Below are 56,256 nucleotides of genomic sequence, written 5' to 3'. Positions count from 1 at the left end.
ATGTGGGCAGTAACAATATTTTATTTAAAAGAACTTATTCCCCTAATTTGGAGTGCAGCAACTCATCCAAGGCCTTTAAGCGCTGCATGGCAGCTTCGGCATTTTCAGATTGGTCGATACCTCCTTGCTCAATTTTGGATGCAAACTGCAGGGCACACATGGCCAATACATCTTGCTTATCCCTAACGGCATAGTTTTGCTCAAATTTTTTCACCAAGTTCTCAATGTTCTTGGCGGCTTTTCGCAAACCTTCTTCTTGCCTTGGGTCGATTGTCAGGGGATACACCCTATCGGCAATGGAAAGCTTTATTTTGAGCTTTTCGTCCATAATATCAGTACAAATTAATCCGCCAACTTGGCTATGCAAACATCGAGTTCGCGAATCAATGTATTTATTTTGAGCTTAGCTTCTGTTTTACTCGTATCACTACCCAGCATTGTATTTGCCATTTTTAACGAATTGTATTTTTCTTCCCAATCCGCCAGTGCTTGTAGTTTGTCATTGTTTTCATCTTTTAAGAGGTCCAATTCTTTTTCCAATTTGGCGTTTACTTGGTGCAATAGCTCCATTTTGTGCAGCAATTTGCTCACCTTATTTTCCAAAGAATCCACAATACCAACTAGTTCGCTCATATATGCAAACGACAATGCGTATAACACAAAGTTAACCAACCTCGGACAACCTCGCAATACTTTTTAGATTTATTCTTAAAGCTATGCTTGAGGTGCAGAATGCTAACTTAATTCCTTTTTTTTGAGATCAAAACATTGGTTATTTTCGTAACTTATTATAAAGTCCTTTATGCAAAAAAGCCTTTTCCCCATTCTTTTTTTGATTGTGTTTCATCTTTCTGCCCAAATGGATTATCCCAAAGAATCCTTTCAATCACCTTTGGAAATACCCTTGGTTTTGGCGGGGACTTTTGGGGAATTACGCTCCAATCATTTTCATTCAGGTATCGACATTAAAACCCAGCAACGCGAAGGTTTACCTGTTTTGGCAATTTCGGATGGTACTATTACACGAATTGTGGTGAAACATTGGGGGTATGGCAAGGCGCTTTATGTAGCCCACCCGAATGGGTACACCTCTGTTTACGGGCATTTGCAAAAATTTTCACCAGAGATTGAGGCCTATGTTAAAAAGGTACAATACCAAAAGCAATCTTACGAAGTCGAAATTTTTCCCGATTATGGCGAAGTCAAAGTCACTAAAGGGAATACTATCGCCTATTCTGGAAATACGGGTGGTTCTGCAGGTCCACACTTGCATTTTGAAATTCGGAACAGCGTGAACAGCAAACCGACCAACCCACTACTTTACGGATATGATGTGCGGGATGCCACCGACCCCACCCTTTTGGGGCTGTACGGTTATCCCTTGTCCGATGATGCCATGGTGAACCAGAGTCAAGAAAAAATACAATTAAACTACACCAAACAGGCAGATGGCTCTTTCTTGGCAGATAAGGTGAGTGCGATCGGAACTATAGGTTTTGGCATCAATACCTTTGATCGCTTGGATTTGGCAGCCAATAAAAATGGGATTTACTCCATAAAACAAATCGTTAATGGAAGAGAGTATTCCAACTTCGATTTTGAGACTTTTTCATTTGGTGAAACGCGCTACATCAATACCCTAATTGATTACGAGCATTTTTATGATCATCGCCAACGCATTCAAAAAATATTCAAAGAGCCATATAATCACCTTAGCATTTACAACACCCTTTATAACAATGGCAAAATTGATATCACCGAAGGTATGTCGTACAATGTAGAGTTTTTAATTGCTGATATTGAAGGGAACACCACCAAACTTGTAGTGCCCATTGAAGGCAAACGTGAAGCTGTAAAAATTCCCAGAAAGGATAGAACTACCGAAAATTATGTGATTGCCAGCAAACCCAATAATTATGATTTGGGAGCGGCCAAGGTGTATTTTCCTGCCAACACATTTTATGAAGATTTCTACATCAACCTAGAAAAAGGCAACGACACCATTACCATTCACGACAACAGTGTTGCGGCACATAGGAATTTCACGATTAGTTTTGACCCTTCCAAGTATGCCCAAGAAGACAGGGACCAATTATTTATTGCCCATTTAGATATTGATGGTCGTCCTTCCCATTCCACGACCTATAAAAGAGATGGATCGTTTACCACGAGAACCCGAACCTTGGGAACATATACTTTAGTAAAAGACAGTGTTGCTCCAACCATCAAACCAAAAAACTTTAAGGCGAAACAATGGCTGAACAATTTTAGCTATCTAAGTCTTCGAATAACTGATGATTTAAGTGGAATTGATACCTATTCAGCTACTTTGAACGGTAAATGGATCTTGATGGAATACGAACCAAAGAACAACACCATCACCTATAACTTTGAGGACAATATTTCCAACGAAACAGAAAACGAGCTGATTGTTACCGTAACGGACAATGTAGGAAACTCAACTACCTATAGCACAACTTTTTTCAGGAAATAGCCTTATTTTTGCAACCGAAATTAAAACTCCATACCTGATTGGTATTTGAATTTATTTTTAAGCCAACCCCAAAAACCTCATGTGCTTAACTAAAAATTTATTGATGAAAAATATTGTTTTCTTTTTTGCTTTACTGATCACTACATGTGCATCTGCCCAAAAGAACATTTATGAGAATATTCGTTTTGATGCGCTCTCACAAGATCATGAGGTTTTGGCAATTGTACCCTTTATTGCACATTTAGAGCTTAAGGAAGCCGTAGATCAAAACGATTTGAAAGTGTTGGCCGAAAAAGAGGGCTATGCGGTACAGAATGCTTTGGAAACCTATTTTTCCAAACGGAAAAAGCGTAAAAAGTTCAATGTGGATTTTCAGAATATTACGAACACCAATGCGATTTTGTCCCAAAACAATATTGACTACAACAATATAGATACTTACACCACCCAAGAGCTTTGTAAAATTTTGGAGGTAGACGGGATTATCAGTGGCAATCTCAATCTAAACATTTTACTTTCAGAAGGCGTGCCCACAGATTTCAGTATTTTGGATTACTTCAGCGGAGATGCAAATTACGGCCGTATTGGTGTTAAGGTGAGTGATGGTGATACAGGAAAACTCCTTTGGAAGTTTGAAAATGCCATCACCAAAAAAACGGGTAAGAACACCACCGAACTCATCGATAAAATGATGAAAACGGCTTCCCGTAAATTTCCTTACGATAAAGATAAAAAGAGAGATAGAAATTAATTCTCCGCAAACTCCTTCAACACCTGAATGGTATAATCCAATTCTTCTTTGGTGTTGTACATGGAGAATGAAAAACGAAGTGATGGTTTTTCCAATTCAGTTCCGCTCATAATTTCGGAAAGTACGTGCGACCCCATATCACTACCAGACTGGCAAGCACTTCCTTTAGAGCATGCAATTCCTTTCATATCCAAATGGAACAGCAACATCAACCCTTTTTGTTTATCGAAGGGCAAACGCACACTGGCCAAGGTATAGGTGCTTTTTTCCAAATCAGCAGATAGCCCATTGAAAATAACTCCAGGAATTTCTTCTTTGATTTTATCTAGAAAGTATTGCTTAAGCTCTTTAACCGTTTCGGTCTCTTCATCCAAATGCTCGTAAGCTTTAATAAAGGCTTCTTCCAACCCAACAATGTTATGGAAAGGCTCTGTGCCAGCTCTAAAACCTCTTTCTTGGGCTCCTCCAACAATCAACGGCTTTAAACCAGAATTCTTTCGGATAAACGCAAAACCGATTCCTTTTGGACCATGAAATTTATGGGCCGCAGCAGTCATAAAATCAATCGGTACGTTTTGTAAATCCCAAGCATAATGTCCAATGGATTGCACGGTATCTGAATGAAAAAGCGCATCATTCTCTCTACAAAGAGCTCCAACAGCAGCGATATCCGTAATATTTCCAATTTCGTTGTTTACATGCATCAAGCTCACCAACTTTTTGGAATCATCTTGCTTTAGCAATTGCTCCAAATGGTCCAATTTGGGATTACCTACCTCATCCAAGTCCACATAAAATACTTGAATTCCGTATTCCTTTTCCAACTCTTCCACTGTATGCAAAACAGCATGATGCTCAATTTTGGAAGTAATAATGGTCTCAACACCCAAATCGCGAACTGAACAACGTAGAATCATATTGTCCGCTTCGGTTCCACCAGAAGTAAATATAATTTCCGATGGTTGCGCATTCAAGGTTTTGGCAATGGTTTTACGGGCTTTCTCCACAGCGGTCTTAGCCGAACGACCAAAACTGTGGGTTGATGAAGGATTGCCATAAAACGTAGCAAGAGCCTCCTGCATTCTGTTGATCACTTCGTCCCTTACCTGCGTGGTTGCCGCATTGTCCAAATACACTTTTTGCATGGTCAAGTTGAATTTTTTGCGATGCAAAAGTACAGGAAATAAAGTTAATTTCTCAGAAAGTAAGTCATAGGATTGGGGTATTACATTGGAATTACTTTAAATTTGACGCATGAGGAAATTTTTCTTTTTAATGCTATCTGTAGCAACGATTGTTTCTTGTAGCGATGGCGATTTGAGTATAGAAACCATAGATTTTGACAGCATTGCGATAGACTATTGCACAGCACCTAGTCGAACTACTGCCAACCTTTTATTTAAAATAAATGAGGATCAGGTCTTGATTCTAGAATTGCAAAGCGGCGTTTTGAACAATGGTGTGGTTGGTGAAACGGTAATTACTGAAAGTGCAGTTCCTGGCAGATCACAAGTTACTTACCGTATTTTTAACGATGATGTGGATGACGGCTATTTTTGCGATAACATTCCTCCCGCCGACCCAGTTGTAACCGATGAAGTGGTTGCCGAAGATGGATCCGTAATCATTACCACTATTGTGAATCCAGATGACAGCACCCAGTTCTTGCACACTATTCAATTGAGTGGCATCTCTTTTATCACAGGAAGTGATGAACGAATCACCAATTTAACGATTAGTGAGTTCGGGGAAGTCACCACCGCAATCCCTTAAGGATTCTGATAAATATATACCTCGGTGGCGCCCAGACCGTACTTTTGGTAATCGGCATCGTAGTATTTTACATTGTCATACCGACCAAAAAGATAATGTAGCTCTTCTTTGAGTACTCCCTCACCCACCCCATGGATAAACACTACTTTTTGTATACGTTTATCAATGGCAAACTCCAATTGCCGTCTTGCGGTATCCATTTGCACATTGAGCATATCAAATTTGGTCATCCCTCTGGTCGATTTTACCAATTGATGAATATGTAGGTCCACCTCCATTTTGGGAGCACTTCGCTCTTTGGGTTTTACGGCGATAGTTTTCCTCCTTTTCGGAAGCTCCTTTTCTCCTTTGACCTTGGCAACCTCATGGTTGGACACGGCAATTCTTCCTTCAATTTTAACCAATTCGGCAGCATTGTAACGCATCGGAAAACCTTCATCGGTAATTAAAGTAACCTGATCACCCATAACAGCATCCACAATACCAGAAATGGCCTCATCCAATACCTCAACCCTATCTCCTGCTTTAAATTTTGCCATATTCCATTGCTGACGTAAAAAATGATGTAAAAGTTAAACCCGAATACAAAAATAATAGTATTTTTCGGCCAATACAGGCAATGATGCAGCTAAAACTAACCATATTCGCTATCAGCTTGAAGGATTACATGCTACCCTGTCTCAACAAAAAATTGTTTGGGCTGGATTGCCCTGGCTGTGGTATGCAACGATCCGTAGACCTTTTGCTTCATGGTAGGTTTGTTGATGCTTTTCACATGTACCCTGCAGTATATCCCATTATTTTTTTACTACTTTTTTTGACCACCAACCTTTTTGTCAAATTTAAGTTTGCCCAACAGATCAAGTTGGTTTTAATGTTGATTACAGCAGGCACCATCATTGTGAGTTACGTTTTAAAAATGAACAACCTTTTTAATTAAAACTTTAAAATATGGAACAACAAAAATTACCCAACGCAACCCTGATCTTGGTCTTTGGTATTATATCAATCATTACTTGTTGCTGTTATGGGGTTATCGGTCTTATTTTTGGTATTATTGGTCTGGTTTTGGCCAATAAAGCCTTAAAACTGTATGCGGAAAACCCAGAAATGTATGAGGGTGTTCAATCGGTAAAAACAGGAAGAATTCTTGCCATCATCGGTATCGTATTAAACGTTTTGGCCATGGGCTACATGATTTGGGCCATTTCTTTCTTCGGATGGGATACCTTGCAAGACCCACAAAGAATGCAAGAAATTTTAGAGCAATATCAATAAACAATTTATATGAGCCAACAACCCTTACCAGGGGCAAGCACGGTGCTAACCATGGGGATCCTCTCCATTGTTGGCACCCTGATTTGCTGTGGTCCATTTGGTGCCATTTTTAGTATCGTCGGATTAACAAAAGCTAAATCCGTAACACAACTGTATGAACAAAGTCCAGAAAGCTATTCGGATTTCAGCAGTGTAAAAACAGGCAAGATATTGAGCTATATCGGCATAGCCGTTGCCTTAATTTACCTAGTGCTGTTTATTCTATATTTTGGATTAATAGTTGCCTTGATAACGGCAGGAGAATTTAGTGGCGAATATTAATTCGCCACTTCACTTATAAATTTAAGTCGATATAATCGGAGTTCTTCATCTTCGTAATCCCCTTCAAATTCTTCAATTGCAGCTTTAATGGAATCGGTATCGGCCTCCAAAAAGTAATCATGGATTTCTTCTTGTTGGTCTTCATCAAGAATCTCATCTATCCAATAACCAATGTTCAGTTTTGTGCCACTGAACACGATTTGTTCCATTTCCTTGATCAATTCAGAGAGTTCCAAACCTTTGGCCGAAGCAATATCATCCAACGATAATTTTCTATCGACACTTTGAATCACAAATAATTTTAAGGCTGAATTGGCACCTGTACTTTTAACCACAAGGTCATCTGGGCGAACAATTTCATTTTCATCCACATATTTTGCGATCAGATCTATGAATGGTTTTCCATATTTTTTTGCCTTACCCTCACCAACACCTTGAATATTGAGTAATTCTTGCATGTCAATCGGATATTTCAAGGACATATCTTCCAATGATGGATCTTGGAACACCACAAAAGGTGGCACATCTCTTTTTTGAGCCTCCTTTTTACGAAGATCTTTTAAAAGCTTGAGCAAATTATCATCGGCTCCGCCACTTCCTTTGGCAGCCGTTACCACATTATCATCTGCGGTTTCGGAATACACATGGTCTTTCGTCATCATAAAGGAATCTGGCTGCTCCAAAAATTGTTTTCCCTCTTTGGTCATATGCAAGATTCCATAGCGCTCAATTTCCTTTTTAAGTAATCCAGCCACTAATACTTGACGTACCAAGGCCATCCAATACGCTTTGTCTTTTTCCTTTCCTATACCGAAGAACGGTTTTTCGTCTGTTTTATGGGAAGAAATCATGGCATTGGTTTTCCCAACCAAAATCCTAACTATTTCCTTGGTCTTAAATTTTTCATTGGTGTCCTGAACCACGGTCAATAGTTTGACCACTTCATCCTTAGCTTCTTCTTTAGGTTTTGGATTACGGGTGTTATCATCCATATCGGCTCCCTCCCCATTTTCCGCATCAAATTCTTCACCGAAATAATGGAGTATAAATTTTCTTCGCGACATGGAAGTTTCTGCATAGGCCACAATCTCTTGAAGTAATGCATTCCCGATTTCTTGTTCAGCCACTGGTTTACCCGACATAAATTTTTCGAGCTTTTCAACATCTTTATAGGAATAATAGGCCAAACAGTGCCCTTCACCCCCATCACGACCAGCTCTACCAGTTTCTTGGTAGTAACTTTCTATACTTTTTGGAATATCATGGTGAATCACAAAACGCACGTCGGGTTTGTCGATTCCCATTCCGAAGGCGATAGTAGCCACAACCACATCCACTTCCTCCATCAAAAACATATCTTGATATCTGGAACGGGTCTTGGCATCGAAACCTGCATGATAAGGTACAGCACTCACTCCATTTACCTGAAGTACCTGCGCTAGTTCTTCCACTCGTTTGCGGCTCAAACAATACACAATTCCAGATTTACCTTGATGCTGTTTCACAAACCGAATAATATCGGCATCCACATTCTTGGTCTTTGGACGCACTTCATAAAACAAGTTGGGACGGTTGAATGAAGCTTTAAATACTTTAGCATCATTCATTCCCAAGTTTTTGATAATATCTTCTTGCACCTTTGGCGTTGCCGTTGCAGTAAGCCCAATAATTGGAATATCATCCCCCAAACGGCTGATAATCGCTTTCAAGTTTCGGTATTCTGGTCTAAAGTCGTGTCCCCATTCCGAAATACAATGTGCTTCGTCCACTGCAACAAAAGAAAGCTGTACACCTCTTAAAAACTCAATATTTTCTTCCTTAGTCAAGGATTCAGGTGCTACATAAAGCAATTTAGTAACACCATTTGTAATATCTTCCTTTACTTGTTTTACCTCCGTTTTGGTCAACGAAGAGTTCAACACATGGGCAATCCCATTCTGTTCGGATATACCGCGAATGGCATCCACCTGGTTTTTCATTAAAGCAATCAATGGAGAAACGACAATGGCCGTACCTTCTTTCATTAAGGCTGGCAACTGATAACAAAGGGATTTTCCACCCCCTGTGGGCATGATAACGAAGGTGTCATTATTGTTTAGAATATTTTCAATAACACCTTCCTGTAAACCTTTAAATTTTGAGAAACCAAAATATTTTTTGAGGGAAGAATGCAAATCGGTGTTCATTAGGCTCATTTCCGCATTATTCAATTTATAACAAGCAACCTAAAAGGCCGTTGATGCTTTTATTTATTGATCAGGTTCTAGAAAAATGTAATCTATCTATCATTATAGTCTGTAAAAGATAGTTTGATTAGTTTTGTAATCTTAAATATAAGACATTCTTTTAGGAATGCAATCAGATAATCGGTTTATTACTTTGAACGACATTCAATCCATTTTATCCATTGCGAAACGGACGCTCGAAATAGAGAGCAAGGCCGTAGCCAACCTAATCAATCTGCTGGACGAAGAATTTGCCCTCGCAGTCCAATTCATTTTGGAATGCAATGGTCGGGTTGTTGTTTCTGGAGTTGGTAAAAGTGCCATTGTGGCTTCCAAAATAGTAGCGACGCTAAACTCAACGGGAACGCCCGCTATTTTTATGCATGCCGCGGATGCCATTCATGGTGATTTGGGTACCATCCAAGAGAACGATGTGGTGATTTGTTTGTCCAAAAGCGGAAATACGCCCGAAATCAAAGCTTTGCTTCCTTTATTAAAAATTGCCAAACACAAGCTTATTGCCATCACAGGTAATATGGAGTCAAGCTTGGCCAAACAGGCCGATTTTGTATTGAACACCTATGTGGAAAAAGAAGCTTGTCCCAATAATCTGGCGCCTACCACTAGTACTTCGGCACAAATGGCCATGGGTGATGCTCTTGCAATTTCATTATTGGAATTGAAAGGCTTTAGTAGCTCAGACTTTGCAAAATACCACCCAGGAGGCACCTTGGGCAAAAAATTGTACTTGCGTGTGGCCGATATTGTGGAAAACAACCAAAAACCTCAAGTAAATATTGATGCCAATGTGAAAGAGGTGATTGTTGAGATTTCCGAAAAAATGTTGGGCGTGACTGCGATTATGGAAGGTGATAAAGTGGTTGGCATTGTTACTGATGGTGATATCCGAAGAATGTTGAGCAAATACGATAACATTAGTGGACTTACGGCAAGGGACATCATGACCCTGAATCCAAAAACGGTAACTGTTGACACATTAGCGGTAAAAGCCTTAAAATTGCTGCAGGAAAAAAACATATCCCAATTGTTGGCCTTTGATGGCGAAACCTATGCTGGGGTGGTCCACATCCATAACCTTATAAACGAGGGAATCCTATAATGGCAAAAAAACAGAAAACAAATCCAGATGAAATGTCCTTTTTGGACCATTTGGAAGAATTGCGTTGGCATTTAGTACGCTCTACATTGGCAGTAGTGATCATTGCCTGTCTCGCATTTGTATTTAGAAGCTTCATTTTTGACACGATATTGTTCGGACCTAAAAACATGGACTTTCCAACCTATAGGTTCTTTTGCAATATTGGTAAGTTCTTCGGGGTAGATTCCGAATTTTGTGGGGACACCATTCCATTTACCATTCAAAGTAGATTGATGGCGGGACAGTTCTCCGCACACATTTGGACTTCCATTTGGGCAGGGGTTATTCTTGGTTTCCCTTATATTTTGTGGGAGCTTTGGAAATTCATCAGTCCTGGATTGTATGAAAAAGAAAGGAAACATTCCAGAGGATTTATTATTACCGCCTCGGGTTTGTTCTTCTTGGGTGTGCTTTTCGGATATTATATCGTTGCCCCTTTATCCATTAACTTTTTAGGTTCGTACCAAGTCAGTAAAGAAGTATTGAACGAGATTGACCTTGCCTCCTACATAGGAACCGTAAGGGCTTCGGTAATTGCATGTGGAATCATGTTTGAATTACCCATTGTGATTTACTTTTTGACTAAAGTTGGACTGGTAACTCCAGAAATACTAAAGAAATACAGAAAGATTGCATTGGTAATTATTTTGATCCTTTCTGCAATCATTACACCACCTGATGTAACAAGTCAAATCATCGTGTGTATCCCCGTACTGATTTTGTACCAGGTGAGCATATTCATTTCTAGAATGGTAGTTAAAAGCGATGCCAGAAAAGAAAAAGCAGCAAAAGAAAAAGCGGTAAAAAATGGCAAATAAACAGGTAGAAGAATTCAATGCGTATCGCGCCAAGATGAACGATAAGCTCCTTGCTGAGAACAACAAGCTCATCAAAAGGATTTTCAATTTGGACACCAATGCCTATATGGAAGGTGCATTGGATGTAAAGACCAAAGAATTGTTGGGACTTGTTGCTTCGGCCGTACTTCGTTGCGACGACTGCGTAAAATACCATTTGGAAAGTTCCCAAAAAGCGGGCGCCAATAAAGAAGAGGTGATGGAAACCTTGGGTATCGCCACTTTAGTGGGAGGCACTATCGTAATTCCACATTTACGCCGTGCCTATGAATTTTGGGAGGCCTTGGAAGAAAACGAAGCTTAAAAAAATCCAAAAGACCACCCCACAGAAAAAGAATATGTTTAGTTTTGGCTCCATCTTATGAAGCTACGCGCAGAAAATATCATGAAGGCCTATCGCGGCCGAAAAGTTGTAAAAGGTATTTCCTTAGAGGTTAACCAGGGTGAAATTGTTGGACTTCTGGGTCCCAATGGAGCTGGAAAAACCACTTCGTTCTATATGATCGTTGGGTTGATCAAACCCAATGGTGGAAATATTTACTTGGACAACATGGACATTACCGCTTTCCCCATGTACAAAAGGGCACAAAATGGTATTGGCTATTTAGCGCAAGAAGCTTCGGTATTCCGAAAATTGAGCATCGAGAAAAACATTTTGAGTGTGCTGCAACTTACCAAGTTGAGTAAAAAAGAGCAACACATGAAAATGGAATCCTTAATCGATGAATTTGGTTTGGGGCATATCCGCAAAAACCGAGGAGACTTGCTTTCTGGAGGGGAACGCCGTAGAACCGAGATTGCCCGTGCCTTGGCCACAGACCCAAAATTTATTCTGTTGGATGAGCCTTTTGCCGGGGTTGACCCCGTTGCCGTGGAGGACATTCAGCGTATTGTAGCCCAGTTGAAAAACAAGAATATTGGTATTTTGATTACCGACCACAATGTTCAAGAAACCTTGGCCATTACAGAACGTTCCTACTTAATGTTTGAGGGTGGAATTCTTAAGGCTGGTGTTCCCGAAGAATTGGCTCAGGATGAAATGGTGAGAAAAGTGTATCTCGGTCAAAACTTTGAGCTGCGTAAAAAGAAGCTGGATTTCTAGTTTTTCATTTCTTCTTTTCCCTTAATTCAACTTGAATCGTTGGGGATATTTGTTTTAAGTGCCCAATAAATTTTAATTTATCTTTTGGTGAAATCAGGGTACTGCTGTACTTACCATAATATATTTCTAAGCGGCGCAGTGATGGCGCAGGTGAACTAAGGGGATTAAATGACTCCACCACTCTTGTAATGTCTGTGACAAGAATATTTTTCTTAAAAAAGAAAAGCGTGGTTATCGTCAAAACATCTCCATTTATTTCATAAGAAATAGAGAAAAAAAGCCCAACAATCAGGAATAATATTGCAAACTGAATAATCAGTTCCAATACGCTACTACTTTCAAAAGTATTTACGATTATAAAACCAAAAATCAAAATAACGGGTAGTACCAATTCCATACCCACCCTCGCTGGATATACTACTGTTTGGGAATTATGTTCCTTCAAATTATTATGCTGTCTTTTTTCCAGCATCTATCAGGGACATTAGAATATAGGCTATAATAATACAAGGGATAGCCAAGAAGCGTAGGGTTAACAACAACACCAAACTCCCGATCAAAAAGAGATATCGTATCCCATTATCTTTAAAACTCCAATTTTTGAACTTTAAAGCGAACAATTCAATATTGGAATTCAATAAATAGGCACTTAAAATGGTGAGACCAACCAAAAACCATTGGTTTAAGATCACACTGCTCAAGATTTCATTATTGTGGTATAATAAAATCATCGGCAGGGAAAGAATCAACAAGGCATTGGCTGGTGTGGGAAGTCCTCGAAAGGAAGCAACCTGATTTTCATCCACATTAAACTTCGCCAAGCGATATGCCGAACCCAAAGTGATGATAAAACCAAAAAATGGTAAAACGGTCAAATCATTATCATGACCGATAAACCCAAGATTCCAACCTCCTCTTTCGGCCATGCTCAACAATTGAAACATTACAACTCCTGGCACCAATCCACTGGTGATCACATCTGCCAAAGAATCCAATTGCAATCCTATTTCGCTTTGCACATGTAGGGCACGAGCCGCCAAGCCATCAAAAAAATCAAAGAAAATACCAATAAACACGAAAAGTGCCGCCCATTCCAAATGGTTGAGTACTGCAAAAACCGTTGCAATACAACCGCTTAAAACATTAAGTAGTGTTAAAAAGTTAGGAATATAAGCCTTCATATGGTTAGATTTCCGTAAAAATACAGCAAAAATTAAACTGTAGCAGATAGATCATTGGCTGAGCCGTTTTTATTCTGATATTTGCTTCGATAATTCAACGAATGAAACAGAAATTCCTTCTCACCATCGCATTCCTGTTCATCGGGAAACTCATGTTTTCCCAAGTTCCGCAACTTACAGAAAGTTCTAAAATCAGTGTTCTTACCTGTGCTGCAGGTGATGAACTCTATTATGCTTTTGGACATACGGCCTTTAGGGTACAGGATTCTGCTTTAGGGATTGATGTGGTGTACAACTACGGAACTTTTGATTTCAACCAACCGAATTTTTACTTGAATTTCACCAAAGGAAAGATGATCTATTCCCTTTCCCGAAGAAGGTTTGATGCCTTTTTATATGATTATGAATTGGAGAAAAGATGGGTCAAGGAGCAAATTTTGGACCTTACCTTGGAGCAGCGCAATCAACTATTGTCCTTTTTTGAAGAAAATTACCTGCCCGAGAATCGAGATTATTTGTACGACCCCTTACTCAACAATTGTTCTAGCATAACAGGGGATATTTTAAAAGACCAATTTGGGGATGCCGTCATATTTAATGGCGCCTATTTGGACAAACAATACACTTTCAGGCAATTGGTACGTCAATTTATGAGTGTGAATACATGGTCAATGTTTGGGATAGATGTTGCATGGGGTCCCAATGTAGACCGAAAAGCTACGGTACAGGAACATATGTTTTTGCCCTATTACACCATGGAGCAACTTCGCCATACCACCCTCGATGGAAAACCCCTTTTAAAAAGGGAACGTACCATTTTGGATTACAAAGAACATCGAAACCAAAGTTTTTTGCCCCTATCCCCTCTATTTTGGTTTATTATTTTATTTGTTTTTTCAGGATTCATTACCTATTTCGATTACTCCCATAAAACTCGGAGCCGTTGGTTGGATTTTTCTTTGTTTTTGATCACAGGTTTGGCAGGAGTGTTTTTGTTTTTGCTTTGGGTGGCCACAGACCATACATCAACGCCATATAATATGAATATCCTTTGGGCATTTCCAGCCAATGCATTTGTTGCATTTGTTATCGCTTTTCAGGATAGATTGCCCGATTGGATTTCTAAATATTTATGGACCGCGTTGGGCCTCATGGTTTTACTGTTGGTGCTTTGGATATTTAAGATTCAAATTTTTTCTCCAGTTTTGATTCCACTACTTTTGACCCTCGCTTTGCGCTACCTTTACCTAATTCGGTTCGCCAAGCTTTAAAAATTGGTCCTTAAACTGTTGCAATGAACCTATTGACGGTAGAAAATATATCAAAATCCTATGGAGAAGTCGTACTCTTCTCCGATATTTCCTTTGGAATCAACCAAGGGCAAAAGATTGCTTTGATAGCCAAAAATGGGAGTGGAAAAACTTCTATTTTGAATATTATGTCTGGCAAGGACAGTTCGGAAACAGGACAGGTAACCACAAGAAAGGGCATCAAGGTCTCATTTTTGGAGCAGGAACCCGATTTGAATCCCAATCTCACTGTTGAAGAAACCATTTTCACTACAGACAGCGAAATTTTAAAAATCATTGCTGCTTACGAAAAAGCGGTGGAGAATCCTGAAAACGCGGAGCAATACCAAAAGGCTTTTGAGGCCATGGAACGACACAATGCTTGGGATTTTGAAACCCAGTACAAACAGATTCTCTTTCAACTGCAGTTAACCCAACTCGATGCCAAGGTGGGGAGTTTGTCTGGAGGTCAAAAGAAACGTTTGGCCTTGGCCAATGCCTTGCTCAACAAACCTGATTTGTTGATTTTGGACGAGCCCACCAACCACTTGGACCTTGAAATGATCGAATGGCTGGAAGCTTATTTCACCAAGGAGAACATCACTCTTTTTATGGTGACTCACGACCGTTACTTCTTGGATCGGGTATGCAACGAAATTATTGAGCTAGACAACAACCAATTATACACCTACAAAGGCAATTATTCCTATTATTTGAGTGAAAAGGAGAGCCGCATGGAACGTGAGGCTGTTGAGCAGCAAAAATCCAAAATGCTCTATAAAAAAGAGTTGGAATGGATGCGCAGACAACCAAAGGCTCGAACCACCAAATCGAAATCCCGAATTGATGATTTTACCGAGATCAAAAAACGGGCGCACCAAAGAAGAATAGAACACGAAGTTCAACTGGAGTTGAATATGGAGCGATTGGGAAGCAAAATTTTGGAACTTCACAATATTTCCAAATCCTATGGCGACAAAACTATATTGAATAAGTTCGATTACAACTTCACCAAAGGTGAACGGGTCGGCATTATTGGAAAAAACGGTACGGGCAAATCCACTTTTTTGAACATTATCACCCAACAAGAAAGTGTAGATGGCGGTAAAGTGGTTGTGGGTGACACCCTAAAATTTGGTTACTACACCCAAAAAGGTATCAAAGACAAGGAAGGACAAAAAGTAATTGATGTCATTCGTGAGTTCGGCGATTACATTCCTTTAAAAAAAGGACGTCAAATCTCTGCCCAGCAATTATTGGAACGATTCCTGTTTGACCGTAAAAAGCAATACGATTTTGTTGAAAAATTGAGTGGTGGTGAGCGAAAACGTCTGTATTTATGTACTGTACTCATTCAAAACCCGAATTTTTTAATTCTGGATGAGCCCACCAACGATTTGGACATTGTTACCCTCAATGTTTTGGAAAGTTTTCTGTTGGATTTCCCAGGCTGTTTGATCGTGGTTTCGCACGACCGTTATTTTATGGACAAAATTGTGGACCACCTATTTGTTTTCAAAGGAAAGGGAGTTATTGAAGATTTTCCAGGAAACTATACCGATTATCGCGTGTATGAAAGCAGCAAAGTGATTGAGGAACGGGAAAACAAATCGAACACTTCCGAAAAAACCGAAAATAATTGGAGGGATACCAGTGGTGGAAAATTGTCTTACCAAGAGCAAAAAGAATTTAAACAACTGGAAAAAGACATTCAAAAATTAGAGGAGCGTAAAGTCGCCATCCAGAATGATTTTGTAAATCCAGACTTAGATGGAGATGCTATTGCCAAATTATCCATTGAACTTAAAGAAGTTGAGGATGGCATTGAAACAAAAACAGAACGCTGGTTCGAGCTTTCGGCAATTTTAGAGGGGTAAAAAATGTGGTTTAAATTCATTTCCTATCTAAAATTCCTTTTCAAATCCACCAACGAACATGGGGTACACTCCCCTTTTGTATTCAACTACGTAACCAAATGTCTTTACTCCAAAAAGAAGCTGAACCGTGACAAAGGCATTAATGCACTGTTGAAAAGCATTTCTTATTTCAACATTAAAAATGTTGAGTCAATAGAGCTTCAAAACATAAATGAATTGATTCAAAAACAGTTCCCAACGATTCAATTCGGTACCGCACCTTTTGATTTGATTATAGTGGACAACTTGGAGGTTTCAACTTTAGAAAATCAAATTTCCGAAGGTAAACTGCACAACGATAGTATGATTTGGATCAACTCCATTTACGCTAACAAAGAAACTTTGGTGCAATGGGAAGCCATAATCAATTCTCCGTTGATTTCGGTAAGCATCAACATGCATCATTGCGGGGTTCTGTTTTTTAGAAAGGAACAAGTAAAGGAGCATTTCACGATTCGAATTTAAAGCGGTAATTTTAGGTTATGGAAAATGTAGCATCAGACAATACAATTTGGTATGTTCTTGGAGTTTTGGGGCTTATTTACCTCATTATTTTGTTTCGAAATAAAAAAGCGACCAAAAGCCGAAAATCCAGAAAGTTTATGGATGGCAAACGGCAACATGATAGAAACAATTAGCAATTAGCAATTAGCAATTAGCAATTAGCAATTAGCAATTAGCAATTAGCAAAAATACATTTAAGTCATCCATACAACTGTTCATTGATTATTGTTTATTGTTTATTGTTTATTGCACATTGATTATTGAAAAAAATGAAGATATACACCAAGACAGGAGATAAAGGAACCACTTCGCTATTTACAGGTCGAAGAGTCCCAAAGCATCATATCCGAATAGAAAGTTACGGCACCATTGACGAACTTAATTCCCATTTAGGGTTATTGCGCGATCAGGAAATTGACGCCCATTCCAAAGAAATGTTATCCCTCATCCAAACGAAACTGTTCACAGTGGGTTCCATTTTGGCAACAGAACCTGAAAAGGATTCCCGATTAAAAATTCCAAGAATCAGTCAGGAGGATATTGAACTTTTGGAAAAGGAAATGGATACAATGAACGAGGATTTACCCGAAATGACGCATTTTATACTTCCTGGAGGTCATACCACTGTGTCATACTGTCATGTGGCCAGAACTGTTTGTCGACGCGCGGAGCGTATGATCACCTATTTACACGAAAATGAGCCCGTTCCCGATTCCGTTCTTTCCTATGTCAACAGACTTTCCGATTATTTGTTTGTCTTGGCACGTAAATTGTCCAAAGACCTAAAAGCCCAAGAAATTAAGTGGGTTCCCGAGAAGTTGGACTGATAAAATCGCTTTTTTAGCCCAATTGTTTTGAGAACAACAAAATAATTTTTAAATAATGCTGTTTTTACTTGACTAATTGGGTTTAAAAATTATTTTTGCAAAAAATTTAAAATCAAACCGTTACTATGTACTGGACTTTAGAACTAGCCTCATATTTAAGTGATGCGCCTTGGCCAGCCACCAAAGACGAACTGATAGATTACGCAATCCGTACTGGAGCACCGTTGGAAGTTGTGGAAAACCTACAATCAATGGAAGAAGAAGGCGGGGAGATATATGAGTCCATTGAGGAAATCTGGCCCGATTATCCAACAGAGGAAGATTACCTCTGGAACGAGGACGAATATTAAAATCTGAATTCACAAACGAAGTTAAAAAGTCTCATTTGAGGCTTTTTTTTATGTAATTTTGACAGCCTAGCAAAAGAATTTCATTGAAATCTTATCATTGGAACAGCTTTTGCCATTCTAACGAAAAATTTATTCATGAGTTTAATAAATTCCGTACTAAAGGTTTTTGTAGGAGATAAATCGGAGAAAGATGTAAAATCCTTGCAACCCTTAGTAAAACAAATACGGTCCTTTGAACAACAACTGGAAGGACTTTCCCACGACGAACTTAGACAGAAGACAGCTGATTTTAAGGCCCAAATTGCTGAAAACTGCAAAGATATAAACGACAAAATCGCCACACTTGAGGAAGAAGTGGAAAATTCGAACGACATTGATCGTAACGAAGAAATCTACTCCGAAATAGATAAACTCAATGAAGAGGCGTATAAAATTTCGGAAAAAGTACTGGAAGAAATTCTTCCCGAAGCCTTTGCCGTGGTTAAAGAAACTGCCAAAAGGTTTGCCAATAACGAAACCATCTCGGTAACCGCATCCGAATTTGACCGTAAACTTTCGGGTGACAAAGACTATGTGACTTTGGAAGGTGACAGCGCCGTCTGGAAAAACTCATGGGATGCCGCTGGAAAAGAAGTAACCTGGGACATGATCCACTACGATGTGCAGTTGATCGGTGGTATTGCATTACATCAAGGTAAAATTGCCGAGATGCAAACTGGGGAAGGTAAAACCTTGGTGGCCACCCTCCCACTCTACCTCAATGCATTGGCGGGGAAAGGTGCTCACTTGGTAACCGTGAACGACTATTTGGCAAAAAGGGATAGCGCATGGATGGCTCCTCTATTTGAGTTCCATGGCCTTTCCGTTGACTGTATTGACAAACACCGCCCAAATTCCGATGGTAGACGTGCTGCCTATAATGCTGACATCACCTACGGAACCAACAACGAATTTGGTTTTGATTACCTAAGGGACAACATGGCGCATACGCCTGATGATTTGGTACAACGTCCGCACCACTACGCTATCGTGGATGAGGTGGATTCTGTATTGATCGATGATGCCCGTACCCCTTTGATTATTTCTGGCCCTGTACCTGAAGGAGACCGTCACGAATTTAATGAGCTAAAACCTAAAGTTTCCGAAATTGTTCAACAACAACGTCAACATTTGACAGGAGTTTTGGCCGAGGCAAAAAGATTGATCAAGGAAGGTGACACCAAAGAAGGTGGATTCTTATTACTACGTGTGCACCGTGGACTTCCAAAAAACAAGGCACTTATCAAATTTTTGAGTGAAGAAGGTGTAAAACAATTGTTGCAGAAGACTGAGAACTTCTACATGCAAGACAACAACCGTGAAATGCCAAAGATCGATGAAGACCTTTTATTTGTCATCGATGAAAAAAACAACCAGATTGAGTTGACCGATAAAGGGGTCAATTATATTTCTGGCGAGCAGAATAAAGATTTCTTTGTGATGCCAGATATTGGTAGCGAAATTGCAAAGATTGAGAATCAAAATCTTGAAATAGAACAAGAAGCTGAGCTCAAAGAAGAACTTTTCAAGGATTTCGCTGTAAAAAGTGAGCGAATCCATACCATGACGCAATTGTTGAAAGCCTATACCCTATTCGAAAAAGACGTGGAGTATGTGGTGATTGACAACAAAGTAATGATTGTCGACGAACAGACTGGTCGTATCATGGATGGTAGACGATATTCCGATGGATTGCATCAAGCTATCGAAGCCAAGGAAAATGTGAAGATTGAGGCCATGACCCAAACTTTCGCCACCGTTACGCTTCAGAATTACTTTAGAATGTACAACAAGCTAGCTGGGATGACGGGTACTGCCGTTACCGAAGCTGGTGAATTCTGGGAAATCTACGAGTTGGATGTAATGGAAATTCCAACCAACAGACCAATTGCCCGTGATGACCGTCACGATTTGATCTACAAGACCAAGCGAGAAAAATACAACGCCATTATCGAGGAAGTAACAAAATTATCCAACGCAGGCAGACCAGTTTTGATTGGTACTACTTCGGTTGAGATTTCGGAATTACTTTCAAAATTATTGAGTGTTCGTAAAATACCACACAACGTTTTGAACGCGAAACTTCACAAAAAAGAGGCCGATATTGTGGCTGAGGCAGGTGATGCAGGCGTTGTAACCATTGCCACCAACATGGCAGGTAGGGGTACCGATATTAAATTGACCCCAACCGTAAAAGAAGCTGGAGGTTTGGCCATTATTGGTACAGAGCGTCACGATTCTCGACGAGTTGATAGACAGTTGAGAGGTCGTTCTGGACGTCAAGGTGACCCAGGTAGCTCACAATTCTATGTGTCTTTGGAAGATAACCTAATGCGTTTATTCGGTTCTGACCGAGTGGCCAAGATGATGGACCGCATGGGCTTGGAAGAAGGAGAAGTTATTCAACACTCCATGATGACCAAATCCATTGAACGTGCACAAAAAAAAGTCGAAGAAAACAACTTCGGAATCCGTAAGCGTTTGTTGGAATATGATGATGTAATGAACGCGCAGCGTGAAGTGGTCTACAAAAGAAGACGTCACGCTTTGGAAGGAGAACGTTTAAAAGTGGACATCGCCAATATGATCTACGACACCTGTGAGGCTGTTGCAGAGACCAACAAAATGGCAGATGATTTCAAGAACTTTGAGTTCGAATTGATCAAATACTTCTCCATTACCTCACCGATAAGTGAAGAAGAATTCAAAAAAATGGGCTTCCAAGAAATTGCGAACACCATTTATAAGGCTTCTTACGATTACTATCAAGATAAAATGGAACGCAGCGCTACTGTTGCTTTCCAAGTAATCAAAAAAGTTTACGAGGACGAGACCAACAAGTTTGAACGTATTGTGGTTCCATTTACAGATGGCATCAAATCGTTGAATGTGGTTACCAACCTTGAAAAAGCCTATAATTCAAACGGTAAGCAATTGATTACCGATTTTGAAAAGAATATCACTCTTGCCATTATCGATGATGCTTGGAAAACGCACTTGCGCAAAATGGATGAATTGAAACAATCCGTTCAGTTGGCCGTGCACGAGCAAAAGGATCCATTGCTTATTTATAAGTTTGAGGCCTTTGAGCTATTCAAGGAAATGATCGACAAGGTGAACAAAGAAGTAATTTCTTTCCTTTTCAAAGGAGAATTACCTACTGAGAACACCGCTCAAATCCAAGAAGCTCGTAACGTTCGCAGACCCAAAGAGAATTTGCAGACCTCTAAAGAGGAAATTCCAAACAGTGATGAGTTGGCTGCTCAGAACAGAGCTGCAGGACAAACGCAAGGGCAAAGACCTTCGGTTACCGAGACCATTACCAGGGAAAAACCGAAAATTGGTAGAAATGACAGGGTTACCATTAAAAATGTAATGTCTGGCGAAAGCAAGACCGTAAAGTACAAACAAGCGGAACCCTTAATAGATAAAGGTGAGTGGGTATTGGTCGAAGACTAATTCCACTAAAAATACCTCTTAAAAGTGGCAGTTATTTATAGCTGCCACTTTTTTTATACCAAAAACTTAGGTAGATTTACGCCTTAATTACGCCCCATAACGCTAACTTTTACTCCGCACTTTTCAACCTTTTTGGAAGTAAGAGCAATATTCATGTGCAGCATATGAAAATTCCTGTTGAGGATAAATATCGTATACAAGACAAAATTGATTTGATACTCAAGGTTAACTACAGTTCATCCATTTTTGCTGCTATATTTGGATTGATATGCTTTTTCTTTCTAAAAATAGAGGGTGTTATTCCATATACGTTTTTGGCCTATGCTTTTGTAAACCTTTTGAACACCTTACTTTACTCAAAGCATCAAAATCTTATTCTCACTTATAATTTAACTTCCATTCTGTCCATGAATGGAGCCATCATCATTACTATTTTTAGTGGTGGCATTGAGAGTCCTTTCATATTCGTTCTGGCCATTATTGTCTTCGCAGGATATGTGACCACAAAGGTTTTTGGACAATTATACCTCATAATCAACTTAGCTGTACTTACCTTATTGTTTATTTATGATACAGGTGAATTCAGCATCACCGAAAATTCAGTACCCGTAGAATCCCGTGATTGGTTCGCTTATTTGAGTGCTGTTTTCGCTGTTTACCTTTTAGGCGGTGTTTTTGGAAGGAACTTACTTCGGGCACACCATAAATTGTACAAGTCGCGAAATGAAATCCAAGAGCGCATCAATGAGAAGGAAACGCTACTTAAAGAAGTACACCATAGGGTGAAGAACAACCTACAGACCGTGTCCAGTTTATTGAGCCTACAATCTAGGGCCATTGCCGATGAAAAGATTGCAAACATTATTAAAAGCAGTCAAAACCGTGTGGTTTCCATGGCAATGGTACACGAAATGCTATACAAGCGTGACGATTATCTTTCTAAAATAGAGCTTAAGCCATACGTTCAAGAACTTTGTGACTATTTGGTCCGCTCTGTAAAAGGTAGTGACAGTCAAATTAAAATGCATTTGGATATTGATGAACATAAGCTAAGTATCGATACCGTAATTCCTTTAGGACTGATCATTAACGAGACCATTACCAATGCCCTTAAATACGGTATTGTGGATTCCAAAGGTGAAATCCATGTGGCAGTTCACAAAATTGGCGATAACCGATACGAACTTTGTTTGGGCGACAATGGAATTGGCTATTCAGAAGACATCAATCCAAAAACCACCAACTCTTTGGGATTAAAGCTTATTTATAACCTTGCACGCCAACTTAGAGGTACCATAAGCAGGGATTACGATAAAAAGGGCACTTACTACCGCATTGAATTCGAAGAAGTGATCGAGGAGTTCAATTCTGTGGATTCTTAAACCTTTCAAAAAGGAAAAGGCCAGCTAATGCTGACCTTTTTGTAACCAAATATCCCGAAACAACTTAATTTTCTGTAAATTTTCTTTCCCTCAAAGAGAATACTGCAGTGGCCAATACAAATGCCACACTTAAAAACAACGTAAACGGTATCATAATCTCTAAAATCATCATTACGCTAATTTTGCCTTGTTTCTCTTAGTAGTAAAGGAAAGTTCTTTTTTAACCCTTGAGTTTTTGAACTTGTACAATCTTACCATCTTTCTATCCTTAATATCGTTTTGTTGCATATCGATGTTCAACTCAACTCCTTCAGAGATAGTTTCCACTTTAACTTCTTTGTTCAAGTCTTGAGCCATTGCCATGGTTCCGAAAAAAGTTACTGCGATGATGGTTAAAATTGCTTTCATAATTTGGGTTTTTATTACGAAGTAAAATTACTTTCGAAGGCACCCGAGGGAAGATTTAGGTCGCTTAACGACCCCTTTTTTTCGTTATAAAAACTTTTCTTGGCTGAAGTGCATTTTATCGTCGACGAACGTTTTTTAAGTTATTTTCACCTTACCGAAAGCATGTGCATTTCATCGATCATAAAATTTGTAGGGCTTTGTAAGTATTTGATTATCAAATATATATTTGTAGGAAAAAGATTATAATATCAATTACAAATTGTAAGAATTGTAGGAATTTTGATTCAGTTGCTGTTTGACCCTCTTTCTCTCAAATTGCACAATTTGAAGCATCGATTAACAAATTTTAACGACCATTCCTGTAATACTTGGTATCTTCATGCAACTAAGCATAAAAACATCATGAAGTTTATAAAATTCCCATTGGCAATTTTTCTGCTTTTTGCATCAACCAGTTGCCAATCGAAAGTAAAATCTGAAACAAAAGAAACTGCACAGGAAACTTCCTCCGAGGTTGTTGAAACTCCAAAATTGACATCAGAAGAATTACAACAGTATGAAACCGCTTATTTTGCCAGTGGATGCTTTTGGTGTGTAGAAGCCATTTTTGAAAGTGTAAGGGGGGTGAAAGAAGTGTATTCGGGTTATTCTGGAGGTACGGAGCCCAACCCGACCTACGAAGAGGTTTCTTATGGTAGAACCCATCATGCAGAAGCGGTAGAAGTCTTTTACGATCCCGAGGTAATTTCATTTACCCAATTGGTTCAGGTATTTTTTGGTTCGCACGACCCCACTACGTTAAACCGACAAGGTCCAGATCGTGGTGCCCAATACCGTTCCATTGCCTTTTATAAGAATGATGAAGAAAAAAAGATTATCGAAAGCTATATCGATAAGTTGGAGACTGAAAACATATACCCTAGCCCAATAGTTACCGAAGTGACCCAATTTGACAAATTCTGGAAAGCTGAGGAATATCATCAAGACTACGAAAGGAGGAATCCGAACAACAGTTATGTGAGAAATGTTTCGATTCCTAGGTTGAATCGTTTCAAAAAGAATTTTAAATCGTTCCTAAAAGAAGAAGTGCATTAGGAAATGTAGGTTTTGACTTTGGGAAGGTTGGAAAGTCAATAAAAGATAAGAAGTGGTTCTTGGGACTAATTACTTTGTGAAGTTATTGCTTAAGAACCACTTCACTAAACTTTGATTTAATGGTAATTGCCTTACCATCATTTTTACTGATGTTATACCCTTTGTGGGTTTTGCTAGAAATGCTCTTACTAGAAACCAATTTTAAGCTTTTTGGATAGTGCAAAACAGAACCTGCACTGCTTTCATCCACTGAAATCACAAAAGGTGTTTTGGGCAACTTACAATCCAATTCCCCATTTTCCATAGAAATATCAAGGTTGGTAAAACCAGTTGCCACCGAATTGATATTAACTGAACCAAAACTACTTCTCACCAAGGCCTTGCTGGCCACCTCACCAATTACCACATTGGACGACACACTTTTCAAGTTTAGGTCCTTTACCGTTTTCAAGTTTACATCATCGGAATAATCGGTACTTAAGTTGCCGTAATTCCATTGTTGTACAATCACGGGAGAGTAAGAAGCCCTAATATCGGTGTTCTTACCATCGATGGTAGAAGCAAGCAAGCTTGCGTAAGACAAGCTTGCATTAATGTTCCTGGCATTTTCGGCCAATTTTACTTCTCCATGCTTCACGTTCATATTGACTTTGATGTACTTCGGCATTTTGATGATGATTCGTTTTTTGACTTTGTATTCCTTATGCTTTCCATCAGAAGAAAAGTAATACACATTGGAACTGCCTTGAATAGTACGCGCAGCTTCCCTTTGCATTTGTCTGATCTCTGCCTGCTGGGCACGCACTTCCTCTCTTTGCTCTCGCAAACGCTCGTGCATTTCTTCACGTACCTTTTCACGCTCTTCCCTAAGCTTTTCTCTTTCTTCTTTCATCTGCTCGCGTTGTTCCTCACGTTCTGCAGCCATTTCTTCCATTTCCTTGCCCCATTCCTCAAAACGCTTTTTATATTCTTTGTCAAACGTTTTTGAAAATTCCTCTTGCCATTTTTTCATGTATTTGTCACCATCCTTTTTATAGGCATCGTAATCAAAATCAATAGGAGGCATGGGTGGCATCGGTGGCATATTTGGCATAAATGGAATTACCGCTATTTCTGGAATTACGATTTCTGGAATATCCACATTGGCAATGATCTCTGCTACTGAAGGAATTTCAGGCACATCCACCGTGTAGCTACTATAACCGTAGGTAAAAGGACCTGAACCTTCTGTACTCACTTCAATTTCCCTGCTATTTCCCATGATTTTTACCAAATCCTTATCAAAATAAGATTTAGCCTCTTCATCGTCTACGCCTTCCAGCTCGATTACAGCTGTGATTTCGACTTGATCCTTCGTCCACGTTTCAAACTCGATGTCGGCATAACTGGTGTTGATGCTCAACTCCGTATCGTTGTTGACGTTGTACGTTTCCTTGAATGTTTTGGATTTCTCCTGTGCATGGCAGACATATCCTACCAGCACAAGGAGTAAACCGCTAAACAATTTCTGATGATTCCTGTTCATTTTTTGATGTATTTAATTGATTCAACTTTGATTTTAATTTTTCCAACAATTGCAACCTTAGCTGCAGGTTCATGATCAAGGCATTGATGGTTTGATCATTGGGGCCCAATTCGTTCAACTCTTGGTTCAATCGCTGATATTCCTTATTTAATTCTGCCAAGCGGTCCATATACCCATCAACCAGCTCCTTGTTTTCTGGATCCGCTGCCAAATCGGACAGTTGCAGATTGATGTTCGTAGTGTAATACGCTTCGATTTTTCTTAGATCGGGGGATAAATCACCCAAAGAAATGGTTTGCACATCCGTAGCTTGATTATTGCTATCAACAACCGTCACATTTTCATCGGTATCAACCACACCTGAATTCGAATTGAAGTAAAAGAAAGAGAGTCCAATGATCACCACCACCGTAGCCGCAATTTGCATCCAAAGCGAAATTACTTTGCGTTTGGGTGGATCGTTGGGCAATTCCTCATCCAATTTGGACAAAAATCGATCAGCATGTCCTTCTTTCATGCGATACTTTTTCTCCTCTCGTTCCTTTTCAAATATTTCTCTAAGATCACGTGCCATAAGCCAAATCTTTTAGTTTTTCTTTCAACTGTGCTTTTCCTCTAAGCAATCGGGTTCTCGATGTCGTCTCCGTAATTCCCATGATTTGGGATATCTCACTATGATCATATCCCTCCACCAAGAACAACTGTACTACATATTTATATTTTTGTGGCAACTCCTCTATCGCTTCCTTCACCTGCTCAATCGAAATGCCCTCTTCCACCGACCAATCATCCGTTTCTGCCACATGCATGTAACTTTCGTTCAATTCCACCGTTTGCTGGTGTTTCGATTTCAAGAAATCAATGCTCCCATTGACCACAATTCGTTTTAACCAAGCCCCGAACGTCACCTCACCTTTAAATTGTGCTATCCGTTGAAACGCTTTTATAAAGGATTCTTGAACCACATCCTCCGCATCATCCGCATTTTTTAGAAAACGCATGGCCACACAAAACATACCATCGCAATACTGACGATAGAGTTTCATCTGTGCCTGGCGGTCGTTCACCTTGCACTTTTCTACAAGCTCAATATGGAGCACACTTGGTTCTATGTTCGGTTTTATTAGTTGTTCAACTTAATGACGATGCAAAAAATGCAACGTTGCAAATTAGTTTGTTTTTTGATGAATTTTAACAAAAAAATCCCGCTGATTTTCACCAACGGGATTCTTTTTCAATGAGTTATACTATTTACTCGTCCAATAATAAATTTAAATGAACAGTAATATTATCTCTTGTTGCTTTGCTATAAGGACAAATCTCATGGGCATCCTTCATTAAAGTTTCTCCCATTTCTTTATCCACTGTAGGCAAATAAGCATCCAAAATGGCCTCCAAGAAAAAGCCTTCTTCCTCAGAATTTAGAGATATGGTGGCAGTAACACTAAAATCTCCCAAATCATCAATCCCATGTTGCTTGGCAACGGCTTGCAATCCTGCTCCGTAGCAGCTGGAATATGCCGCAGCAAAAAGTTCTTCTGGGTTGGTGGATTTAGGATCGGTCTTTCCTTTTAAAGTGGGCATACTAATTGGAAAATCCAACAATCCGTCCTCACTTTCAACATGACCAGACCTACCGCCTGTATTCGTGGCCTTTGCCTCAAAAATAGTCTTCATCTTTTAAATGTTTATAGGTTCGTATAAACCAGTGCCCTGTCGGCAACTGATTGTGGAATGAAAAGGTACCAATTTGTACTCGGATGTCCGCTTAAACAGCTATTAAATTTATGTGAAATGGTTTTAAAATTGTTAGAATCTCACAGGAACCAGACTATGTTTACCCACAAAAACTTTATAACTTCGTCATAAATCCTATCCAAAGCACTCTTGGCAAACAAAAGCAAAATACCCTCGGACACGATTTCCAAAATAAAGGCTATCAGAAAACAGCAACTTTCTGCGGATGATTTGGCCCAAGGTATTTTTGAAGGCAACAAAGCCATGTTGGCCAAGGCAATCACGCTTTTGGAAAGCACCAATCCTGCCCATTTTGAAAAAGCCAATGCTGTAATTGAAAAATGCTTGGCTCAGCCATCGAACAGCATTCGTTTGGGAATTACTGGAGTTCCAGGGGTTGGCAAAAGTTCTTTTATTGAAACATTGGGCAAAACCTTAACGGAAAAAGGCAACAAAGTCGCCGTTTTGGCGGTTGACCCAACAAGTTCATTGAGTAAAGGCAGCATTTTAGGGGATAAAACCCGAATGGAAACACTAGCGAAAGACCCAAATGCCTTTATTCGCCCCTCCCCTTCTGGCAACTCATTGGGTGGTGTGGCACAAAAAACACGCGAAAGTATTATCCTTTGTGAAGCAGCAGGCTACAATGTGATTTTGGTTGAAACAGTTGGTGTAGGTCAAAGTGAAATTGCAGTCCACAGTATGGTCGATTTTTTCCTTTTGTTGAAATTATCGGGTGCTGGCGACGAACTTCAAGGGATCAAACGGGGCATTATGGAAATGGCCGATGGCATAGCCATCAACAAAGCGGATGGTAACAATTTGGAAAATGCCAAGCTTGCCGTGACTGAGTTTTCAAGAGCGCTACACCTTTATCCTCCTAAATCCAATGGTTGGACACCCAAAGTGAAGAAATGTTCTGCCTTGGAAAATTCAGGCATAAAAGAAATTTGGGAAATGGTACAACAATTTGTAGACCATACCAAATCAAACGGTTTTTTTGAAGTCAACCGTCAACAACAGAATAAAAATTGGTTCGTTCATACCGTAGACGAATACATTAAGCAGTTTTTTCATCAAAAGGAAACCTTTAAAACTGAACAAGCAAGATTGTTGACCGAAATTGAGGAACATAAAATTTCCCCGTTTTATGCCGCAAAAATCCTATTGGACAAGATTACCGAGGAACTTTAAATAAAAGCGATAAATTTGCACAGATTTTATACTGAATGAGCACTGTCACCGATTCCCTTTTATCCATTGTGGTTCCTTTGTACAACGAGGAAGATAACGTGGTTCTTTTGACCCAAAAAATCAACGAAAGCCTTGAAGGGTACAATTACCAAATTGTTTATGTGGATGATTTTTCCACGGATAAAACCCGCATCAAGGTCAAGGAAATGGACGACAAAAGAGTTCATTTGATTGAGTTAAAAAAGAACTACGGTCAAAGTTTAGCCCTGGCCGCTGGAATTGACTATGCCGAGGGCGAATACATCATTACCATGGATGGCGACCTTCAAAACGACCCTTCGGATATTCCTCAAATGCTGGAATATGCAGTTAGCGAGGAATACGATCTGGTGACTGGAATCCGACAAAAAAGAAAGGACTCACTGGTCAAAAAAATCCCATCCAAAATTGCCAACTTTTTGGTACGAAGAGTTACCAAATTGGATATTAAGGACAATGGTTGTGCTTTAAAGGTTTTCACCAAGGATATTGCTAAAAGCTTGAACCTTTATGGTGAAATGCACCGTTTTATCACCCTTTTGGCGCATTTGGAAGGAGCGCAGATCAAACAAGTTCCCGTAAAGCACCACGCACGGCATGCAGGGGTATCCAAATATGGTTTGGAGCGTGTATTTAAGGTAATAGCCGACATGATGTTGTTGCTTTTCATTAGAAAATACTTCCAACGCCCTATCCACTTGTTCGGAATTTTCGGGGTATTATTGGTCATCCTCGGGATTTTCATCAACCTTTATTTGATGATTGTAAAACTTGGATTTGGTGAAGATATCGGTAGCAGACCATTGCTCATTTTCGGGATGATGTTCATTGTTGGCGGTATCCAATTGTTCACCATAGGAATTGTAATGGAACTCTTGATTCGTACCTACTACGAATCCCAACAGAAAAGACCATATCGCATAAAAAAAATCAGCATAGGTGACGGAAAAGCTGCGTAAAAAGGGCATCACCGCCCTAAAAATTATAATTAGTGCGGTCCTGATCTACTTTATTTTCACCAAAATAGAGTTGAGAGATGTGGTTCAGACCTTAAAAAAGAGTGACCCTTTCTATTTGTTCTTGGCAGTTGTCTTTTTTGTATTGTCTAAAGTCCTATCTGCTTTTAGAACCAATATGTATTTCCATCAAATTGGCGCTAAGTTGACGCAATTGAGCAACCTAAAGCTATCGCTGCTAGGAATGTTCTACAACCTCTTCTTGCCAGGAGGAATTGGTGGGGATGCCTATAAAGGCTACGTCATTCAAAAGGCATATCAACCTGGTTCCAAAAAGGTAGTTTCCAGTATTCTTTTGGACCGATTAAGTGGAATGTTATTGCTTTTTATTTATGCGTGTATTCTAGCTATGTTGTCCAAAAATGAATTTTTCCAAAGTTTTTACTGGTTGATTCTGGTCGCCATTCCCTTGAGTGTAGTGGTATTTTGGTTCGTGAACAAGACTTTTTTCACCACTACTTTACCTATATTTTGGAAATCAATAGGCTTTTCGGCTTTGGTGCAATTGGCGCAATTGGTCTGCGTGATTTTTATTTTGAAAGCATTGTCCATTGAACTTGATACCGTAGAATATCTTTTTGTGTTCTTGGTATCCTCAATTGTTTCTGTAATTCCATTGACCATTGGCGGTATTGGAAGCAGAGAAGTCACCTTTTTATACGGAGCAAAATGGTTGGGCTTGGATGAAAGCACCTCCATTGGCATTAGCTTTACTTTCTTTTTGATAACTGCCCTAACGTCCCTTTTTGGGGTTATTTATCATTTTAAAAAGCCAAAATTGGAGTCTTTGGATTAGTTCAAATGCACCAAGTGCATTTTGTTCAACTTATCCTCTCGAGTATTTGGATTCAAAAACTTGATCTGTAAACGGGTAATTCTAAATTGGTCAACTATAATTTGGTCGTCCCAATCAATTCCATTTTCATTCAATTGTTTCAATTCGTCATCGGTTACGTACACCCAAACATCATCCAAATTCTTTAAGTCGGAAACGGATATTATGTCAACAGGATTCTGGTCATAAAAATCCAAGGCCCACGTATGCATCTCTCCATTGATTTTATAGATGTTATCCACTGGAATTTGATGCTTTTTTACCTGCTCCGCCATATTAGAACCCCCTTGATATTCGAGCAATTTTGGATAAAACTGGGCATTCATATAACCATTCAACACTACAGCACTAAAAATGGCAACGGTTACGATTTTGGCATAAACGGTCTCTTTTTTCCAAACAAAATAAACCGTCATTGCCAATGCTATGAACAAGAACAAATAGTTGTACCAGTTTTCCAATTTGAAAACCAAAAAGCTTATCAGCAAGGTAAATACCACTACCAATCCCAATATAAAATATTGGATGCCCAAAATCACTTTGGCCATTTTCAATTTTTCCTGCTGATGCAAAAGATACAGGAACGCTGCTGAAAGAATCGCATACAATGGCATCAAAATGTTCATGTAGTGCGGCAGCTTAAATTGCGCAAAACTGATGAGCAAAAACAAGATGGAAATCCCACCTACCGTTAAAAACTCAAGATTAGGTCGATACGCAAATTTAGCTTCCCAAAAAGCCTTAATTTTTGTCCAATAACCAATCAGCGCAAGCACTGTCCAAGGCAAGAACACCCATAAAAAGGTGTGAAAGAAAAAGAAAAAGTCACTACTGTTCTTGCCCACGCCCTCACCGCTCATGCGCTCAAAACTCTGTTCCCAAAAAATAAAGAAGATTCCACTGCGATTATCCTTTCCGCGAATCACTTTTTCAGGATGCAAATCAAATTGATGATAATAAGCATACAACATTGGGGTGATGGTCAAACCAAAAACCAAAATAGCAACCAACAGCTTCCAATTTAATAATCGTTGCCACTTTCGTGTATAGGTCAAGTGACATAGTATCGAGATTCCAATCACGACCAAAGCAATCTGTCCTTTGGTTGAAAATGCCATTCCTGCCCCAAAAGCGCCAAAAGCAATACTTTTAAGCGTGCCGTTTTCAATATATGCGGCCAATTGCCAGATAGAAAAAATGGTGAATCCTGTTAAAACGGCATCGGTGCGGACATCAATATTGGCCAAAACCATGGTTTGGGCCGTCATAAAAATCAAGGAAGCAAATCGACCTACATCTTTATTGTAAAGTAATTTTCCAAGCCCGTAACAACTATAAGCACCCAAGAATGTGGACAAAATACCAGGGATTCGGTATGCCCAATCGTGGATTCCAAAAATTTTATAGGAAATCGCGGCAAGCCAATAATGCATGTGCGGTTTGTCTAGATACTCTTCAGGGCCTTTAAACAGGCTTAGAAAATCATTTTCCTGAACCATGCGCATGGCCATGACCGCAAACTGGGCCGAATCGTTTTCAAACAGAGTCGCGAACATCCCAATAATGTAGACCAGAACAATCAGTGCAATGTAAAACCAGTATCTGGTGGTCGAGATCATACCCCTGTTTTTTGGAAAGCAAATATAGCCAACTTGGCAAACAACCATCCGAAAAGTGAACCTATCAAAGCCCCTGTTACCACATCCAATGGATAGTGCACTCCAATATAAATGCGACTATAGGCCACAATACAGGCCCAAAGCAACAATACCCAAGAAATGTACTTCACTTTATGCTTGAACATAACCGTAAAGAAAATAGCTGGCCCAAACGAGTTGGCTGCATGGGCAGAAAAATACCCAAACTGCCCTCCACAATAACTTTTCACCAATCGCATTACGGGGCTTACTTCTGGGTCGTGGCATGGACGCAATCGGCCAATACCGTATTTGAAAAAGTTGGACAATTGGTCGGTACATGTAATCAACAAAGCGATGGCAACTAAAACTATTCCTGTGCCTTTCCAACCAAAGTTGCGGTAGGATAAATAAAGTAGCAATAGATAAAGTGGTGCGGAGTTTCTGGTGGTCGTCATAAACATCCAGAAACCGTCCCAAGTTTCTGTTCCCAATCCATTGAGGAACAAAAACAGTTCTTTATCGGCTTGCAGTAGCTGTTCCAGCATTATTGGTCGTATCTGGAGACTTCGCGATCGTAAAAAGCAGTAGCGGCCTCCACCAAACTTTCGGTTTCATCCATTAAATCCGCTTCGTCTTCCTTGGAAAATTCTTCCATCCACTCCACTTCATCATTCTCTAGGTTGATGATGAATCTTGGATATTCGGTATGGACAATAAAAATGGCATCAGGAAAATCCGTGTTATCAGCCAGTAAAAATTTAGGTAGTTCCATGTGTTCTTATTTTGATTCCAATAATGGAGTCTAATATTTATGTTTTTTTAATACGTCAAGTTGAACTTGTTTCAACATCCCATAACGATTTTCATTTTATGATGAGACCCTGAGACAAGCTCAGGGTGACGAATCTATTGTGTAATCAATTTCTTGGTCAAATAGTTGAATCGAAGATACAACAATAACGCTGATGCCGTAAGCCCCGACAACAATCCAATCCAAATGCCCGTGCTTTCCAGACTCGTGTGCAAACCTAAATAATAACTGATTGGAAAACCAATCAACCAATACGCTATGAAAGTGAAGAAAGTTGGTATTTTCACATCCTGCAATCCGCGCAAAGCTCCCAAAACCACAACTTGCAACCCATCTGAAATTTGGAAAAAGGCCGCCACCAACAACAATTTGGCCGCTATAATGATCACTTCAGTGTTATCAGCCTGATTGACAATATCATCAACATCCAAATATATAGTAGGGAACCAATTCCGTCCTATCAAGAAAATAGCGGCAAAGGCAATTTCCAAAATCAAGGTCAAGAAAAAGATGGATTCTGCGATGCGCTTCAACTCCCTGTAATTACGTAATCCTTTTTGATTTCCAACACGAACCATTGCTGCAACACTTAGTCCCATACCCACCATAAAGGTCATACTGCTTAAATTCAATGCAATTTGATTGGCCGCTTGGGCATTTTTTCCCAATACCCCACTCAACCAAATGGCTGCGGTGAAAATGGCCACTTCAAAAAACATTTGTAATGCCGATGGAAACCCAAGACTGATGATTTTGTTCATCACCTTTTTTTCAATACTTCTAAAATTGAAATTCGTGACGTAGGACTCAAACTTCTTTTTTCGTTTGAGCAAATACCAAATATAAGCCACCATGATTACCCTTGAAGCCAAAGTTCCAACTGCAGCACCTACTATTCCCATTTTTGGGAATCCGAAAGAACCAAAAATGAGCAAATAGTTAAGGGTAATGTTCACCACATTGGCCAAAATGGTGGCATACATGGGGTATTTGGTCTCAGAAAGCCCCTCAGAAAATTGTTTAAAAGCCTGAAATATAATCAAGGGAACCAACGAAAAAGCCACCAAATCCAAATAAGGCAAAGCGAGCTCTACCACTTCTGGAGGCTGTTGCATATGATGCATTAACGGTTTGGCCAGCAAAATAAGACCAAAAAGAGACAATCCTAAAATTGTACAAAGTACCAACCCGTGTTTTAATGCACTTTTACCTGCTAATTGGTCCTTTGCGCCATCTGCTTCGGCTACCAAAGGCGTTATTGCGGTAGAAAAACCGATTCCTAACGACATGGCAATAAAGACAAAACTGTTACCTAATGAAACAGCGGCCAACTCGGCCGTACCCAATTGCCCCACCATAATATTGTCAGCAAAGGCCACAAAAGTGTGCCCCAACATCCCCAAAATAACGGGATAGGACAGTTTTAAGTTATAGGCAAATTCCTTTGTATAGTTCTGAAACACAACAGGTATTTAAAAAGGATGGCAAATATAGCCAGATTGGAAACATTTGTCCCCAAACTTTATGTTAGCTTACGGATAAATTTAAAGTTGTTTAGCCTCTTCCCAATACACATCCATTTCGGCCAAGGTCATCTCGCTCATGGATTTTCCAGCTTCTTTGGCTTTTTGCTCCAAATATTGAAATCGCTTGATAAACTTTTTGTTGGTTCGTTCCAAAGCGTTTTCTGGATTGATTTTTAAAAATCGGGCATAATTGACCATGGAAAAGAGCACATCCCCAAACTCGGATTCCATTTTATCAGCATTTTGGGCCTCCACCTCTTCTTGAAGCTCTGCCAATTCCTCTTTCAACTTTTCAAAAACCTGTTCGGGTCGCTCCCAATCAAAACCTACTCCTGCTACTTTGTCTTGGATTCGGTTGGCCTTTACCAAAGACGGCAATCCATTGGGTACTCCCTCGAGCACACTTTTTTTCCCCTCTTTCAATTTGATGTTTTCCCAATTCTGTTTCACCTCTTCAGCATTCTCTACTTTTACATCGCCATAAATATGTGGATGGCGGTTGATGAGTTTTTCGCAAATGCCATTGGCCACATCAGCGATATCAAAATCTTGGGTTTCGGAACCAATTTTGGCGTAGAACACAATGTGCAACAAAATATCGCCCAACTCTTTTTTCACTTCCTCCAAATCATTGTCCAAAATGGCATCACCTAGCTCGTAGGTTTCCTCAATGGTCAAATGACGAAGTGTTTGCATGGTTTGCTTTTTATCCCAAGGACATTGTGCCCTAAGTTCGTCCATAATGGTCAATAAGCGGTCAAATGCAGCTAACTGTTTTGGTCTAGTGTTCATGCTGTGGATTTTGACCAAAAATACGAAGACCCGCTCTTGAAATTCCCATCATCAAAATGAACTTATGAAAATTGCCAAGCTATTTTTCAACAACCTTAAAAACTTAAAATATCACTATCTTCAACATCGATTTTTAAGAAAACACAAATACAATGAAGTACTTTTTGATTGCCTTATTTTTTGTACCCTTTTTGATTCATGCGCAGAATCCCGAAAATTTTGCCCAAGAAATCGAGGCTATTCAAAAAAAGTACGACACTGTTTGGGATGCCAACAAATCCACTATAGTTTTTACAGGAAGCTCCAGTATTCGTTTTTGGAATGATGTACAGGAACGTTTTCCTGATCAACAGGTGTTGAACACAGGTTTTGGTGGTTCCCAATTTTCAGATTTAGAACATTATTTGGATGAAACCATTTTAGACTACACTCCCACTAAAGTTTTTATTTATGAGGGAGACAACGATATTTTCGCCAAAAAACGGCCCAAGAAGATTCTTGAAACCTCCCAGCGTATTTTAAAAACGCTTCAAGAAAAAAATCCTGACATGGAAATAGTTCTGATTTCGGCAAAACCAAGTATTTCTCGCTGGAAATATAGGGGCAGGTACCGTCGTTTGAATCGAAAATTACAACAATTGGCCGTTGAAACCGATGGTGTTGATTTTATTGATGTTTGGTATCCCATGCTGGACGAACGGAAAGTAAAACAAGATATTTTTGTAGAGGATGGCCTACACATGAATGCCAAAGGTTACGACATCTGGTACGATGTAATCAAAGACTACGTAAAATAAACTAAACAACTGTGATCAAAAAATCAATTTTGCTGTTTACTGCAGTTCTCTGCATAGCAGCTTGCGAAGAACAAAAAAAGGAAATCAATTTTCCAAAAACCGACCTTTCTGCGGTCGCTTTAATTCCGAAACCCGTTAAGACCATTCCGACCAATAGTGCTTTTGGTTTGGGGGCTGGTACTGCGATTTACACCTCAACCACTGACCCTGAGTTTGAAAAAGTAGGACAGTTCCTTTCGGAAAAAATAAAAGGAAAAACAGGATTGGATCTTGGTGTGAATTCCACCACCGAAAACACATTGGAGCGATTGATTTATATCAACCAATCGGATAGCGAAGAACTGGATAACCCAGAAGCCTATCAACTTTATATTAAAAAGGATTCCATTTTATTGAACGCCAAAACGGCCGCTGGTGCTTTTCGTGGAATTCAAACTTTAAGACAATTGATTCCTGAGCAAAGCAACGATACCTTGACAGACCAGCCTCTTTGGGTGATTCCCTCTGGAAAAATTATGGATGCTCCTAAATTGGCCTATAGAAGTTCAATGCTTGATGTGGCACGTCATTTTTTTACGGTGGATGAAGTCAAAAAATACATCGACATTTTAGCATACTACAAATACAACACGCTTCACATGCACCTTACCGATGATCAAGGATGGCGCATCGAAATCAAATCGTGGCCCAAGCTTACCGAAGTCGGTGGTCAAAGTGAAGTTGGTGGTGGCGAAGGTGGATTCTACTCCCAAGAGGAATACAAAGATATTGTTGCCTACGCTGCGGAGCGACACATTCAAATTGTTCCTGAAATGGATATGCCAGGACACACCAACTCTGCTTCTTTAAGCTATCCGTTCTTGCATGCAGCAGGTCAGGCCGAAACGCCAAGAGTAAGAACTGACATGAAAGTGGGTTACAGCTCATTTGATGCCCAAAAAGATACGGTTTATAGCTTTTTGGATGATGTGATCGGTGAAATTGCTTCTATGTCGCCCAGTCCTTACTTTCATATTGGAGGTGATGAAAGCCATGTGACCAAAAAGAGTGATTACATTCTTTTTGTGGAAAAGGTGGAGAAAATTGTGCAAAAGCACGGCAAAATCATGATTGGTTGGGATGAGATTGCCCAAGCCAAGATTGACGGTTCATCCATTGTGCAACTTTGGAACGAACCAGAACATGCTTTAAAAGCTGCTGAAAATGGTTCAAAAATTATTATTTCTCCAGCTAAAAAAGCTTATTTGGATATGCAGTACGATTCCATTTCGGAATACGGATTGCACTGGGCTGCCTACATCCCTGTTGATGTGGGCTACCAATGGGATCCCGAAACTTATGTGGAGGGGCTTCCCAAAGAAAATATTCTGGGTATTGAAGCACCACTTTGGTCCGAAACCATTAGTAATAGTGCCGAATTGGAATATTTAGCTTTCCCAAGAGCGATTGGTTATGCCGAATTGGGCTGGACTTCCTCAGAACAACTCAACTGGGACGACTACAAAGAAAGATTGGCCAAACAGGTTCCTTATCTAGAAAAAATGAATGTCAATTATTACCCAAGTAAATTGATTGACTGGAAAAAAGAATAGGAATAAGATTTATTCTTCCTCAGCGGAGGCATCGGCAGCAGCTGGTGCCTCTTCTTCTTTTGCTTCAACTTCAACAAATTCAGTGATGTTGTTGTCCAAAAGAATGTTGTACCACTGGATGATTTTTTTGATGTCACTAGCGTACACTCGATCCTCATCATAATTTGGAAGCACTTCGAAGAAATATTCTTCCAACTCAATTTTATCGGCCTTGTGGCTCACAGAAGTTTTATTTCCGTTTTCCTTTTCCTTGATTTTTTGGAAAACCTCTTTCAACGGCACTTCTTCTTCCAAAGTGTAAATGGCAATTTCCGAAAGTACACTTACATTGCTTCTTAGGCCAACAGTAACTCGTTTGCCATCCAAAAGGGATTCACCCACAAAACCACCACGGGTTTGGGTCAACAATTTGTAAAGTCCAGGTTTACCTCCGATAGATAAAATTTTGTCTAATGCCATTTAAAATAATTTATGCGCGCAAAAATATGTTTTTATAAGGAACTTCGATTTTTTTAACGTCGTTTTTTGATATCGGGAAATCGCATTTTGTAGTCTGCATTGATTTTTCCCTTGGAAATTTTTTCCAAACGACTTTTAAGCAGTCGCTTTTTTAAGGATGATAATTTATCTGTGAACAAAATACCCTCGATATGATCATACTCATGCTGAATTACCCTTGCCAACAACCCATCATAGGTTTCTTTGTGGGATTTAAAATCTTCATCTAAATAACTGATCACGATTTCAGCCTTACGACTTACATCTTCGCGAATGTCTGGAATGCTCAAACAGCCCTCGCTAAAATCCCATTCCTTGCCATTTTCCTCTTCAATTTTGGCATTGATGAACACTTTTTTGAAGCCATCCAATTGCTTTTGTTCCTCTTGGGTCAAATCTTCATCATCAGCAAAGGGAGTAGTATCTATTACAAACATTCTGATGGGCAAACCAACTTGGGGCGCTGCCAATCCAACGCCATGGGCATTGTACATGGTATCCCACATATTGTTGATCAACTCATCCAATTTTGGGTATTCTGAATCAATATCCTTTGCTACCTTTCGTAAAACGGGATCCCCGTACGCCACAATGGGTAAAATCATAAATCAAAAACGGTTTAAGTATGCCTGCAAAATCAGCGTGGCACTTATTTCATCGACCAAGGCCTTTTCTCTTCTTTTTTTCTTTTTCAACCCGCTCTCCAACATAGATTGTACGGCCATTTTAGAGGTGAATCGTTCATCTTGACGTTCCACAGGAATACTTGGGAACTTGGTCACTAATTTTTTTAAAAATTCTTGGATCAGCACTTCGGATTCGGATTCGGTATTGTCCATTTGTTTGGGCAAACCAACCACAAACTTTTCAACGGATTCTTTTTGGAGGTAATCCTTTAAAAAATCCAAAAGTTTTGGCGTTTCAACCGTGGTAAGTCCAGAGGCAATCAATTGCAGCTCGTCGGTAACCGCGATTCCTGTTCTCACCTTTCCATAATCCAATGCCAAAATTCTAGCCAAGACAATTTTTTGGCAAAAATAACCTTAAAAATGTTATGCCCTTAAAAATGCTCTTAATATTCTGCCATGGGGCTTATCTTTGTAAAAATTTTAAGAAAATGACAGATTTAAGAGCGCTAATTGAAAAAGCGTGGGACAATAGAGAGTTGTTGCAAGAAGAAGAGACCCAAGTGGCCATTCGAGAGGTAATTGACCTTATCGATATGGGTGAATTGCGTTGTGCAGAGCCAACCGAAGATGGATGGCAGATCAATGAATGGGTAAAGAAAGCCGTTGTACTTTATTTCCCCATCCAAAAAATGGAAGTACTTGAAGCTGGCATTTTTGAATACCACGATAAAATTCCATTGAAGAGAGGCTATCAGGAAAAAGGAGTTCGTGTGGTACCTCATGCAGTGGCTAGACACGGAGCTTATATATCCAAAGGAACCATTTTAATGCCAAGTTATGTAAACATTGGGGCTTATGTGGATGAAGGCACTATGGTCGATACTTGGGCTACGGTGGGTAGTTGTGCTCAAATCGGTAAGAACGTCCACTTAAGTGGTGGTGTTGGTATCGGTGGTGTTTTGGAACCTTTGCAAGCTGCTCCTGTAATTATTGAAGATAATGCCTTTATCGGTTCTAGATGTATTGTGGTGGAAGGTGTTCGCGTTGAAAAAGAGGCTGTTTTGGGTGCGAATGTGGTTTTGACTGCTTCAACCAAAATTATCGATGTTACTGGTGACGAGCCTATTGAATTGAAAGGAAGAGTGCCTGCTAGATCTGTAGTGATTCCTGGAAGCTACACCAAAAAATTCCCTGCTGGGGAGTATCAAGTGCCTTGTGCATTGATCATTGGAAAAAGAAAAGAAAGTACAGATAAAAAGACTTCGTTAAACAATGCTTTAAGAGAGCATGATGTAGCGGTATAGTATTAAAAGATAAATTGAAATACTGGGTTGCTTTTTGTAGATCAGGAAGCAACCCTTTTTCAATTTTATACTCTACTTATAAAAATCAATTCTTCCCCCTGAATTGATTTTTAACAAAAAAAGAGTAGGGAAATTGCATATTTGATTGTTGTAAGAAAAATAATCGCATAAACAATTTTTAATCATTTTTTTTGTTTTAGATTAGAAGCAACTAACCTCATAGCATAAAAATTTATGGCTGAATTGAGCACCCCAAAGCAAAAATTATCAGCACTTATTATTACCTACAACGAGATAGGCTACATTGAAAAGTGTATTGAATCCATTTCATTTGCCGATGAGATAATTGTTGTGGACTCTTTTAGTACCGATGGTACTTATGAATATCTCCTTAAGCATCCCAAGGTGAAAGTGATTCAAAATCCTTTTGAAAATTTCACCTCACAAAAGTCATTTACGCTAAAGCAAGCCTCCAATGATTGGGTACTGTTTTTGGATGCTGACGAGGTAGTTACTAAAAATCTTCAGCAAGAAATCACCGAAACCATTAACAATCCAAATGCCCATGAGGCCTATTGGTTTTATAGAAAGTTCATGTTTCAAAACCAGCCCCTAAATTATAGTGGTTGGCAAACCGATAAAAACCATCGACTTTTCAGAAAAAGTAAAGCTCAGTTTACCGATAAAAAAATTGTTCACGAAACCCTTGAAGTGGATGGCACTTCTGGAATTTTGAACGAAAAGCTATTGCATTTCTGTTATAAAAATTACGAGGATTACAAAGGAAAGATGTTGTGCTATGGTCGCTTAAAGGCTAAAGAAGATTTCTATAAAGAGAAGCACTTCAATTATCTTTTGATGACCGTAAAACCCTTTTGGAAATTTTTCAATCATTACATCATTCGTTTGGGAGTATTAGATGGCAAAAAAGGTTTGACTATCTGCTTTCTGAACGCATTAGGAGTTTTGGAGCGTTTTTGCGAATTAAAAAGATTGGAGAAAAAGAACGAGTTGGCCTACTATTTAGTAATGCCGTAGTGGGTCCAAACTACCTTTTGTGACCTTGTTTCCTTTCGAATGGCCTGATTTTTAGCAATAGATTCGGGAGTTTTATAGCCTCTTTTATGATCTAAATGCACACAAACCGCACTATAACGTAATTGTTTGGATTTAATCCCAAAATTAAACAGGCGCTCACCCAACTCACGGTCCTGACCACCATATTGCATCCGTTCATCGAAACCGTTCACATTTAAAATATCCTTTTTCCAACCAGAAGAATTATGCCCGTTCCAACTAGCATTGGTCGGCGTAAACGTGTTCAAAAATTTAGATACAACCCCACTCGCAGTGAGCTTGTTGTTTTTAAAGGTTTTTGGAATTCCCTGTTCTCTTAGCCAATGAATATTAAAACAGTTTTGCTTTTCAATATCCTCTTTGGTGATCATTTTGGAGATATTCATGGGCAGCATATAATACCCCCCCGAGATAAAATAACCTTCCTCTTTATTGATGTAATGCACCTCCACAAAGTCCTCGCGAGGAATACAATCCCCGTCTGTCATAATTATGTAGTCCGCACTGCAAGCTTCAACAGCTTTATTTAAAATCCTGGACTTTTGAAAACCATCATCCTCCTGCCAAACATGCACGATATTATAAAAGACTTTTTCCTTCATTTCATCCAAAAGCGCCTTGGTCTTTGGACCCGACCCATCATCGGCAATCACCACTTCAAAATCCTTAAATAATTGACAATTGAATCCCCACAGCACCTTTTCCAGCCACTCTTCGGCATTATAGGTACTTACTATTACTGAAATTTTCGGCGGTTCTTTTTCTTTCGGATTCATCTTGGCAAAAATAGAAATATTAAATGTTATCACATATGCTTAATTTTGCGATTCTAATGTTCTGTAATGAAAGTCAAGGAAATACCCGTTTCACTTTATAACCAAGTAAAACTTTCTGGGCAATCGCTAAAGCAGCTGATTTCAAACAAAGAAGAGGCTGTCGTGGTTGTTTCATTGGCTTCCATCCCATCAAGACTGGACATTGTTCACCTTACCATACGAAGCATTTTAAATCAATCTGTTCTTCCTGAACATATATTTCTTTGGCTTCATGAGGACTTAAAAAATAAAATTCCGAAGAAATTATCCGCTTTGGAAGGTGAAATTTTTCAAATAAGATACACGGATTATTACAGCTCGCATCGAAAATTGGTGGAACCTCTCAAACTATTTCCACATAAAACCATCATTACTTGCGATGATGATATGATGTATCGAAAGGATTGGTTGTCCAATCTTATTGTTGAACAAAAAAACAATCCAAATCAGATCATAGCGAACCAAGTGCGTTGTATTTCCTATGATGATTCTGGAACTTTGCTCCCTTATAAAGAATGGAAATCAAACACGGAAAAGTGCGAAAATCCAAAACTAACCCTGCCCATTGGAGCTGGTGGTACACTATACCCTCCGAATTGCTTACATGAACAAGTTTTTAATCAAGAACTCTTTTTACAACTGACTCCTAAAGCGGACGATTTATGGTTCAAGGCCATGAGTTTATTGAAAGGAACGACCTCGATTATGTCATCCAACCCGACCAAAGAACCTATTCCTATTTGGGGATCCCAAAAAGTATCTCTAAAAAAAGGAAATATTGGCATGGACAAAAACCGAGTTCAATGGTTGGCATTGTCGGAACATTTTAATTTTAAATTCTAGGACATTGATAGAAGAAGTAAACCACAGCAATACCATACTTAAAGAGGGAGGTCTTATCCTCTACCCTACCGACACGGTTTGGGGCATTGGCTGCGATGCAACGAATCCCGAAGCTGTGAAAAAGGTCTATGCACTAAAAAAAAGGGAGGATAGCAAAGCTCTAATATGTTTGGTTTCCCATCAAGCCATGCTGGAACGCCATGTGCAGGAAGTCCCAGAAGTGGCTTATGACATCATGGATTTGGCCACCAAACCTACCACCATTGTTTTTGATGCACCCAAAGGAATTGCAGAAAACCTTGTTGCCGAAGACAACACCTTGGCCATCCGCGTGGCTTCCGATAAATTCTGTCAATACCTCATCAATAAGTTTGGGAAGCCCATTGTTTCCACCTCTGCAAATATTTCTGGTGAGCCCACCCCAAAACAGTTTAAGGATATAAGCCCAGAAATTTTAAAAGGAGTGGACTATGTGGTAAATTTGCCCGATGTAAATCAAAACCCCTCACCCTCCTCCATTATTAAATTGAGTAATGATGGACAGGTGAAGGTAATTCGGGAATAGACAGACGATGCAGGTTCATTTGGAAGCCATAAAACATCCCATTTTTAAACTCATTGGAGAAGCCGCTGACGAATTGGGCGTGGATGCCTACGTGATTGGTGGTTATGTGCGTGATTACTTCTTAAAAAGAAACACCCCAAAAGATATTGATATTGTTGCCATTGGCAGCGGGATTGAACTCGCGAAAAAAGTAGCCTCCAAACTTAAGGGTAAACCAGAAATTTCAGTCTTTAAGAATTTTGGTACCGCCATGATCAAGCACAAAGATTTAGAACTGGAATTTGTGGGTGCACGAAAAGAAAGTTACCACCGCGATAGTAGAAAACCTGTTGTTGAGGATGGCAGTTTGGAAGACGACCAAAACCGTCGTGATTTCACAATCAATGCCATGGCATTATCCCTGAATGCATCCAATTTTGGAGAATTGTTAGATCCTTTTAATGGATTGGGTGATTTGGACGAGCAAATCATACGAACTCCGTTGGAACCAGGCATCACCTATTCCGATGACCCCTTGCGCATGATGCGAGCCATTCGGTTTGCAACCCAATTGCATTTCAATATCGAGTTGAAGTCATTGCAAGCTATCACAGAAAATCAAGAACGTATTAAAATTGTGTCCAAAGAGCGGATTGTGGACGAACTCAACAAAATTCTGATGAGTCCTAAACCCTCAATTGGATTTTCCTTGTTGCACAAAACTGGATTGCTCCCACTTATTCTACCAGAGCTAACTGCATTACAAGGCATCGAGGAAATTGAAGGGCAACGCCACAAGGATAATTTCTGGCACACCTTGGAGGTGGTCGATAACATTTCGGAAACCACCGAAAACCTTTGGTTGCGCTGGGCCGCCCTTTTGCACGATATTGGAAAAGCCCCAACTAAAAAGTTCCATAAAAAGATTGGCTGGACCTTCCATGCACACGAATTTGTTGGCTCTAAAATGGTGTACAAACTCTTTAAAAGGTTGCGTATGCCCTTAAACGAAAAAATGAAATTCGTTCAAAAAATGGTGATGATGAGCTCACGCCCCATTATCCTTTCCGAAGATCATGTAACCGATTCGGCAGTGCGCAGATTGGTTTTTGATGCAGGAGATAATGTGGAAGACCTAATGACCCTTTGCGAAGCGGATATCACCACCAAGAATCCTAAAAAGCAGAAAAAATACAAGAACAACTTTAAAATTGTTCGTCAAAAAATAGTTGAAGTTGAAGAACGTGACCATGTTCGAAATTTTCAGCCGCCAGTTTCTGGGGAAGAAATCATGGAAACTTTCAACCTAAAACCCTCCAAAGAAATCGGCATCATCAAAGATGCCATCAAAGAAGCCATTTTAGAGGGGGAAATCCCAAATGAGTATGAAGCCGCCCTTCAATTTATGTTGGAAAAAGGCAAAGCATTGAATTTAAAAGTCAAGTCCGAATGAAAAAGAACAAATACGTAGTGTATTGGTTGTTAACGGGGTGTTTTCTCATTTTTGTAATGGTGTTGGTTGGGGGAATTACCCGCCTTACCCATTCGGGACTTTCCATTTCGGACTATAAATTAATTCATGGCACCTTGCCCCCAATGACCGAAGAGGCATGGCAAGAAGCCTTTGAATTGTACCAACAATATCCCGAGTACCAAAAGCTCAACAGTCATTTTGATCTAGAGGATTTTAAGGATATCTATTTTTGGGAATGGTTGCACCGCTTTATCGGCAGGTTCATTGGTATCGTTTTCATCCTACCCTTTTTGTTTTTCCTGTTCACCAAGAAATTGGATAAACCCACCATTAAAAAAAGTGTGATTTTGCTCATTATGGGTGGATTTCAAGGTTTTTTAGGATGGTATATGGTAAAAAGTGGTTTGGTAGACCGTCCCGATGTGTCCCACTTTAGACTTGCAGCCCACTTGACCACCGCATTTTTAACTTTTGCCTATAGCCTTTGGGTAGCTTTGGACCTTATCTATCCCACCAAAAAAGAAATCAATACAGGTATCCGAAATCTAATTCGATTTGGGTTGGTGCTATTGTTGATTCAAATTGTTTGGGGTGCTTTTGTAGCTGGTTTGGATGCAGGGTTTATTCACAACCACTGGCCTTTGATGAGCGATGGAAAATTGATTCACGAAACCGTCTATATTGAACAACAGCCTTTCATCAAAAACTTTTACGAAGGGAAAAGTGGCGTTCAGTTTGTGCACAGATATCTAGCATACGTAGTGGTCGGAATCATCACATTTATCTGGTTCAAAACTGGAAAAATGGAGCGTACTCCTTTGCAAGAAAAAGGATTGATAACGCTATTTACTTTAGTATTTGTGCAGTTTTTATTGGGTGTTTTAACGTTGATTTACGCCGTACCACTGTGGTTAGGTATTGCGCATCAGATAGGTGCATTTTTCCTATTGGCGGCCATGACGTTTACCCTACACAGATTTACCAAATAAGGGCTAATTATCGTACCTTTGTGCCCACTCTAAAATTTTTTGGATGATTTATAAAATCAGGATAATACTTGATGCTGAGGAAGATACCTTTAGGGATATCGAGATTGAAGACAACTCCACTATGGAGGATTTCCATAACGCCATTACCCAAGCTTTTGGTTTTGAGGGCAGTGAAATGGCATCTTTTTACACTTGTGACGAGGAATGGAACCAAGATGAGGAAATCGCTCTTTTTGACATGAGCGAAAGCGGCTCGGATGTTCGGTTGATGAACGAGACCTTTTTAGAGGACGTAATGACCGAAAATAACCCAAAACTGATCTATGTGTATGATTTTTTCAGCATGTGGACCTTTTTTGTGGAGCTTGCCGATATTGTGGAAAAAGAAGATGGACGTATTTATCCAAATGTATTGTTCAGTTTTGGAGAACTGCCCGATGCCCCGCCAGAGAAAAAGTTCGAAGCTGAAGAGAGAGAAGAAGACGGCGATTACGACGACCTTTTGGACAGCTACGACGATATGGATTTTGATGAAAACTGGAATTAATCCTATCTTTCACCCTAAACCATTTACCTAACAACCCCTTACCATTCACCCATAAACCCTTTGCCCAAAAATGATTAACCTATACAACGCCCAGATTGAAAGTATTTCGCTTCATCGCGTAGGCAATAAAAGTAAAAACGAAGCCGCTTTTTTATCTTCTGAACCTTTTTCGTTGAACGATGAAATGGCTGGTTTGTTGAAAGAATATTTCTTTAAGCCTTTCCGTGAAAAAGAAGAGAACTACTACCGATTTGGAAACGATGTAGATGTGGAGTTCAATGAAATTTTCAAAGCTGTTTCTGGGATTTTTGAAAACCCTGCAGACCAGCATGAAATTTCAAAGACGATAACCACGCATTTGTTCGAGCAATCGAACCACCCTCACATAAAAAGTGGCGAAGTGTATGTGGTTCATTTTTCGGAAATGGTCATCGACAACCAAAAGACCGATGCCGTAGGTATTTTCAAAAGCGAATTGAAACACGATTTTCTCCAGTTTCAAGAACAGGAAAACAACCTCGAAATCTTGATTCGCCAAGGAATCAACATCAACAAATTGGATAAGGGCTGTGTGGTGTTCAATATGGATAAAGAGGAGGGATACAAAGTATTATCGGTGGACAGCAACCGCTACGATGCCAAATATTGGGTAGAAAACTTTTTGGGACTTGTTCCCTTGACCGATGAGAATTTCTACACCAAAAACTACTTGAAGTTCTGTCAAAATTTTGCAAAAGATGTGGTTTTACCCGCCGAGGACAAACAACAAGAGGTGTTGTTCATGAACCGTGCGGTGAACCACTTTGCCAAGAACGACAACTTCGAGGAAACTTCATTTTTAAATGAAGTCATGGAAAACCCTGATTTGATTCCTGAGTTTAAACATTATAAAGTTGAAAAAGGACCCAAATACAGTATTGAGGATGTTTCCAATTTTGATATTGCGAACAAAGCCGTGAGTGATGCACGTAGGAAAATAAAAAACGTGATCAACTTGGACACCAATATTCAGATTAAAATGGATTTCATCAATCCAGAATCCGCAGAAAAATTTGTGGAAAAAGGTTGGGACGAAGAGCGTCAGATGTACTATTATTTGGTGTATTTCAACAAAGAGCAGAAGAGTTAGAACTTCTTTTCTATAATCTGTTTCATACTTACATCCTCGTAGTTTCGCTTTACAAAGTCAAGGGCATAGGTCAATACTTCGCCCATATTCTTGCTATCCCTAAATTTGATGTCACCCGTTAGTTCCTGCAACTGAGTTTTGAGCATTTCCGTGTTCTCAGGGGTAGAAATTTTGTCCTTTCTGCAAATTTCAAGCAACAACTTTAATCTTCTGCCCCAGCTCAAGATTCTTTTTGCGATGATAGATCGCTCCTCCAAAATGTACTGTTCCACCGAATTGATGGTAAGTTTATTTTGCACTAAATCGACCATCACATTGTTTTCCTTAAAAAACTGCGGACGATACACTTTGAGTTTGCCCTCATAACATTGTTGATCAAAATCAATGGCCCTGATTTTATATACCACACTATCAAAATCGTGGGTAGGCACCACCACATAATTGTACGAACGCATATCGCCCAAAAGTCGGATCATACAACGCTCGTTGAACTTGACAAACTCCTTTGCAATTTGCGCTTTATCAAAAGAAGAACATTCAGGCAGATTATTTTTTATGAACAAATCCCCAGGAATCCCAACAATATGCTCCTCAATCAAGGTGTTTTCATATATCACAAAGTTGAGATTGTAGGGCGAAAGCATATGCTCCAATTCCAAACCGTACACACGGGATGCATCCGTTTTTTTCACATATAGTAAGGTGTAGTTATCGTTCAAAATGTTACGCACTTTGATGCGAAAGGGTTTTGAGTTCCCAAAGGTGCAATAGTCCACATAATCAACATTTAAATATTGCAAAATGGAATCACTACCATCCGATACGAAAATCGAATAGACCCTTTTTAATGCCAAGTCGATTTCATCCCTGTCAAATTCGGGATAATACACCCGCACCCAAAGGGTATCCTCGTCATTGGCATCATACACGGCAACACTTCCTGAAAACCGTAACAAGTCTTCGTAGTGAATGGGAATCTCGATTTTTCGGTTATAATAATCCAAATATTCATCCAGCTCCTTACTAATCGGATAAGCTGGTTTCTTTTTCGACATCAATTTTTCTTCGGACATTGTATTTGATTATTTTGTAACAAATCTTGATAAACATCGTCAAGTTAGTATAAACCATTCAAAAAACGATAGCATCTCTTGGAAACAATATTGACCGTAAACCATCTCACTAAAAAATTTGGTTACCTCACTGCCGTAAACGACCTTTCCTTTACCATTGAAAAGGGAAATGTTTATGGTATTTTGGGACCTAATGGTAGTGGTAAGTCCACTACGCTGGGCATTATTTTGAACGTTGTGAACCGAACTTCTGGTGAATTTAGTTGGTTCGACGGCACTACTTCTACCCACCAAGCCCTCAAAAAAGTGGGTGCCATTATTGAGCGACCTAACTTTTACCCGTACATGACGGCCATTCAAAACTTAAAATTGGTGTGCAAGATTAAAGAAGTGCCCGAAACCAAGATTCAAGAGAAATTGGAATTGGTGGGACTTTGGGACCGCAGAAACAGCAAGTTTAAAACTTATTCGTTGGGGATGAAACAGCGTTTGGCCATTGCCTCTGCCCTACTCAACGACCCAGAGATCCTTATTTTGGATGAACCCACCAACGGTTTGGACCCGCAGGGAATCCATCAAATCCGAGAGATCATTAAAACTATTGCTGGGCAAGGCACCACCATTTTGTTGGCTTCCCACTTGTTGGATGAAGTGGAAAAAGTGTGTTCCCATGTCGTGATTCTTCGCAAAGGGGTGAATTTATATTCAGGCCCTGTGGATAGCATGTTGGCCAGTCATGGCTTTTTTGAATTGCGCACCAACAACATGGAGCAACTTATCAGTTTACTGGAAAAGAATGCCAGTTTTGGAAAGCTGGAAAACTTCAATGGTACGTTAACAGCCTATCTCAAAGAGGAAATGGATGCCGAAACCTTGAACAAAATGCTGTTTGAAAAAGGTATTGTTTTATCCCATTTGGTAAAACGAAAAGAAAGCCTTGAAGAACAATTTTTAACCCTGACCAACAACAACTAATCAAAAAACGAATGTTACGTCTACTTCAAATAGAATTTATAAAACTGTGGAACAATAGGGCAAGCAAGGTGCTCATCATCTCTTATTTTGTGCTATTGACCTCTATCGCATTGGTCGCCGCCATTAAATTTGATATTGGACCTGTCCAGTTTCATTTGGCCGACCAAGGAATCTTTAATTTCCCTTACATCTGGCACTTTAACAGCTTTGTCACAGCCTTGTTCAAATTGTTTTTGGCCATTGTGATCGTTTCCATGATGTCGAACGAATACAGCAATAAAACCATCAAACAAAACCTGATTGATGGGTTATCCAAGAAAGAATTCATTCTTTCCAAAGTGCTGACCGTAGTTTCTTTTGCGGCGATTTCTACCGTATTTGTTTTCGTGGTGTCCATGATTCTTGGACTGGCCTATTCCGATTACAACGAAATCTCCATCATATTTTCAGACCTGGGATTTTTGGTGGCCTTTTTCTTTAAGTTGGTAGCTTTCTTTGCTTTCTGTCTCTTTTTGGGCATTTTGGTGAAGCGTTCCGCTTTTGCTTTAGGATTTTTGATCATCTGGACCATTTTGGAGCAATTGGCTTTCGGTCTTATGGGCTGGAAAATGATGAGCTGGGATGCCGCCAAAAAAGTGAAGAGCCTATTTCCATTGGAATCCATGTCCAATATGATCAAAGAACCCTTCAGCCGTTTGTCGGCTGTACAGACCATCGGCGACCAGATTGGTGAAAATCTTCGCTTTGACTACCACACCTATTGGTACGAGTATCTAATAGTCATCTTTTGGACCGCTCTCTTCATCTATTTGTCTTACGCCTTATTAAAGAAGCGGGATTTGTAGGTTGCGAATAGCTAAAAGTTATCCTAAAGACCTGTGTTCCTTAGGCTATCCTTTACTATTTTTACGCTATGAAATTTCAGATTGTTTCCAACTTCGAACCTACTGGCGACCAACCAGAAGCCATTAAACAATTGGTTGAGGGCATTGAGGGTGATGTCTCGCATCAAACTTTATTGGGTGTTACGGGTTCTGGGAAAACCTTTACCGTGGCCAATGTGGTGGAATCTGTGCAACGCCCCACCTTGGTTTTGGCGCATAACAAAACCTTGGCAGCTCAATTGTATTCGGAGTTCAAACAATTTTTTCCAAACAACGCGGTCGAATATTTTGTATCCTACTACGATTATTACCAGCCTGAAGCCTATATTCCCACAAGCGGACTTTATATTGAAAAAGACCTCTCCATCAACGAGGATATTGAAAAGTTGCGTTTGAGTGCCACCTCTTCCTTACTTTCAGGACGAAGGGATGTGCTGGTGGTTGCATCGGTTTCATGTTTGTATGGTATTGGAAACCCTGTGGAATTTCAAAAGAATGTGATTACCATTCATCGCGATCAGGTGATTTCCCGCACCAAATTTTTGAAGCAATTGGTGCAAAGTCTCTATGCTCGGACCACTGCCGATTTTCGAAATGGGAACTTTCGAGTAAAAGGTGATGTGGTGGATGTTTTCCCTGGCTATGCAGACCATGCCTTTCGGATTCACTTTTTTGGGGATGAAATCGAAGAAATTGAAGCACTAGACCCATTTAACAATAATGTCATCGAGGTATATGACTCCTTGAACATATACCCAGCGAATATGTTCGTGACCTCTCCTGATGTCTTACAAAATGCTATTCGAGATATTCAGGACGATTTGGTAAAACAAATCGACTATTTCAAAGAAATAGGACGACCCTTGGAGGCCAAACGTTTGGAGGAACGTACGAATTTTGATTTGGAAATGATTCGCGAATTGGGGTATTGTTCAGGAATTGAAAACTATTCCCGCTACTTGGATGGCCGAGAGCCTGGCACCAGACCTTTCTGTTTGTTGGATTACTTCCCTGATGATTTTCTAATGGTGATTGATGAAAGCCATGTGACCATTCCACAAGTGCATGCCATGTACGGTGGCGACCGCTCCCGAAAGGAAAATTTGGTGGAATATGGTTTTCGTTTGCCTGCCGCGATGGACAACCGCCCTTTAAAATTTGAGGAGTTTGAATTGCTGCAAAATCAAGTGTTGTATGTGAGTGCAACACCAGCGGATTACGAATTGGAGTTGAGCCAAGGGGTATATGTGGAGCAAATTATTCGCCCCACAGGTTTGTTAGATCCTATTATTGAGGTAAGGCCCAGTGAAAATCAGATTGATGATTTGGTAGAAGAAATTCAACAACGCGTTGAATTGGATGAGAGAACCCTAGTGACCACATTGACCAAAAGAATGGCAGAAGAACTCACCAAGTACCTGAGTCGCATCAATGTTCGTTGTCGTTACATTCATAGTGATGTGGATACTCTGGAACGCGTAGAAATCATGCAAGACCTACGAAAAGGTTTGTTTGATGTATTGATCGGGGTAAACCTTTTACGTGAGGGATTGGATTTGCCCGAAGTATCCTTGGTTGCCATTTTGGATGCAGACAAAGAGGGATTTTTGAGAAGTAACCGTTCCCTAACGCAAACGGTAGGTCGAGCTGCCCGTAACCTAAACGGAAAGGCTATTATGTATGCGGATAAAATTACAGATAGTATGCAAAAAACCATCGATGAGACCAATTACCGCAGGGAAAAACAAATGAGCTACAACAAGGAGCACAACATCACTCCAAAAGCATTGAACAAAAGTTTGGACAGTGTCCTTGCTAAAAATTCCGTATCCACTTACCATTTTGAAAAAGAAGAATTACGCGCTGCAGAACCCGATTTGGCCTATTTGACGCAAGACCAAAAAGAAAAATTGATCCGTGATAAAAGAAAAGCTATGGAAAAAGCAGCAAAAGATCTTAATTTTATGGAAGCGGCCAAACTACGAGACGAAATCAAGTCGCTTCAAGAATCATGAAACCAACACAACCGACCAACCTTTACCTAACCTTTTTTCTGACCCTTTTTATTGCTTTGGGCGTCCAAGGCCAGAAACTCAGTAAAAAACAAATTGAAAAGGCTACTCAAAAAGAGTTCAAGAGTTCCGTAAAAAGTCTATTGGATTTTTTAACCATTCCGAACGACGGGAATTACCCAGAACAAATAGAAGCCAATCTTGAGGCATGCACACATATTTTTTCTGAACTCGGGTTCCAAACCCAACGATTGGAAATGCAAGGTGCTCCCTTGCTATTTGCAGAAAAAAAATATCCAAATAAAACAAAGACATTACTCTTCTACTGTCAAATTGATGGGCAACCTGTGGACTCCACGGAATGGTATCAACCTAGTCCGTATTTACCAGTTTTGAAAACTAAAACAGATGATGGACAATGGGAAATCTTAAACACGAATTTGGACAAAACGGATTTGGATATGGATTGGCGCATTTTTGCGCGATCTGCTTCAGATTCCAAAGGTCCATCCATGGCATTTATTTCCGCTCTGCGCATCATGGAAAAATTGGGCAAGACTCCAGAATACAACATCAAGGTCATTATGGATTTTCAGGAGGAATTGGGTTCACCCGATCTTCCCGAAGTGGTTCAAAAGCACAGTGAATTATTGGCCGCTGATGGAATCCTGATTATGGATGGAACCCGTCACTTATCCAACCTTCCCACCTTGACCTATGGTGCAAGAGGGATGGCCTCAGCCACCTTGACCATTTTTGGGGCGAAACGATCTTTGCATAGTGGACAATACGGAAACTTTTCCCCAAACCCCATTTTTATGGCTTCCAGACTGTTGGGTTCATTAAAAAATGAGGAGGGCATTGTGCAAATTCCAGGGTTTTATGATGGCATATCTTTATCCGAAAGCGAGAAGAAAAAATTGAACCAAGTTCCTGAGAACATGGACACCATTACTTCTAGTTTAGGTATTGCCGCACCCGATAAAGTTGGGGCCACCTATCAAGAAGCCTTGCAATATCCCTCTTTGAACATTCGAGGTTTAAAATCGGCTTGGGTGGGCAAAGAAGTGAGAACAATTATTCCATCCGAAGTCATTGCTGAAATTGATATGCGATTGGTTCCAGAATCAGATGGCAGAAAATTAATGGATTCCCTTAAACAATATATCGTTGACCAAGGGTTTCATTTGGTGGATTCCATTCCGACCGATGAGGAACGAAGTAAGTTCCCCAAACTGGCTTCGTTCACCTATAAATTGGGTTCCAAGCCTTTCCGTACCGATTTTGATTCTTCCATGGGCAAGATGCTCAACCGAGCCATGGAGCGACTTTTTGATGAACAATTTGTTAACATGAGAACTACAGGGGGCTCACAACCCATTGCTCCTTTCATCAATACGCTTGGTGTTCCTGGGGTCGCTTTGCGAATCCCTAATCCAGACAATAGCATTCATGCCCCCAATGAGAATTTGCGAATTGGCAATTACTTCGAGGGAATCATGTCGTGCATAGCTGTATTGACCGAACCTATGGAGTAAACCAAAAAAAGTGCGCCCCCACATCTGCAGGGGCGCACCTCAAACTAACCAACTAATCTAACCATCATGAAACACCTTCTAGTTGGTGTTCTAATATCTTTCGGTTTTTAGGCGATTTCAATCAATCTTTTTGGTTTTGGCAATGCCTCTTGTCTTTTAGGCAAAGTCAATCTCAACACTCCATCTTCGTACTTGGCGTCGATTTTTCCTCCGTCAACGGTTTCAGGCAAGGTAAAGGCTCTTCTAAATGAAGTATATGAGAATTCTCTTCTTGTATAATTCTCTTTGTTTTCTTCATTTTCAGATTTTACTTCACTGGAGATGGTCAACACATCGTTGTCTATTTCCACAGTAAAATCATCCTTTTTCATCCCTGGAACGGCAAGTTCCAATTCAAAATTCTCTGTATTGTCCTTTATATTGACTGCGGGAAGGGAAGTATTCCACTTATCTGTTCCACCAAACCAGTCAGGGGTTACAAAATCGTTCATCAAGGATGGGAAAAACAGGTTGTTTCTTTTTACTATACTCATGGCGATTCAATTTTTAGTTAAACATTTAAATCACCCAGTAAAAGACAAAAGCTATACCAATGGAAAATTCATGTCAAATAGACATGTTTTCAATGTAAATAGATGTCATTTTGACATTAATTGTAGTGTGCCTTGAAGATATTGATAAGCACATCTGGCGGAATAATATTGTTGGGATAGTTGTGCATCACTTCCAAAACCTGCCCAATGGCCACTGGTGGAAGTCCCATCTTTAATCCTATATTATATAGTGTGTTGATTTCCTTTCGGTGCTGCTCACGGTCTATGTTCATCAACAATAGCAAGCGATGAAATTGAACAATGCGTTCAGCCTGAGTCTTTAATCGAACTTTTGGTGATTTTTCTTTTAATAATCCATCAAAAGTAGGTCGATCTATACCTAGGTTATGGGCCACCTTCAACAGAAATTCATACTCAGACTGTTTAAGGGAATGGTCCACTCTAGCGAAAGCAATCATCTCTGATAATATGCTTAGTTTTTCCTTGTGTGTACCCATATCACTTGGTTTTGGTTGATATTCGGTACATACATAACTCAAAAACCTTGGTTTTAGTACACAAAAAGGCCCTGAATATCAGGGCCTTTTCTAACTAACTCAAAATAATTTCCGTCTATTAGGCGGTAATTCTTACTGGAACTTCGTAAACTCTTCCAGGAACTACAGCGGAAGATCCCACTTTTTGGTAGTTCAAACGACTCTTCACGAAGCCTTCCAAAATTTCATCTTTGGTTTCCACAGATAACACAACCAATTCGCCTTTTTCGTTAATGATAAAACTAACTTCAGCTGTTAGGTCGCCAGACGTTTCCAAATTAAATTGGTTGTCTTTCAACATTTCGTAAATCTGACCACTAAGGTTGTTGCTTTCGTTGGCTACTTTCTTTTTGCCTTTGTTGGCAAATACACTCATTACGGCGAATAACGCCAATACCGTAGAAACAGTTTTAATTTTTCTCATGATTTTTGTTTTTTGATTAATGATGATTAATGATTTGTCAAAAACAGGGGTGATTATGATTCCCTTTTTAATGACACTTCAAAAATAAGACGATTAAAAAATTAAATTGTTACACTTTTCTGAGATTTAACAAATGTTTAGTTTATTTAACTTTTCAATAACGTATTGATTTTAAGGGTTTTTCAAGTTTATTCAAAATATCTTGAGAATACCAAAATCATACCTTTAAAAACATATTGAATTCATCGTAAACCCCTTAAAATACTGGTGTTTTCGAATCCCTAACCTCCTAAAAACAAAAAGGGCAAGGTTGAATCAACCTTGCCCTTTTAAGCTTATAAAATGCGTTTCGGAGACTAGCTCAAAACTTCTTTAACTTTATCTGCAGCTTCCTTAAATTGAACGGCAGAATGTACAGCTAATCCAGAATTATCGATAATTTCTTTCGCCAATTCAGCATTTGTTCCTTGTAATCTTACAATAATTGGCACCTGAAT

The 56,256-nt window shown here is 39.7% G+C and carries 62 protein-coding genes (1 of these 62 running past the window's edge); 36 read left to right on the top strand and 26 right to left on the bottom strand.

The genetic code is table 11. The features are described 5' to 3' along the window. Window positions 1–34: 34 nt before the first annotated feature. Window positions 35–328 carry a cell division protein ZapA gene (locus tag BLQ18_RS08935; protein ID WP_090294520.1) on the bottom strand — a complete coding sequence of 98 codons (294 nt, stop codon included), beginning with the start codon at window positions 326–328 and terminating at the stop codon, window positions 35–37. A 14-nt stretch (window positions 329–342) separates the two neighbouring features. Beyond that, window positions 343–633: a hypothetical protein gene (locus BLQ18_RS08930; RefSeq protein WP_090294518.1), complete on the bottom strand. Its 291-nt coding sequence runs from the start codon at window positions 631–633 to the stop codon at window positions 343–345. Between the two features lie 169 nt (window positions 634–802). Between BLQ18_RS08930 and BLQ18_RS08925 the strand changes: the two genes are divergently transcribed. Beyond that, window positions 803–2,494, top strand: a complete 1,692-nt coding sequence (locus BLQ18_RS08925; RefSeq protein WP_090294515.1) for a M23 family metallopeptidase — start codon at window positions 803–805, stop codon at window positions 2,492–2,494. Between the two features lie 103 nt (window positions 2,495–2,597). Further along, window positions 2,598–3,245, top strand: coding sequence for a hypothetical protein (locus BLQ18_RS08920; protein WP_090297472.1), 648 nt, complete (start codon window positions 2,598–2,600; stop codon window positions 3,243–3,245). Here the strand turns inward: BLQ18_RS08920 and BLQ18_RS08915 are convergent. Beyond that, window positions 3,242–4,390, bottom strand: a complete 1,149-nt coding sequence (locus BLQ18_RS08915) for a cysteine desulfurase family protein (protein WP_090294511.1) — start codon at window positions 4,388–4,390, stop codon at window positions 3,242–3,244. The genes BLQ18_RS08920 and BLQ18_RS08915 overlap by 4 nt on opposite strands. A gap of 109 nt (window positions 4,391–4,499) precedes the next feature. Between BLQ18_RS08915 and BLQ18_RS08910 the strand changes: the two genes are divergently transcribed. After that, entirely contained in the window at window positions 4,500–5,018 is a 519-nt protein-coding gene (locus BLQ18_RS08910) for a hypothetical protein (RefSeq protein ID WP_090294508.1), read from the top strand. Here BLQ18_RS08910 and BLQ18_RS08905 read toward each other — a convergent pair. After that, window positions 5,015–5,557: a Smr/MutS family protein gene (locus BLQ18_RS08905; RefSeq protein WP_090294506.1), complete on the bottom strand. Its 543-nt coding sequence runs from the start codon at window positions 5,555–5,557 to the stop codon at window positions 5,015–5,017. The two genes, BLQ18_RS08910 and BLQ18_RS08905, sit on opposite strands and share 4 nt — an antisense overlap. 80 nt (window positions 5,558–5,637) lie before the next feature. Between BLQ18_RS08905 and BLQ18_RS08900 the strand changes: the two genes are divergently transcribed. Genes BLQ18_RS08900 through BLQ18_RS08890 form a run of 3 tightly spaced genes read left to right on the top strand, consistent with a single transcriptional unit; the run spans window position 5,638 to window position 6,617 of the window. Beyond that, entirely contained in the window at window positions 5,638–5,958 is a 321-nt protein-coding gene (locus tag BLQ18_RS08900; RefSeq protein ID WP_090294504.1) for a DUF2752 domain-containing protein, read from the top strand. A gap of 11 nt (window positions 5,959–5,969) precedes the next feature. Next, window positions 5,970–6,296, top strand: coding sequence for a CCC motif membrane protein (locus tag BLQ18_RS08895; RefSeq protein WP_090294501.1), 327 nt, complete (start codon window positions 5,970–5,972; stop codon window positions 6,294–6,296). Between the two features lie 9 nt (window positions 6,297–6,305). After that, window positions 6,306–6,617 (top strand): CCC motif membrane protein, encoded by a 312-nt coding sequence (locus tag BLQ18_RS08890; RefSeq protein WP_090294498.1) that lies wholly within the window; start codon window positions 6,306–6,308, stop codon window positions 6,615–6,617. On the opposite strand, the gene recQ is transcribed toward BLQ18_RS08890, so the two are convergent. Next, the gene (gene recQ, locus BLQ18_RS08885; RefSeq protein ID WP_090294495.1) at window positions 6,614–8,812 is read right to left on the bottom strand and encodes a DNA helicase RecQ; all 2,199 of its coding nucleotides are present in this window, start codon (window positions 8,810–8,812) and stop codon (window positions 6,614–6,616) included. The two genes, BLQ18_RS08890 and recQ, sit on opposite strands and share 4 nt — an antisense overlap. Window positions 8,813–8,969: 157 nt before the next feature. Here recQ and BLQ18_RS08880 point away from each other — a divergent pair, with 157 nt between their 5' ends. The 4 genes from BLQ18_RS08880 to lptB are packed head-to-tail and all read left to right on the top strand — an operon-like array spanning window position 8,970 to window position 11,960. Further along, window positions 8,970–9,962 (top strand): KpsF/GutQ family sugar-phosphate isomerase, encoded by a 993-nt coding sequence (locus BLQ18_RS08880; protein ID WP_417935105.1) that lies wholly within the window; start codon window positions 8,970–8,972, stop codon window positions 9,960–9,962. Next, complete coding sequence (gene tatC, locus BLQ18_RS08875; RefSeq protein WP_090294492.1) at window positions 9,962–10,819, top strand: twin-arginine translocase subunit TatC; 858 nt, start codon at window positions 9,962–9,964, stop codon at window positions 10,817–10,819. Before BLQ18_RS08880 ends, tatC begins: the two co-directional genes overlap by 1 nt. Continuing rightward, entirely contained in the window at window positions 10,809–11,162 is a 354-nt protein-coding gene (locus BLQ18_RS08870) for a carboxymuconolactone decarboxylase family protein (protein WP_090294490.1), read from the top strand. The genes tatC and BLQ18_RS08870 overlap by 11 nt, the downstream gene beginning before the upstream one ends. Before the next feature lie 57 nt (window positions 11,163–11,219). Further along, window positions 11,220–11,960, top strand: coding sequence for an LPS export ABC transporter ATP-binding protein (lptB, locus tag BLQ18_RS08865; protein WP_090294489.1), 741 nt, complete (start codon window positions 11,220–11,222; stop codon window positions 11,958–11,960). A gap of 4 nt (window positions 11,961–11,964) precedes the next feature. On the opposite strand, the gene BLQ18_RS08860 is transcribed toward lptB, so the two are convergent. Further along, window positions 11,965–12,432 carry a PH domain-containing protein gene (locus BLQ18_RS08860; RefSeq protein ID WP_090294488.1) on the bottom strand — a complete coding sequence of 156 codons (468 nt, stop codon included), beginning with the start codon at window positions 12,430–12,432 and terminating at the stop codon, window positions 11,965–11,967. Further along, on the bottom strand, window positions 12,410–13,141 hold the full coding sequence (locus BLQ18_RS08855) for a CDP-alcohol phosphatidyltransferase family protein (RefSeq protein ID WP_090294486.1): 732 nt from the start codon (window positions 13,139–13,141) through the stop codon (window positions 12,410–12,412). The genes BLQ18_RS08860 and BLQ18_RS08855 overlap by 23 nt, the downstream gene beginning before the upstream one ends. Before the next feature lie 101 nt (window positions 13,142–13,242). Here BLQ18_RS08855 and BLQ18_RS08850 point away from each other — a divergent pair, with 101 nt between their 5' ends. From BLQ18_RS08850 to BLQ18_RS08820, 8 genes are all read left to right on the top strand, one after another. Continuing rightward, window positions 13,243–14,412, top strand: a complete 1,170-nt coding sequence (locus BLQ18_RS08850; protein WP_090294483.1) for a lipoprotein N-acyltransferase Lnb domain-containing protein — start codon at window positions 13,243–13,245, stop codon at window positions 14,410–14,412. 23 nt (window positions 14,413–14,435) lie between these two features. Continuing rightward, window positions 14,436–16,307, top strand: coding sequence for an ABC-F family ATP-binding cassette domain-containing protein (locus tag BLQ18_RS08845; RefSeq protein ID WP_090294480.1), 1,872 nt, complete (start codon window positions 14,436–14,438; stop codon window positions 16,305–16,307). A 3-nt stretch (window positions 16,308–16,310) separates the two neighbouring features. Further along, window positions 16,311–16,811, top strand: a complete 501-nt coding sequence (locus BLQ18_RS08840; RefSeq protein ID WP_090294477.1) for a hypothetical protein — start codon at window positions 16,311–16,313, stop codon at window positions 16,809–16,811. A gap of 17 nt (window positions 16,812–16,828) precedes the next feature. After that, the gene (locus BLQ18_RS17000) at window positions 16,829–16,984 is read left to right on the top strand and encodes a hypothetical protein (RefSeq protein ID WP_175443741.1); all 156 of its coding nucleotides are present in this window, start codon (window positions 16,829–16,831) and stop codon (window positions 16,982–16,984) included. 135 nt (window positions 16,985–17,119) lie between these two features. Then, window positions 17,120–17,677, top strand: a complete 558-nt coding sequence (locus BLQ18_RS08835; RefSeq protein ID WP_090294475.1) for a cob(I)yrinic acid a,c-diamide adenosyltransferase — start codon at window positions 17,120–17,122, stop codon at window positions 17,675–17,677. 125 nt (window positions 17,678–17,802) lie between these two features. Then, window positions 17,803–18,027 (top strand): DUF2795 domain-containing protein, encoded by a 225-nt coding sequence (locus BLQ18_RS08830; protein ID WP_013551418.1) that lies wholly within the window; start codon window positions 17,803–17,805, stop codon window positions 18,025–18,027. Window positions 18,028–18,162: 135 nt separating this feature from the next. Next, the gene (secA, locus tag BLQ18_RS08825) at window positions 18,163–21,525 is read left to right on the top strand and encodes a preprotein translocase subunit SecA (RefSeq protein WP_090294472.1); all 3,363 of its coding nucleotides are present in this window, start codon (window positions 18,163–18,165) and stop codon (window positions 21,523–21,525) included. Window positions 21,526–21,689: 164 nt separating this feature from the next. After that, a complete protein-coding gene (locus BLQ18_RS08820; RefSeq protein WP_090294469.1) occupies window positions 21,690–22,907 on the top strand; it encodes a sensor histidine kinase in 1,218 nt (405 codons plus the stop codon). 171 nt (window positions 22,908–23,078) lie between these two features. Here the strand turns inward: BLQ18_RS08820 and BLQ18_RS08815 are convergent, their stop codons facing one another. After that, window positions 23,079–23,315 (bottom strand): hypothetical protein, encoded by a 237-nt coding sequence (locus BLQ18_RS08815; protein WP_090294467.1) that lies wholly within the window; start codon window positions 23,313–23,315, stop codon window positions 23,079–23,081. 402 nt (window positions 23,316–23,717) lie between these two features. Between BLQ18_RS08815 and msrA the strand changes: the two genes are divergently transcribed. Further along, entirely contained in the window at window positions 23,718–24,410 is a 693-nt protein-coding gene (gene msrA / locus BLQ18_RS08810; protein ID WP_090294465.1) for a peptide-methionine (S)-S-oxide reductase MsrA, read from the top strand. Between the two features lie 82 nt (window positions 24,411–24,492). On the opposite strand, the gene BLQ18_RS08805 is transcribed toward msrA, so the two are convergent. The 4 genes from BLQ18_RS08805 to BLQ18_RS08790 all read right to left on the bottom strand — a co-directional run bounded on the left by BLQ18_RS08805 (window position 24,493) and on the right by BLQ18_RS08790 (window position 27,612). Further along, entirely contained in the window at window positions 24,493–25,935 is a 1,443-nt protein-coding gene (locus tag BLQ18_RS08805) for a hypothetical protein (protein WP_090294463.1), read from the bottom strand. Next, window positions 25,907–26,509 carry a hypothetical protein gene (locus BLQ18_RS08800; RefSeq protein WP_090294460.1) on the bottom strand — a complete coding sequence of 201 codons (603 nt, stop codon included), beginning with the start codon at window positions 26,507–26,509 and terminating at the stop codon, window positions 25,907–25,909. Before BLQ18_RS08800 ends, BLQ18_RS08805 begins: the two co-directional genes overlap by 29 nt. Then, window positions 26,499–27,035 (bottom strand): RNA polymerase sigma factor, encoded by a 537-nt coding sequence (locus tag BLQ18_RS08795; RefSeq protein WP_090294457.1) that lies wholly within the window; start codon window positions 27,033–27,035, stop codon window positions 26,499–26,501. Before BLQ18_RS08795 ends, BLQ18_RS08800 begins: the two co-directional genes overlap by 11 nt. 151 nt (window positions 27,036–27,186) lie before the next feature. Next, window positions 27,187–27,612 carry an Ohr family peroxiredoxin gene (locus tag BLQ18_RS08790; RefSeq protein ID WP_090294454.1) on the bottom strand — a complete coding sequence of 142 codons (426 nt, stop codon included), beginning with the start codon at window positions 27,610–27,612 and terminating at the stop codon, window positions 27,187–27,189. A 210-nt stretch (window positions 27,613–27,822) separates the two neighbouring features. On the opposite strand from BLQ18_RS08790, the gene meaB reads away from it, so the two are divergent. The 3 genes from meaB to BLQ18_RS08775 are packed head-to-tail and all read left to right on the top strand — an operon-like array spanning window position 27,823 to window position 30,717. After that, a complete protein-coding gene (gene meaB, locus BLQ18_RS08785; protein ID WP_090294451.1) occupies window positions 27,823–28,866 on the top strand; it encodes a methylmalonyl Co-A mutase-associated GTPase MeaB in 1,044 nt (347 codons plus the stop codon). A gap of 35 nt (window positions 28,867–28,901) precedes the next feature. Next, window positions 28,902–29,864 (top strand): glycosyltransferase family 2 protein, encoded by a 963-nt coding sequence (locus tag BLQ18_RS08780; protein WP_090294449.1) that lies wholly within the window; start codon window positions 28,902–28,904, stop codon window positions 29,862–29,864. After that, window positions 29,845–30,717, top strand: a complete 873-nt coding sequence (locus BLQ18_RS08775) for a lysylphosphatidylglycerol synthase transmembrane domain-containing protein (RefSeq protein WP_090294447.1) — start codon at window positions 29,845–29,847, stop codon at window positions 30,715–30,717. The genes BLQ18_RS08780 and BLQ18_RS08775 overlap by 20 nt, the downstream gene beginning before the upstream one ends. On the opposite strand, the gene BLQ18_RS08770 is transcribed toward BLQ18_RS08775, so the two are convergent. From BLQ18_RS08770 to mazG, 5 genes are all read right to left on the bottom strand, one after another. Further along, on the bottom strand, window positions 30,714–32,375 hold the full coding sequence (locus tag BLQ18_RS08770) for an ArnT family glycosyltransferase (protein ID WP_090294444.1): 1,662 nt from the start codon (window positions 32,373–32,375) through the stop codon (window positions 30,714–30,716). The two genes, BLQ18_RS08775 and BLQ18_RS08770, sit on opposite strands and share 4 nt — an antisense overlap. After that, the gene (locus tag BLQ18_RS08765) at window positions 32,372–32,941 is read right to left on the bottom strand and encodes a phosphatase PAP2 family protein (RefSeq protein ID WP_090294442.1); all 570 of its coding nucleotides are present in this window, start codon (window positions 32,939–32,941) and stop codon (window positions 32,372–32,374) included. The genes BLQ18_RS08770 and BLQ18_RS08765 overlap by 4 nt, the downstream gene beginning before the upstream one ends. Then, window positions 32,941–33,168 (bottom strand): hypothetical protein, encoded by a 228-nt coding sequence (locus BLQ18_RS08760; protein WP_090294440.1) that lies wholly within the window; start codon window positions 33,166–33,168, stop codon window positions 32,941–32,943. Before BLQ18_RS08760 ends, BLQ18_RS08765 begins: the two co-directional genes overlap by 1 nt. A 134-nt stretch (window positions 33,169–33,302) precedes the next feature. Next, window positions 33,303–34,670 (bottom strand): MATE family efflux transporter, encoded by a 1,368-nt coding sequence (locus BLQ18_RS08755; RefSeq protein WP_090294438.1) that lies wholly within the window; start codon window positions 34,668–34,670, stop codon window positions 33,303–33,305. A gap of 81 nt (window positions 34,671–34,751) precedes the next feature. Beyond that, window positions 34,752–35,525 carry a nucleoside triphosphate pyrophosphohydrolase gene (gene mazG / locus BLQ18_RS08750; protein WP_090294436.1) on the bottom strand — a complete coding sequence of 258 codons (774 nt, stop codon included), beginning with the start codon at window positions 35,523–35,525 and terminating at the stop codon, window positions 34,752–34,754. A 152-nt stretch (window positions 35,526–35,677) separates the two neighbouring features. On the opposite strand from mazG, the gene BLQ18_RS08745 reads away from it, so the two are divergent. Together BLQ18_RS08745 and BLQ18_RS08740 are read left to right on the top strand one after the other, a co-directional pair. Beyond that, window positions 35,678–36,322, top strand: a complete 645-nt coding sequence (locus BLQ18_RS08745) for an SGNH/GDSL hydrolase family protein (protein ID WP_090294433.1) — start codon at window positions 35,678–35,680, stop codon at window positions 36,320–36,322. Window positions 36,323–36,333: 11 nt separating this feature from the next. Beyond that, window positions 36,334–37,914, top strand: coding sequence for a beta-N-acetylhexosaminidase (locus tag BLQ18_RS08740; RefSeq protein WP_090294431.1), 1,581 nt, complete (start codon window positions 36,334–36,336; stop codon window positions 37,912–37,914). 9 nt (window positions 37,915–37,923) lie between these two features. On the opposite strand, the gene BLQ18_RS08735 is transcribed toward BLQ18_RS08740, so the two are convergent. The 3 genes from BLQ18_RS08735 to ruvX are packed head-to-tail and all read right to left on the bottom strand — an operon-like array spanning window position 37,924 to window position 39,431. Then, the gene (locus BLQ18_RS08735; RefSeq protein ID WP_090294428.1) at window positions 37,924–38,373 is read right to left on the bottom strand and encodes a DUF5606 family protein; all 450 of its coding nucleotides are present in this window, start codon (window positions 38,371–38,373) and stop codon (window positions 37,924–37,926) included. A gap of 53 nt (window positions 38,374–38,426) precedes the next feature. Beyond that, window positions 38,427–39,017 (bottom strand): peptide deformylase, encoded by a 591-nt coding sequence (gene def, locus BLQ18_RS08730; protein WP_090294425.1) that lies wholly within the window; start codon window positions 39,015–39,017, stop codon window positions 38,427–38,429. 3 nt (window positions 39,018–39,020) lie between these two features. After that, window positions 39,021–39,431, bottom strand: a complete 411-nt coding sequence (gene ruvX, locus BLQ18_RS08725; RefSeq protein ID WP_090294422.1) for a Holliday junction resolvase RuvX — start codon at window positions 39,429–39,431, stop codon at window positions 39,021–39,023. A 98-nt stretch (window positions 39,432–39,529) separates the two neighbouring features. Between ruvX and BLQ18_RS08720 the strand changes: the two genes are divergently transcribed. Both BLQ18_RS08720 and BLQ18_RS08715 read left to right on the top strand, forming a co-directional pair. Next, window positions 39,530–40,345 carry a 2,3,4,5-tetrahydropyridine-2,6-dicarboxylate N-succinyltransferase gene (locus BLQ18_RS08720; protein WP_090294419.1) on the top strand — a complete coding sequence of 272 codons (816 nt, stop codon included), beginning with the start codon at window positions 39,530–39,532 and terminating at the stop codon, window positions 40,343–40,345. 234 nt (window positions 40,346–40,579) lie between these two features. Continuing rightward, a complete protein-coding gene (locus BLQ18_RS08715; RefSeq protein ID WP_090294416.1) occupies window positions 40,580–41,383 on the top strand; it encodes a glycosyltransferase family 2 protein in 804 nt (267 codons plus the stop codon). On the opposite strand, the gene BLQ18_RS08710 is transcribed toward BLQ18_RS08715, so the two are convergent. After that, a complete protein-coding gene (locus BLQ18_RS08710; protein ID WP_090294414.1) occupies window positions 41,365–42,198 on the bottom strand; it encodes a glycosyltransferase family 2 protein in 834 nt (277 codons plus the stop codon). The genes BLQ18_RS08715 and BLQ18_RS08710 overlap by 19 nt on opposite strands. A gap of 66 nt (window positions 42,199–42,264) precedes the next feature. On the opposite strand from BLQ18_RS08710, the gene BLQ18_RS08705 reads away from it, so the two are divergent. The 6 genes from BLQ18_RS08705 to BLQ18_RS08680 all read left to right on the top strand — a co-directional run bounded on the left by BLQ18_RS08705 (window position 42,265) and on the right by BLQ18_RS08680 (window position 47,763). Continuing rightward, window positions 42,265–43,080 carry a zinc-binding alcohol dehydrogenase gene (locus BLQ18_RS08705; protein ID WP_090294411.1) on the top strand — a complete coding sequence of 272 codons (816 nt, stop codon included), beginning with the start codon at window positions 42,265–42,267 and terminating at the stop codon, window positions 43,078–43,080. A 4-nt stretch (window positions 43,081–43,084) separates the two neighbouring features. Continuing rightward, window positions 43,085–43,645 carry an L-threonylcarbamoyladenylate synthase gene (locus BLQ18_RS08700; protein ID WP_090294408.1) on the top strand — a complete coding sequence of 187 codons (561 nt, stop codon included), beginning with the start codon at window positions 43,085–43,087 and terminating at the stop codon, window positions 43,643–43,645. 7 nt (window positions 43,646–43,652) lie between these two features. After that, window positions 43,653–45,077 (top strand): CCA tRNA nucleotidyltransferase, encoded by a 1,425-nt coding sequence (locus BLQ18_RS08695; RefSeq protein ID WP_090294406.1) that lies wholly within the window; start codon window positions 43,653–43,655, stop codon window positions 45,075–45,077. Then, complete coding sequence (locus BLQ18_RS08690) at window positions 45,074–46,087, top strand: COX15/CtaA family protein (RefSeq protein ID WP_090294403.1); 1,014 nt, start codon at window positions 45,074–45,076, stop codon at window positions 46,085–46,087. The genes BLQ18_RS08695 and BLQ18_RS08690 overlap by 4 nt, the downstream gene beginning before the upstream one ends. A gap of 43 nt (window positions 46,088–46,130) precedes the next feature. Beyond that, on the top strand, window positions 46,131–46,634 hold the full coding sequence (locus BLQ18_RS08685; RefSeq protein ID WP_090294401.1) for an IS1096 element passenger TnpR family protein: 504 nt from the start codon (window positions 46,131–46,133) through the stop codon (window positions 46,632–46,634). Window positions 46,635–46,704: 70 nt separating this feature from the next. Continuing rightward, a complete protein-coding gene (locus BLQ18_RS08680) occupies window positions 46,705–47,763 on the top strand; it encodes a nucleoid-associated protein (RefSeq protein ID WP_090294398.1) in 1,059 nt (352 codons plus the stop codon). Here the strand turns inward: BLQ18_RS08680 and BLQ18_RS08675 are convergent. After that, window positions 47,760–48,836 carry a hypothetical protein gene (locus tag BLQ18_RS08675; protein ID WP_090294397.1) on the bottom strand — a complete coding sequence of 359 codons (1,077 nt, stop codon included), beginning with the start codon at window positions 48,834–48,836 and terminating at the stop codon, window positions 47,760–47,762. The genes BLQ18_RS08680 and BLQ18_RS08675 overlap by 4 nt on opposite strands. Window positions 48,837–48,914: 78 nt before the next feature. On the opposite strand from BLQ18_RS08675, the gene BLQ18_RS08670 reads away from it, so the two are divergent. The 4 genes from BLQ18_RS08670 to BLQ18_RS08655 all read left to right on the top strand — a co-directional run bounded on the left by BLQ18_RS08670 (window position 48,915) and on the right by BLQ18_RS08655 (window position 54,245). After that, window positions 48,915–49,811 (top strand): ABC transporter ATP-binding protein, encoded by an 897-nt coding sequence (locus tag BLQ18_RS08670; RefSeq protein ID WP_090294395.1) that lies wholly within the window; start codon window positions 48,915–48,917, stop codon window positions 49,809–49,811. 11 nt (window positions 49,812–49,822) lie between these two features. Continuing rightward, the gene (locus BLQ18_RS08665; RefSeq protein ID WP_090294393.1) at window positions 49,823–50,656 is read left to right on the top strand and encodes an ABC transporter permease; all 834 of its coding nucleotides are present in this window, start codon (window positions 49,823–49,825) and stop codon (window positions 50,654–50,656) included. Between the two features lie 68 nt (window positions 50,657–50,724). Further along, window positions 50,725–52,710 carry an excinuclease ABC subunit UvrB gene (gene uvrB / locus BLQ18_RS08660; protein WP_090294391.1) on the top strand — a complete coding sequence of 662 codons (1,986 nt, stop codon included), beginning with the start codon at window positions 50,725–50,727 and terminating at the stop codon, window positions 52,708–52,710. Beyond that, window positions 52,707–54,245 (top strand): M20/M25/M40 family metallo-hydrolase, encoded by a 1,539-nt coding sequence (locus BLQ18_RS08655; RefSeq protein ID WP_090294388.1) that lies wholly within the window; start codon window positions 52,707–52,709, stop codon window positions 54,243–54,245. Before uvrB ends, BLQ18_RS08655 begins: the two co-directional genes overlap by 4 nt. A 107-nt stretch (window positions 54,246–54,352) precedes the next feature. Here BLQ18_RS08655 and BLQ18_RS08650 read toward each other — a convergent pair whose 3' ends face one another. The 4 genes from BLQ18_RS08650 to sucC all read right to left on the bottom strand — a co-directional run. Then, complete coding sequence (locus tag BLQ18_RS08650) at window positions 54,353–54,778, bottom strand: Hsp20/alpha crystallin family protein (RefSeq protein WP_090294386.1); 426 nt, start codon at window positions 54,776–54,778, stop codon at window positions 54,353–54,355. A 116-nt stretch (window positions 54,779–54,894) separates the two neighbouring features. After that, entirely contained in the window at window positions 54,895–55,296 is a 402-nt protein-coding gene (locus tag BLQ18_RS08645; protein WP_090297468.1) for a hypothetical protein, read from the bottom strand. A 118-nt stretch (window positions 55,297–55,414) separates the two neighbouring features. Then, window positions 55,415–55,759: a hypothetical protein gene (locus tag BLQ18_RS08640; protein WP_090294383.1), complete on the bottom strand. Its 345-nt coding sequence runs from the start codon at window positions 55,757–55,759 to the stop codon at window positions 55,415–55,417. A 356-nt stretch (window positions 55,760–56,115) separates the two neighbouring features. After that, window positions 56,116–56,256 carry the 3' end of an ADP-forming succinate--CoA ligase subunit beta gene (sucC, locus tag BLQ18_RS08635; protein ID WP_090294381.1) on the bottom strand. It continues 1,053 nt past the right edge of the window, so the window shows 141 of its 1,194 coding nt (coding positions 1,054–1,194); its start codon lies beyond the right edge, outside the window; the stop codon is at window positions 56,116–56,118.

It is taken from the genome of Flagellimonas zhangzhouensis, from assembly GCF_900102925.1.
Classification (GTDB): domain Bacteria; phylum Bacteroidota; class Bacteroidia; order Flavobacteriales; family Flavobacteriaceae; genus Flagellimonas; species Flagellimonas zhangzhouensis.
This window is presented reverse-complemented; position numbering and strand designations above follow the sequence as displayed.

What these genes read in the sequence shown, in the direction of transcription:
- BLQ18_RS08890 (WP_090294498.1), top strand. Translation starts at nt 6,306, where the DNA reads ATGAGCCAACAACCCTTACCAGGGGCAAGCACGGTGCTAACCATGGGG.
- BLQ18_RS08915 (WP_090294511.1), bottom strand. Translation starts at nt 4,390, where the DNA reads ATGCAAAAAGTGTATTTGGACAATGCGGCAACCACGCAGGTAAGGGAC.
- BLQ18_RS08845 (WP_090294480.1), top strand. Translation starts at nt 14,436, where the DNA reads ATGAACCTATTGACGGTAGAAAATATATCAAAATCCTATGGAGAAGTC.
- BLQ18_RS08695 (WP_090294406.1), top strand. Translation starts at nt 43,653, where the DNA reads ATGCAGGTTCATTTGGAAGCCATAAAACATCCCATTTTTAAACTCATT.
- BLQ18_RS08880 (WP_417935105.1), top strand. Translation starts at nt 8,970, where the DNA reads ATGCAATCAGATAATCGGTTTATTACTTTGAACGACATTCAATCCATT.
- BLQ18_RS08835 (WP_090294475.1), top strand. Translation starts at nt 17,120, where the DNA reads ATGAAGATATACACCAAGACAGGAGATAAAGGAACCACTTCGCTATTT.
- BLQ18_RS08870 (WP_090294490.1), top strand. Translation starts at nt 10,809, where the DNA reads ATGGCAAATAAACAGGTAGAAGAATTCAATGCGTATCGCGCCAAGATG.
- BLQ18_RS08720 (WP_090294419.1), top strand. Translation starts at nt 39,530, where the DNA reads ATGACAGATTTAAGAGCGCTAATTGAAAAAGCGTGGGACAATAGAGAG.
- BLQ18_RS08930 (WP_090294518.1), bottom strand. Translation starts at nt 633, where the DNA reads ATGAGCGAACTAGTTGGTATTGTGGATTCTTTGGAAAATAAGGTGAGC.
- BLQ18_RS08830 (WP_013551418.1), top strand. Translation starts at nt 17,803, where the DNA reads ATGTACTGGACTTTAGAACTAGCCTCATATTTAAGTGATGCGCCTTGG.
- BLQ18_RS08935 (WP_090294520.1), bottom strand. Translation starts at nt 328, where the DNA reads ATGGACGAAAAGCTCAAAATAAAGCTTTCCATTGCCGATAGGGTGTAT.
- BLQ18_RS08790 (WP_090294454.1), bottom strand. Translation starts at nt 27,612, where the DNA reads ATGAAGACTATTTTTGAGGCAAAGGCCACGAATACAGGCGGTAGGTCT.
- BLQ18_RS08690 (WP_090294403.1), top strand. Translation starts at nt 45,074, where the DNA reads ATGAAAAAGAACAAATACGTAGTGTATTGGTTGTTAACGGGGTGTTTT.
- secA (WP_090294472.1), top strand. Translation starts at nt 18,163, where the DNA reads ATGAGTTTAATAAATTCCGTACTAAAGGTTTTTGTAGGAGATAAATCG.
- msrA (WP_090294465.1), top strand. Translation starts at nt 23,718, where the DNA reads ATGAAGTTTATAAAATTCCCATTGGCAATTTTTCTGCTTTTTGCATCA.
- BLQ18_RS08745 (WP_090294433.1), top strand. Translation starts at nt 35,678, where the DNA reads ATGAAGTACTTTTTGATTGCCTTATTTTTTGTACCCTTTTTGATTCAT.
- BLQ18_RS08910 (WP_090294508.1), top strand. Translation starts at nt 4,500, where the DNA reads ATGAGGAAATTTTTCTTTTTAATGCTATCTGTAGCAACGATTGTTTCT.
- BLQ18_RS08855 (WP_090294486.1), bottom strand. Translation starts at nt 13,141, where the DNA reads ATGAAGGCTTATATTCCTAACTTTTTAACACTACTTAATGTTTTAAGC.
- tatC (WP_090294492.1), top strand. Translation starts at nt 9,962, where the DNA reads ATGGCAAAAAAACAGAAAACAAATCCAGATGAAATGTCCTTTTTGGAC.
- BLQ18_RS08840 (WP_090294477.1), top strand. Translation starts at nt 16,311, where the DNA reads ATGTGGTTTAAATTCATTTCCTATCTAAAATTCCTTTTCAAATCCACC.
- BLQ18_RS08675 (WP_090294397.1), bottom strand. Translation starts at nt 48,836, where the DNA reads ATGTCCGAAGAAAAATTGATGTCGAAAAAGAAACCAGCTTATCCGATT.
- BLQ18_RS08680 (WP_090294398.1), top strand. Translation starts at nt 46,705, where the DNA reads ATGATTAACCTATACAACGCCCAGATTGAAAGTATTTCGCTTCATCGC.
- recQ (WP_090294495.1), bottom strand. Translation starts at nt 8,812, where the DNA reads ATGAGCCTAATGAACACCGATTTGCATTCTTCCCTCAAAAAATATTTT.
- BLQ18_RS08850 (WP_090294483.1), top strand. Translation starts at nt 13,243, where the DNA reads ATGAAACAGAAATTCCTTCTCACCATCGCATTCCTGTTCATCGGGAAA.
- BLQ18_RS08765 (WP_090294442.1), bottom strand. Translation starts at nt 32,941, where the DNA reads ATGCTGGAACAGCTACTGCAAGCCGATAAAGAACTGTTTTTGTTCCTC.
- BLQ18_RS08735 (WP_090294428.1), bottom strand. Translation starts at nt 38,373, where the DNA reads ATGGCATTAGACAAAATTTTATCTATCGGAGGTAAACCTGGACTTTAC.
- BLQ18_RS08705 (WP_090294411.1), top strand. Translation starts at nt 42,265, where the DNA reads ATGAAAGTCAAGGAAATACCCGTTTCACTTTATAACCAAGTAAAACTT.
- BLQ18_RS17000 (WP_175443741.1), top strand. Translation starts at nt 16,829, where the DNA reads ATGGAAAATGTAGCATCAGACAATACAATTTGGTATGTTCTTGGAGTT.
- BLQ18_RS08710 (WP_090294414.1), bottom strand. Translation starts at nt 42,198, where the DNA reads ATGAATCCGAAAGAAAAAGAACCGCCGAAAATTTCAGTAATAGTAAGT.
- BLQ18_RS08665 (WP_090294393.1), top strand. Translation starts at nt 49,823, where the DNA reads ATGTTACGTCTACTTCAAATAGAATTTATAAAACTGTGGAACAATAGG.
- BLQ18_RS08805 (WP_090294463.1), bottom strand. Translation starts at nt 25,935, where the DNA reads ATGAACAGGAATCATCAGAAATTGTTTAGCGGTTTACTCCTTGTGCTG.
- BLQ18_RS08860 (WP_090294488.1), bottom strand. Translation starts at nt 12,432, where the DNA reads ATGCTGGAAAAAAGACAGCATAATAATTTGAAGGAACATAATTCCCAA.
- BLQ18_RS08640 (WP_090294383.1), bottom strand. Translation starts at nt 55,759, where the DNA reads ATGAGAAAAATTAAAACTGTTTCTACGGTATTGGCGTTATTCGCCGTA.
- BLQ18_RS08925 (WP_090294515.1), top strand. Translation starts at nt 803, where the DNA reads ATGCAAAAAAGCCTTTTCCCCATTCTTTTTTTGATTGTGTTTCATCTT.
- BLQ18_RS08760 (WP_090294440.1), bottom strand. Translation starts at nt 33,168, where the DNA reads ATGGAACTACCTAAATTTTTACTGGCTGATAACACGGATTTTCCTGAT.
- BLQ18_RS08895 (WP_090294501.1), top strand. Translation starts at nt 5,970, where the DNA reads ATGGAACAACAAAAATTACCCAACGCAACCCTGATCTTGGTCTTTGGT.
- BLQ18_RS08770 (WP_090294444.1), bottom strand. Translation starts at nt 32,375, where the DNA reads ATGATCTCGACCACCAGATACTGGTTTTACATTGCACTGATTGTTCTG.
- BLQ18_RS08780 (WP_090294449.1), top strand. Translation starts at nt 28,902, where the DNA reads ATGAGCACTGTCACCGATTCCCTTTTATCCATTGTGGTTCCTTTGTAC.
- lptB (WP_090294489.1), top strand. Translation starts at nt 11,220, where the DNA reads ATGAAGCTACGCGCAGAAAATATCATGAAGGCCTATCGCGGCCGAAAA.
- BLQ18_RS08655 (WP_090294388.1), top strand. Translation starts at nt 52,707, where the DNA reads ATGAAACCAACACAACCGACCAACCTTTACCTAACCTTTTTTCTGACC.
- BLQ18_RS08900 (WP_090294504.1), top strand. Translation starts at nt 5,638, where the DNA reads ATGATGCAGCTAAAACTAACCATATTCGCTATCAGCTTGAAGGATTAC.
- BLQ18_RS08905 (WP_090294506.1), bottom strand. Translation starts at nt 5,557, where the DNA reads ATGGCAAAATTTAAAGCAGGAGATAGGGTTGAGGTATTGGATGAGGCC.
- uvrB (WP_090294391.1), top strand. Translation starts at nt 50,725, where the DNA reads ATGAAATTTCAGATTGTTTCCAACTTCGAACCTACTGGCGACCAACCA.
- BLQ18_RS08685 (WP_090294401.1), top strand. Translation starts at nt 46,131, where the DNA reads ATGATTTATAAAATCAGGATAATACTTGATGCTGAGGAAGATACCTTT.
- BLQ18_RS08815 (WP_090294467.1), bottom strand. Translation starts at nt 23,315, where the DNA reads ATGAAAGCAATTTTAACCATCATCGCAGTAACTTTTTTCGGAACCATG.
- BLQ18_RS08920 (WP_090297472.1), top strand. Translation starts at nt 2,598, where the DNA reads ATGAAAAATATTGTTTTCTTTTTTGCTTTACTGATCACTACATGTGCA.
- BLQ18_RS08715 (WP_090294416.1), top strand. Translation starts at nt 40,580, where the DNA reads ATGGCTGAATTGAGCACCCCAAAGCAAAAATTATCAGCACTTATTATT.
- BLQ18_RS08800 (WP_090294460.1), bottom strand. Translation starts at nt 26,509, where the DNA reads ATGGCACGTGATCTTAGAGAAATATTTGAAAAGGAACGAGAGGAGAAA.
- BLQ18_RS08820 (WP_090294469.1), top strand. Translation starts at nt 21,690, where the DNA reads ATGAAAATTCCTGTTGAGGATAAATATCGTATACAAGACAAAATTGAT.
- mazG (WP_090294436.1), bottom strand. Translation starts at nt 35,525, where the DNA reads ATGAACACTAGACCAAAACAGTTAGCTGCATTTGACCGCTTATTGACC.
- BLQ18_RS08650 (WP_090294386.1), bottom strand. Translation starts at nt 54,778, where the DNA reads ATGAGTATAGTAAAAAGAAACAACCTGTTTTTCCCATCCTTGATGAAC.
- def (WP_090294425.1), bottom strand. Translation starts at nt 39,017, where the DNA reads ATGATTTTACCCATTGTGGCGTACGGGGATCCCGTTTTACGAAAGGTA.
- BLQ18_RS08645 (WP_090297468.1), bottom strand. Translation starts at nt 55,296, where the DNA reads ATGGGTACACACAAGGAAAAACTAAGCATATTATCAGAGATGATTGCT.